The following is a 52,178-nucleotide window of genomic DNA, read 5'->3' as shown; positions in this document are numbered from 1 at the left end:
GTCTTGCGAGTGCCCACACAGATTGTCTGATTCAATTGTTAAAGAGCATTGCAACCGATGATTCGTTTCCCGGTTGCGAGGCTGCGTATCTTACGCTTTTCGCCTCCGAAGTCAAGCGCTTATTTTCGCTTTTCTTCGCCGCCCGCCGCGGCGTGTCTCAGCTCAGCGTCGGTCAGTGGTGGCGCATTATAGGGAGTTTTCCGGCGGTGACAATAGTTTTTTTTGAAAAAAATTATCGTTTGCTCAATCACACAGCAAAACCCCTATTTATACCCACTTACTCACAACATTATCCACAAAACGATATTTTGGTGAAATTTACCGAGCATAACGCAAACGTTTGCGTTACAATTCACGAAGGAAAAATCACACATGTTTTTTCAGATTGTTTTGAAATGTTATTGCAGAAACCATTTTTTCTATAAAGTCAGTGGTTTTTTCCCCCAATAACACATTCTTGTTTTATGAAATTCGAAGGATCACACCAATGCAACAGCTTCGTCCAATCCGCCGTGCCCTGCTGAGTGTTTCTGACAAAGCGGGAATTGTTGAATTTGCCAAAGCCTTATCCAGTCGCGGTATCGAACTGCTTTCTACGGGTGGCACTGCTGGTCTACTGGCCGAAGCAGGATTGAATGTTACCGAGGTTTCTGACTATACAAGTTTTCCTGAAATGATGGATGGACGGGTCAAAACACTTCATCCCAAAGTCCACGGTGGCATTTTGGGTCGGCGTGGGCTGGATGATGAGGTGATGGCACAACACCAGATTTCGCCGATTGATATGGTAGTCGTTAACCTTTATCCCTTTGCTCAAACCGTGGCAAAACCAAATTGCTCTCTGGAAGATGCAGTAGAGAATATTGATATCGGCGGCCCAACAATGGTTCGCTCTGCTGCCAAAAATCACAAAGATGTGACGATTGTTGTCAATAGCCAAGATTACGACAAAATTATTAAGGAGATGGATAACAACCAAAATTCGCTGACACAATCCACTCGCTTTAATTTAGCCATCAAGGCATTTGAGCATACCGCCGCATATGACAGCATGATTGCTAATTACTTTGGCACATTAGTTCCACCTTATCATGGCGAAACTGATCAGCCATCAGGTCGTTTCCCTCGTACACTGAATCTGAATTTCATTAAAAAGCAAGATATGCGTTATGGTGAAAACAGTCATCAAGACGCAGCCTTCTATATAGAAGAGCAAATCACAGAGGCTTCGATTGCTACAGCAACCCAGTTGCAAGGCAAGGCACTCTCTTATAACAATATTGCGGATACCGATGCTGCACTGGAATGTGTCAAAACCTTTTTTGAACCTGCCTGCGTAATTGTCAAACACGCCAATCCTTGTGGTATTGCGATTGGTACTGATATCCATACTGCCTACGACCGCGCCTTTAAGACCGATCCTACTTCCGCTTTCGGAGGCATCATTGCATTTAACCGTGAACTAGATGCCAACACCGCCCAAGCCATTATTGAACGCCAATTTGTTGAAGTCATTATTGCTCCTTCTATTAATAAAGCAGCTCTTCCAATTCTGGCAACAAAACAAAATGTCCGCGTTTTGGCATCCGGCGAATGGCATTCTCCTGTTACTAGCTTAGATTTTAAACGTGTTAATGGTGGTTTGCTGGTACAAGATCGCGATTTAGGCATGGTGACAGAAAGTGATCTGGTTGTTGTATCCAAACGCCAGCCGACAGAACAAGAAATGCAAGATGCCCTGTTCTGCTGGAAGGTCGCTAAATTCGTCAAATCCAATGCTATCGTTTATGCCAAGGATAATATGACAATTGGTATTGGAGCCGGACAAATGAGCCGTGTTTACTCTGCCAAAATCGCAGGCATTAAAGCAGCAGATGAAGGTTTAGAAGTTCATGGTTGCGCCATGGCTTCAGATGCATTCTTCCCATTCAGGGATGGTATTGATGCCGCAGCAGCTGTAGGAGTGAGCTGTATTATCCAACCAGGTGGTTCTATTCGTGATGATGAAGTAATTGCTGCCGCCGATGAACACGATATTGCCATGATTTTCACTGGCATGCGCCATTTTCGTCATTAACAACTTCTACCTTATTAATAGGAGCCCCCAGATGAACATATTGATTATTGGTAATGGTGGAAGAGAACATGCATTAGCTTGGAAAGCGGCGCAGTCTCCTCTGGCAAATAAGGTTTATGTTGCACCGGGTAATGCGGGCACAGCATTGGAAACAAATTTAGAAAATGTGGACATTGCCGCAACAGATATTGAAGGTTTGCTGGCATTCGCCCAAGATCATGAAATTGGCCTGACTATTGTAGGGCCCGAAGCTCCACTGGTTATCGGTATGGTTGATGCTTTCAAGCAGGCAGGGCTGACTATTTTCGGCCCAACAAAAGCAGCTGCCCAATTAGAAGGTTCCAAAGCTTTTACCAAAGATTTCCTTGCCCGTCATCATATACCTACGGCAGCCTACCAAAATTTTACAGAAATTGAACCTGCACTGGCTTATTTGGAAAAAATGGGCACACCAATCGTTATTAAAGCCGATGGCCTTGCTGCGGGTAAAGGCGTAGTGGTTGCCACAACCATGGAAGAGGCACAAAGCGCCATCAAAGATATGCTGGCTGGTAATGCGTTTGGTAATGCTGGGTATCGTATTGTCATTGAAGAATTTCTGGATGGGGAAGAGGCCAGTTTTATTGTCATGGTGGATGGAAAAAACGTAGTTCCTATGGCAACCAGTCAAGATCACAAACGCGTGGGTGACGCTGATACAGGGCCGAATACCGGAGGAATGGGGGCTTACTCACCGGCACCGGTAGTAACGAATGAGATCCACCAGCGTGTGATGGAAACAATCATTTACCCTACTGTGGAAGGAATGGCAGCCGAAGGCCATACCTACGTCGGTTTTCTCTATGCAGGGTTAATGATTGATAAGCAGGGTGAACCGAAAGTAATCGAGTTTAACTGTCGATTTGGTGATCCTGAAACTCAACCCATCATGATGCGTCTACGCTCTGATTTGATCGAATTGTGCCTTGCTGGTGCTACAGGCCAGTTAAGCGGAAAAACCTCTGTATGGGACGATCGCCCTGCTTTGGGGATCGTACTGGCAGCGGGAGGTTATCCAGCCAGTTATACCAAAGGTAATATTATTCGTGGGTTAGTACAAAAATCAGATATCGGTGAATCAGATATAAATGAAAAGGTTTTTCATGCGGGAACAGCTTTTAAGGACGAAAATGTTATCACTGCGGGCGGACGTGTTTTATGTGTTACTGCTTTAGGTTGTGATATCGCGGATGCACAGAAAAAAGCGTATCTAAGAGCAGGGCAAATTAGCTGGGAAGGCTGCTTTTATCGTAAAGATATTGGCTACCGGGCAATTGCACGTTTGAAATAGAACCCCCAAGCCGACGGAAGTACAGGATTACAGTTTATCTTTCGTCGGCTCCCAGCGACAAAAATCATCATTGGCGACCAACAATAACCGTTTCCCTTTCGGCGAATCCAGCCATGCAATAACCAACAAACCGGAGTTGTTACTTTCTCTTTCTTTGAGCCAATTCTGATCATGAGGCTCAAATTCAATAAGCAATTGTTTTCCTGAACAAGTAGTCACTCGTCCATTCAACCAGTGCCCCTGTAATAACTTAACTTTATCTGTAATTAAAGCGTCACTAATTTTTTCTATCTGCTTAGTATCAGATTTCAGGCGAGCCATATCATCATCGGACAGCGGTTCATTACGTTTTTGCAATTGCCGCAGTTTAAAAATAACGGAATTATCTTGATCGATTCGTAATGTTTCTGTGATTGGAGGGTTATCAAGCACATTGCGACGGATCTGCCACAAGCTACCATGACGATACTCGTAGAACGTTACAATGGTGTTTCTATTATAACTATCTCTATTATGGGCATTTTGATTGTGGGTATCTTTATTATGGTAAGGATTATAATGGTAAGGACTGTAAACACTCATGATAACCTGAGGTTTACTGTTTTGATCATTCAATCGCCATAAACGAACAACACCACCGTCGGTTACAAAACCGCTGGCACTGAAAAGAGGTGTTCTTGGTTGGCTCGAACAGGCGCTGAGCAAAAATATGATTCCTAATGCTAACAGCCCCTGTAGAATCAACAAAAGGGGTTTATTTTCCCCTCTTATTTTTTTTAGCAATACGATTACTTAACTGCGTCTTTCAATGCCTTACCAGCAGAAAAAGCAGGCACGTTTGCTGCTGCGATTTTGATTTCTTTACCAGTTTGTGGGTTACGACCAGTGCGTTCTGCACGGTGGTTAACTTTGAAAGTACCAAAACCTACCAACTGCACTGCATCACCATTTTTCAGGGATTCAGTGATTGCATTCAAAGTCGATTCCAGAGCAGCTTTAGCCTGGGTTTTAGTCAGGTCTGCGCCTGCTGCAATTGCATCAACTAATTCGGTCTTATTCATAGATTATCCTTACAGTGTGTTTATCGTTTGCAAAGCATCGAGTGCGACGGATATGCCGATTTGACAGCACCCCTGCATACACGCACCGATAGCCACTTCTTTTCGCCCCCCAATGTAGAACAGAGTGAGGGCAAAAGTGAAGTCTTTAAATGCGGCAAATCAAGCAACAAGTCACGTTTTATGAGTTATTGCTCCAAATTTATGCCGATATTACTAACCCCCGCCTCACGGAGATCAGCCTTTAATCCTTTAATTAATTCGATATCCCGCTCTTCGCAATCTGCCAATAAACGGAAAATCTCCCATTGAATATCCCACTCTTCTTCAATGGCCGGTAATACTTTCAACTCATCCTCAGTCATTTCCCTGCCAGCCTGCGTCATTTCCAGCATAGCAACAGTACGGATGGATATTTCACTGACCGCTATTGCATGCTCTAATGTTGAGCCACTCAGACGAGAATGAATTACTTCACCCAATGCAATACACGCATCAATCGCTGGGTACACACCATAAATATCATAATCTTCTGATGATGGGACAATAGATTCCAATTTTTCCAGCTGATTATCAAAATTTACTTTTACATCTTTCACGACCAATATTTCCCACACTAAATCCAAAATACGGCGATATTGTGCAGGATCTGAAAACTCGCTTTGGCGACAAAACACCTGATAATTTGGATACATACGCTCACATAGACTAGCCATAAAAGTCAAATGTTGCCAACTTTCGAGTTTCTCCAACCTCAGGTGGATCGGGTTTCTTAACATTGGTCGTTACTCATAGTGCCTAATTTGCGCCGAAGTTTACCTGAAAATCAAGAAGATCCACACTGTTCCAGCACAATTATAGATTTTTCTGCATTATTTGCTCAAAAAACAACCTTGCGTGAAGAGATTCCATCCGCCCAACGGGTTGGTTCAGGCAATTTATATCCCTTCATACACTGCTCAACCCAAAATACTGCACTGTCAAGACAGATTTTATGGCCGAGGGAAATATAGAGCGGATTACACCTTTTTTTGCTTCTCAATACAACACCGATCTGTTCACCATGCTCCATCAATGGCTGGCGACTTCCCTGAGCCTCTCCTACCGGTATGTGTTCACCACACAAGCGGCTCTTTGCCACTCCAATTGTTGGAATATCCGCCAATAGTCCAAAATGGCTGGCAACGCCAAAACGCCGTGGATGGGCAATGCCCTGACCATCCACCATAACCAAATCCGGCCGCAATCTTAATTTTTGCCATGCAGCCATCAGCGCAGGATATTCACGAAATGAAAGTAAACCGGGGATATAGGGAAGGAGTGTATCGATCCTGGCAATTTGATATTCGACCAATTCTAGTGAAGGGTACTGTAACACCGCGATTGCGGCACAAGTCACCGTACCACTCTTTTCGAACCCAACATCAGCACCCGCAATGAATTTTGGCGTAAAAGATGCAGAAAAAACATCATGGCGGATAACCTGCCGTGATTTTTCTATCTGTTCCTGACGTAATGCCTTTGTATCAATCATAGAGTCATTGATGGTATTTTACTGAAAGCCTATGTACTGCTTCGACAAATGCACCGGCATGCTCTGGTGGAACATCCTGATGAATACCATGTCCCAAATTGAAAACATGCCCACTGCCCACACCAAAATCTTGCAAAATCGTCGAAACTTCTTCTTCAATTCGTGCTGGCTGAGCATACAGCATGGAAGGATCCATATTACCCTGCAAAGCGACTTTATCACCAACGCGCCGACGCGCATCAGCGATACTCGTCGTCCAGTCCAGACCAAGTGCGTCACAACCGGTTGCTGCCATCGCTTCAAGCCATTGCCCGCCCCCTTTTGTAAACAAGGTAACAGGCACACGACGTCCTTCATTCTCGCGGATCAATCCATCAACAATTTTATGCATATATTGCAGGGAAAACGCCAGATAATCGCGCTGGGACAAAACGCCTCCCCAAGTATCAAAAATCATGACAGATTGAGCGCCCGCTTTTATTTGCGCATTCAAATATAGAATAACGCTGTTTGCCAATTTATCCAGTAGCATATGCAACGTAGCAGGCTCCGCATACATCATGGATTTAATTTTGGTGAAAGCCTTGCTGCTTCCTCCCTCGACCATATAAGTTGCTAATGTCCACGGACTACCAGAGAAACCAATCAGAGGAATCTGCCCCGCCAATGCCTTACGAATCGCACGTACCGCATCCATTACATAGCCCAATTCCAGCTCTGGATCAGGCACCGGTAATTTTTCTACATCAGCATGATTCTGGATCGGAGAATGAAAACGTGGCCCTTCACCCGCTTCGAAATAAAGCCCCAATCCCATTGCATCAGGAATAGTCAAAATATCCGAAAACAGGATAGCTGCATCCAGCGGAAAACGGCGCAAGGGCTGGAGAGTGACTTCACAAGCCAATTCAGTGTTTTTGCATAACGAGATGAAATCTCCTGCCGCCTGACGTGTAGCTTTGTATTCAGGTAAATATCGACCGGCCTGACGCATCATCCATACAGGTGTGATATCGACAGGCTGACGCAATAAGGCACGCAGATAGCGATCGTTTTTCAACTCATTCATGACAAGCTCCCTTGATTAATTGATCACAGCACTTTTCTGCAGCATCATTCCGCTGCAATATGCACGACAAATATGCACGAAAAAACTGGCGCAGTTTAACATGCCTGAAATTGAACTTCTGGCATAACCTCCAATAACGTGATTTGCTCACTTATTGACAAATTACTGATGGCGGCACAACGCAACCGTATCTTCAATTAAACGGCGGGCAATCGTATCAGGGGGAGGAATCAGAGGAAGGTTATCATAGCGATACCAATCTGCACTGATAAGCTCAACGGGATCAACCTTGATTTCGCCACTCTCATAATCAGCCAGAAAACCTGTCATCAATGAATTCGGGAAAGGCCACGGCTGAGAAGCAACATAACGCAAGTTACGGATCTTAATTCCACTCTCTTCCATTACTTCACGGTGCACAGCTTCTTCCAGCGTTTCCCCCACTTCAACAAAACCGGCAAGCACGGTATGGATGCCATTGCGGTGACGCTGATGCTGTGCCAAAAGAATATGGTCATCACGCCGGATACCAACAATAATACTGGGAGAAATTTGTGGGTAGTAACGTTCATGGCAATGGTTGCACAAACAGGCCCATTCATGTGGACTATGCTGCATTCCATGACCACAATAACCACAATATTGATGTGAACGATAAAACTCAGCTAATTGGACGCCACGCCCAACCAATTGAAATAATTGAACATCATGATCAGCAATTAAACGGGGAGAGGACATATCTGAAACCATTTTCTGGCGAATCAACCAAACCGTTTCCCCCAACCACTCGCCAATGGGCAACGCCATATGACCTTGCAATGACCACTGATTGGCAGTTCCTGAAGGCAACTCTCCTTGTGGTAGCCAAACCCGATTTTCAAGGCTGATAATCCACCAGCCCCGTTCTGTACCTGTCAGTTTTTGTTGCATCATTTATATCTATTCCATCATTGGTTGTGTGATTATTCTCAAAATATGTTGCCTAAAATCAACACAAAACAAGCATACTCCTTTTTCATCTTCTTTCGTCTTTAATCTTGTTATATTAACTGTACTTCTGAATACCTGCCCACAATAGAGAGTCACAATAATGCCAAAACAAATCGCTGTATTTGATCTGGATGAAACACTGATTTGCGGAGATTCCAGCCAACTCTGGACAAATTATCTATGGGAAAAAGGTATCATTACCGATCCTCGCTTTATAGAAGCAGACCAGAAAATGATGAAAGATTACAGTGCAGGAAAATTGAATATGCATGATTACCTGACATTCAATTTGCAATCACTGCATCAAGCTCATCATGAACAGGTAGATATCTGGCTAACAGATTTTGTGGAAACAAAGATCAAACCACTTTTCTATCCTGCGGCCAAAAAACAATTAGAGATTTACCGCCAGCAAAACATTCCCATCATTATTATCTCTGCCACAGTATCCTTCGTGGTCAAAAAAATTGCTGCTGCGTTTGGCGTACAAACCGCAATGGGAATTGATATGGTAATGAAAGATGGCTGCTATACGGGCAATATTCAAGGAACTCCGACCTTCCGTGAAGGCAAGGTCACCCGTTTACAACAATGGCTTGCAGAGCAGAATTTCTCGCCTGAGCACATTGCATTTTATACAGACTCAATGAATGACTTGCCGATGTGTTTATTTGCCAGTGAAGTATTTACCGTTAATGCAGATCAGAAATTGCAATCAGAAGCAGAAATTCGTGGATGGAACCAATTGAATTGGTTGCTTTAAAAAACATTCTCTAAATATGCTGCTATTTTGTTAACTCCCCAAAATAGCAGATTCTTTCCTAAAAAATCATTAAAAGGTAAGGAAAAAATTGCCCAGGAATTTTAAAAAAACCTAAAATACAATCAGTTAAGAGAAAATCAATATTATTGTAAATAGCCAATCATCCTATTATTGAAACATCAGATATATCCTAAAAAAACCATTTATCTTCCAACCATCCAGTATTACTTGCATAATTCAGCGCCTAATTAAAACATCAATCTTTTCGCAACCATAAATATTGAGAATAGTTTAGTGATAAATAAATATATTTCACCAACCATAACAGCATTTATATTGTGCTCACCATCTGCCTTAGCTGAAATAAATATCTACCCTAGTGGCAGCCAAAACGAGAATATCACAGAAAATTCTATTGCTATTGGCACACAAAATAACCTAAATGGAGCCACTAAAGGTATTGTGGTCGGAAATAACGGTAAACTGATTAACTCCGATAAAGGAATCATTATTGGATCTGGTACTGTCACTAATGGCGATGGTATATCTATTGGTGGTGGAGAATCCCAAAATGGAGGTATTGCCATTGGCAGTGATTCAAAATCTGAAAAATACTATGAAATGAACATTGGTAATAGACAAATTACTGGCGTAAATTCTGGGGTTGCTGATACTGATGCAGTCAATGTTAGGCAATTAAACCAGATGGCTCAAAATAATCTGGAAAATGCCAATATACATATTAATAAAAAGGTTGAAAAATTAAACAAATCTTTTCAAAATCATCTGCATACCATAGAGAATAACTTAAATGAAACAGTGAATAGTGTTAGGCCATATATCAACAAAGAGAAGAAAAAAACCATTAATGAGATAACCCATTACACCAATAAAATAGTATCTCAATCCTTCAATGATTCCTTAGAAAAAACCAAGCATTATACCGACACCCGCTATAACCAATTAAATCGTAAGCTGACACATAATTATAACCTTGCTAATGCGGGCATCAGTGGAGCAATGGCTATGTCGGCTATCCCACAAAAATTCGGTTACGAAAAATCCTTTGGCATGGCGGTCAGTTCTTTCCACAACCAAAATGCCTTAGCTATTGGAGCTGAATGGAATATATCTGCCAGAACTGTTACTCATTTTAATGCCTCTATTGATACCTTAGGTGGTGTTGGTATCGCGGCTGGTCTGGCGTTTGGTGCGAATTAATATAGGATTAGGAATATAGGTAATGAAAATTCGGTATTCATTTTTATTAATTTCGATCTCTCTGACAACAAATATAACAATGGCTGTTGAACCTCCCATTCATAGTAATAATAATACCTTAACATTTACAGAAGATAAAAATGGCAATACGTTCACTGCAAGTTATTTGAGTAATAATAAATTGACCAATTCCTTTAACAACAGAGTATTAGCCTCAGAATCAACTATAATAAACTCAAGTGACAATGACATTGGAAAAAGAGATGAAATAATTCATATTGGTTATAATTTATGGGAAATTGATTCATTCTATATTGAGTTAATTAATAGTAATAAAAACAAGATATATGGCGCTTACAATAAATTAGAAAAATCGAATCTAAATTCAATGGAAACAAACTTTAGCGAATTAAAAAATTCCAATAAAAATTCCATATTAGGAGTTAAAAATACATTAGATAACTCTGATCAAAATACAGTTCATGGCGATAACAACAAACTACAGAACTCAAATGATAACAACTTAAATTATGTTCAAGGAGTTATACTAATAAATTCTGACAAAAATGAAATCAGTGCTCATTGGAATAACTTGACTAACTCCCAGGAAAACACAATTACTAATGCTCACAATACCCTCATTAGTTCGAATAAAAATAAAATATCAGGCGCCAATAACACACTTAAACACACGATTGGCTCTGACATTAATGGTAATGATAACTATATTATTCACGGCAATAATTTATTCAAAGATGACCAAAACCAACTGATAACTCAAATAACTCCCAGTAATAGCGTCTTGGGAGGAAATGGGAATGCTGGCATTGGTTCCAGTATGGCTGAAATAAATTCCAGTGTTGTCCTCGGGCACAATACCACGGCAACAACTACGGCCACGTACTTAAAAAACGCCGTGGCATTAAATGCCGAGGGAGCTGCTGGCGATACAGTTATCGCGATTGGCGGCAAGGCTGACGGTGACAATACAGTTGCTATCGGGGTTGGTTCATCCAGCACCAACGGAGGAATCGCACTTGGCGTAGGTTCAATAGCTACACGAGCAGATGAATTGAACATCGGTCACCGCCAGATAACTGGGGTCAAAGCAGGTATTGAGGATAATCATATCGTCAATGTCAAACAGCTTAACGGCAGTCTAGACAATGTCTTAAAACAGGCAAAAACCCACATTGAAGTGGGAACAGCAGCACTCTCTAAGGAAATCAAAACAAAAACAGATACCCTACAAGCACAAGCTAACAAGCACACTGATGATATCCTGCTACCGATGAAAGATGATGCCAAACAACGATTTCAGCATATCACTAGACAATCAACCCACTATACCGATATCCAAACGACCAAGTATCAAGCATTGTCTGACAAAATGTCAAAAAACTACACTGGCTCCCGTTTTGATCAGTTGAGCCGCAGCGTTGATAAACAGCAGAAAAAAATCAACGCGGGTATTTCTGCGGCAATGGCAACAGCGGCCATTCCGCAAAAAGGTGGTAATAAATTCTCTGTTGGCATCGGCATTGCCTCATACCGTGATCAGGCTGCTGGTGCTGTAGGCTCTATTTTTACCATTAGCCCACATGCTCAGATAAAAGTTGCTATGACTTATGACACCCAAAGCGGTACAGGGCTTAACTCAGGAATTGCGATTGGATTTTAATCCCACCTAAAGTTTTAGGTTGTAGTTTTCACAATCCCCTTTATACTCTGGGGTGTTTTTTTCTTGTCGGAGTGCCTAGCGTTCAGCGTATAACACGATGAACACAGGCTGAGACCGTTAGTTCGGGATCCGCAGAACCTGATCGGGCTAATACCCGCGAAGGGAACAAGAGTAATCATCCCGCTGCCAGTATTATCGTACATCCATGCCAATATCATGTACAAATACCAACCAGCACCAGCCATTACTCCCTGCGAGCTCCAGACAAGCAATTTTCTCAACTTAAGCCTGTTCAGCAATGAAGTAGGCAATAACACAGTCAGGAATTTGCTATGTCTAAGTCCAATGATATCGTTATTTCAAATAGCGCTATTTCAAATGCCACTATTTCCAATTCCATTATTCCAACGGCTGATATTTCGCAAAAAGCTCATCCAGCAAGGCCACGCAAAGCTCAACGAGATGCCGCACAAGCGTTTATCAACACCATTCAAGGAGTGGCTTTTCCCAACTCAAAACGCATTTACCTTGAAGGTTCACGTCAAGATATTCAAGTTCCGATGCGTGAGATCCAACTTTCTCCCACATTAATAGGTGGCACGAAAGAGAATCCTCAATTTGAAGAAAACGAGCCGATTCCCGTTTATGATACTGCTGGCCCTTATGGCGATCCTACTTCCGTATTGGATGTGCAGACAGGCTTATGTAAAATCCGGCAACCGTGGATTGATGAACGCAACGATACCGAACCTGTTCCAGTACTCAGTTCTGATTTCACCCAGCAACGTCTTGCCGATGCAGGATTGGATCACCTCCGCTTCCACAACCGCCCGCATCCACTAAAAGCCAGACCGGGTAAACGTGTTACTCAATTGCACTACGCTCGCCAAGGCATAATTACACCAGAAATGGAATTTATCGCACTGCGCGAAAATATGGGACGCGAGCGTATCCGCAGTGAAGTCCTGCGCCAACAACATGCAGGACAAAGTTTCGGGGCCAACTTACCGGAAAACATCACACCAGAATTTGTTCGCCAAGAAATTGCTGCCGGTCGCGCGATTATCCCCGCCAACATTAACCACCCAGAATCCGAACCCATGATTATTGGCCGCAACTTTTTGGTGAAAGTGAATGCCAATATCGGTAATTCCTCCGTCACATCATCCATCGAAGAAGAGGTGGAAAAACTGATTTGGTCTACCCGCTGGGGCGCAGATACCGTGATGGATCTCTCTACCGGGCGCTACATCCACGAAACCCGCGAATGGATACTGCGAAACAGTCCGGTTCCCATTGGTACTGTGCCGATTTATCAGGCACTGGAAAAAGTCAGCGGCATTGCGGAAAACCTGACGTGGGAAATGTTCCGCGATACTTTGCTGGAACAGGCCGAACAAGGCGTGGATTATTTTACCATTCATGCAGGAGTACTGCTGCGTTACGTGCCGATGACCGCCAAGCGCCTGACAGGCATTGTTTCCCGAGGTGGCTCAATTATGGCGAAGTGGTGCCTCTCCCATCATCAGGAAAATTTCCTCTACACCCACTTCCGCGAAATCTGTGAAATTTGTGCCGCCTATGATGTCTCTCTCTCTTTGGGGGATGGGTTGCGCCCCGGCTCAATTCAGGATGCCAATGACGAAGCCCAATTTTCAGAACTATATACACTCGGTGAATTGACTAAAATCGCATGGGAATACGATGTTCAGGTCATGATCGAAGGGCCGGGGCATATCCCAATGCAACTCATTCGCCGCAATATGACAGAAGAGCTGGAACATTGCCACGAAGCCCCCTTCTATACCTTAGGGCCGCTGACGACCGATATCGCCCCCGGTTATGACCATTTCACCTCTGGCATCGGAGCCGCCATGATTGGCTGGTTTGGCTGTGCCATGCTGTGTTATGTCACCCCCAAAGAACACCTCGGTTTGCCCAACAAGGAAGATGTTAAACAAGGCCTGATTACTTACAAAATCGCAGCACATGCGGCAGACCTTGCCAAGGGCCATCCGGGAGCTCAAATCCGTGACAATGCCATGTCAAAAGCACGTTTTGAGTTCCGCTGGGAAGATCAATTCAATCTGGCGCTTGATCCCGACACCGCCCGCGCCTATCACGATGAAACCTTGCCACAGGAATCAGGCAAAGTTGCCCATTTCTGTTCCATGTGTGGGCCAAAATTCTGCTCAATGAAAATTACGCAGGACGTGCGCGACTATGCCGCAAAACTGGAACAGGAAGCGGGTATGGAACAGATGTCAGAAGAATTCCGTTCCCGTGGCAGCGAACTCTATCACAGCGCGGAGGAGGTGGCTCATGAAAAGTCAGCTCATAAAAAATCAGCCTGATACATCTGGGGTGAATATAGCCAAAGTGCTCCCAAAAGCCCCTTTTGCCCCAACCGTACATCGGCTGGGGCTTTATCCTATTGTGGATTCACTGACATGGATTGAACAGTTACTGGAAGCTGGTGTCAGAACCCTGCAATTGCGGATCAAAGACCAGCCCGAAGAACAGGTAGAGAAAGACATTCAAGCTGCCATTTCACTTGGTCGCCAATATAAAGCCCGTCTATTCATCAATGATTATTGGCGTCTGGCGATCAAGCACGAAGCCTATGGCGTTCATCTGGGACAGGAAGATCTTGATATCGCCGATCTCAGTGCCATCCAGCAAGCCGGATTGCGTCTGGGCATTTCTACCCACAATCAACAGGAACTGGCACGGGCAAAATCTCTGCGTCCTTCTTATATCGCACTTGGGCATATTTTCCCCACTGCCACTAAAGAGATGCCCTCATCACCACAGGGTCTGGAAGCGCTCAAACATCAAGTAGATATAACACCGGAATACCCCACCATCGCCATTGGTGGCATTTCATTGGAACGAGTACCGGATGTCGTTGCAACAGGTGTGGGTGGCGTGGCATTGGTCAGTGCTATCACAAAGGCAAAAGACTGGCAGCAGGCAACGGCCAGATTGCTTCATTTGGTTGAAGGTCAGGATTTGATTGAATGCCAAGATTTGGCTGAAGATCAGAAACGGGGGCTTTTATGTTAAACGATCAAGAATTCATGCGCTACAGTCGCCAATTAATGCTGGAAGACATTGGCCCTGAAGGACAAGAGAAACTAAAAGCCAGCAAAGTACTGATTGTCGGCCTTGGCGGATTAGGATCACCGGCTGCACTTTATCTCGCAGCGGCAGGAGTGGGAAACCTTTATCTTGCAGATGATGACAAGTTGCATATTTCAAACCTGCAACGCCAGATTATCTACCGCACGGCAGATATTCCTGCCAACAAAGCCCAATTAGCAGCAAAACAACTGGCTGAACTGAACCCGCATATCAACATCACTGATCTAACCGAGCGGCAAAATCATGAGTCTTTAGTTAATGCGATAAGGGAAGTCGATCTGGTATTGGATTGCTGCGATAACCTAGCAACCCGCCATGCTATCAATGTAGCCTGTATTGCAGAAAAAAAACCACTCATCAGCGGAAGCGCCGTCGGTTTTAGTGGTCAATTGATGGTATTGACACCACCTTACCAGCACGGTTGCTATGCCTGTCTTTATCCCGATCAAGAAGAACCTCACCGAAACTGCCAGACAGCCGGTGTCTTAGGCCCCATCGTTGGTGTGATCGGTACATTGCAATCATTAGAAGCCATAAAAATGCTGGCAGGTCTTTCTTCTCCCCTAAACGGAAAACTCCGGCTGTTTGATGGCAAACAGCAAAGCTGGAGCACATTACAGCTTACTCGCTCATTACAGTGCCCCATTTGCAAAGCAGCCAGCAACAAAACGGTTACCGGGGAAACAGATACAGGGAAAACTGATAGTGATGAAAAACGGTCAGGAAAAGAAGTCGCATGAACATTATCGTCAATGATCAACCCATTACATTGAACGCGCCCATGACGGTGCAACAATTGCTGGAACATATCAATCGCACCCAATCAGGGACTGCTTTGGCTATCAATCAAACCATTATTCCGCGCTCAGAGTGGCATATCCATCAGGTTAATGACGGGGATAATGTTTTACTGTTTCAGGCCATTGCTGGTGGCTAATATTGCCGGAGGCTAATTTTATGTTAAAAATTGCAGATACCACCTTCCACTCTCGCCTCTTTACCGGAACAGGCAAATTCGCCAATGCAGGTTCAATGATCGAGGCGATCCGCGCCTCTGGTAGCCAACTGGTGACAATGGCAATGAAGCGCATCGATCTCCACGGCAATGACGATGGCATTCTCGCACCACTGCAACAGTTAGGCGTCAAACTCCTGCCAAATACGTCCGGCGCAAAAACTGCAGAAGAAGCAATATTTGCCGCTCGTCTTGCACGGGAAGCATTAGGAACTAACTGGATTAAATTGGAGATCCACCCCGATGTAAAATACCTGCTGCCCGATCCGATTGAAACGCTGAAAGGTGCGGAACAGTTAGTCAAAGAGGGATTTATCGTCCTACCCTATTGTGGTGCAGATCCCGTCCTGTGTCGTAGGCTGGAAGAAGTCGGCTGTCCCGCTGTTATGCCACTGGGTGCTCCCATCGGCTCAAATAAAGGGCTACTAACCCGCGATTTTCTACAAATCATCATCGAACAAACCAACGTACCCGTTGTTGTGGATGCAGGGATCGGCGCACCAAGCCACGCACTGGCAGCCATCGAAATGGGTGCAGATGCCGTGCTGGTCAATACCGCCATCGCAATTGCCCGCAATCCAGTAAAAATGGCTCAGGCATTTAAAATCGCCATTGAAGCGGGCGAGCTTTCACACCAGGCAGGCTTAGCGAGCCAGAAATCCCATGCTGAGGCTTCCAGCCCACTGACCGATTTTCTGGGGGTACTATGACAGAGCAAACATTTAGCCAGCGCTGGCAACAACTGGATTGGGATGACATCACCCTACGCATCAACAGTAAAACACCACAGGATGTTGAACATGCACTGACCAGTGATCGCCTGACGCTGGATGATTTCATGGCCCTACTCTCCCCTGCGGCACTGCCTTACCTTGAACCGCTCGCCCAACGCGCACAGCAACTCACTCGCCAGCGTTTTGGTAATACCGTGGGATTTTTTATCCCACTCTACCTTTCCAATCTGTGTGCTAATGACTGTACTTATTGTGGTTTCTCCATGAGTAATCACATCAAGCGCAAGACACTCAATGAACAGGAAATTGAGGCAGAGTGCCTCGCACTGAAAAAACAGGGACTTGAGCATATCCTGTTGGTGACAGGGGAACACCAAAACAAAGTTGGCATGGACTATTTTCGTCGCTGTCTTCCCCTGATCCATCGCCATTTCAGCTCTGTCTCAATGGAAGTCCAGCCGCTGGCACAAGAAGAATATGCTGAACTGAAAACTCTGGGGTTGGATGGTGTGATGGTCTATCAGGAAACCTACCACCAAGCCAGTTATCAATTGCATCATTTGAAAGGTAAAAAGCAGGATTTCCACTGGCGACTGGAAACACCGGAACGCCTTGGGCGGGCAGGAATAGACAAGATTGGTCTGGGTGCCTTGATTGGACTATCCCACAATTGGCGAACAGATTGCTATATGGTGGCTGAGCACCTCTTTTTCCTGCAAAAACAGTTCTGGAAAAGCCGTTATTCCATCTCCTTTCCGCGGCTGCGCCCCTGTGCAGGCGGCATAGAACCGGCTTCTTTAATGAATGAAGCCGAACTGGTACAGCTGATTTGTGCATTCCGACTGCTGGCGCCCGATGTCGAGCTTTCTCTTTCCACCCGTGAATCGCCGTTCTTTCGTGATCACGTTGTCCCTCTCGCTATCAACAACATCAGTGCAGGTTCAAAAACCCAGCCGGGCGGTTATGCCGATGAACATCACGAGTTGGAACAATTCGCTCCCCACGACAATCGTTCTGTTTTTCAGGTCGCGGAAGCCTTGGTCAAGTCAGGGTTACAACCTGTTTGGAAGGATTGGGATAATTATTTAGGTCGATAGTTTTTAGAACGAAAACGTTTCTCTTTGGCCTAAGCTAGCCAAAGAGAATGAAGTACCAGTGTCATTAACCGAAGAAATTGAATCAAAACTTCGGCTGGATATTTAATTAATCCACTAACTTAAATCATGCAGGTGTTTCTTCAACGATGATGTTAGTCTGAAATCTGAAAACCTCACCTGTAATCCTTCACGTTCTGGCGAACAGCACATCGCACCGACAAAAATACGCTGATTATTGTTAATCGTAAAAGGAGACAATCTCAGTAATGGCCATGTCTCGCCATCAGTGGAATATTGCAACCTGAGCGCTCCATCCCCGTACGTGATCCGCAACCAGAACTTATCTGGATCACCAGGGAAAATCCCCATGGCCCAGTCAGAACCCCCATTTGTCAATACACTACCGATGGTTGCCTGTCCATCAGAATGTTCAATACCAGCTTTTAGCCAATGTTGCTCATCCACTAACAACATAACGCCAGCCTGATCATACAATTGTTCAAATTGGCCTTCGATACAAAACTGGAAAGTAAAACCTTCTTCAAATTTAAAATCATCAATATAGCCACCAAATACGTGACCACTATGACGCTGAAAACCATACCATGTATCACGCCAGAAATCGGTTTTATTGTCCGTCGTGACATGAAGTTCATCATCCTGACATTGCCATGAAGCAGGTTCATTCAACCAATGACATTGCTGCAAGTTCATCAATATTTACCCTGTTATTTTTTGGTCGGATTAATCAAACTATATCCTGCTAACAATGAAAGGGAAAGCACAGCAATACAAGCAAAAGCACCATGCAACGTTACCTGATGCGCTAACCCGCCAATAATTGCCGGCCCAAGCAGAATCCCGGAATAGCCCATCGTCGAAACGGCAGAAACCGCCAATGAATCAGGCATCACTTTCTGCTGGCCTGAAGCAGTGAAAAACATCGGTGCCAAATTGGATAACCCTGCTCCTATCATTAGGAAAGAAATTCCCAACTGAGTCATGCTGGATGCCAGATAGATCAGAACAAAACCTGACGTTGCCAAAATTGCACTGCCTAAAAACACGCGCCGATATCCACACACCGCAATAATTTTATCCCCCAAGAATCGCCCCGCAGTCATGGTTATGGCAAAAAGCGTATAGCCAAAACCCGCCTGATGACTGCTCATGTTATGCACGCTACTTAACAAAATCCCACTCCAATCCAGCATGGAGCCTTCCATTAAGTAAACGACAAAACAAAGGGAGCCAATTAGGATAACAATGCCACGAGGTAAAGCAAAAAATGGCGTGTCCTCTGTTTCCTCTTCAGCGTTATCCATCATTCCACTCCATGTTGGCAACAACAGTAGAATAACGAATACCGCTACAGCAATTGTGACCTGAAATGGTGGAACCCCCAGAAACAACAATAGGCTGACTGTCCCTGCTCCTACAATTCCACCCAAGCTGAACAGTGCGTGGAAACCCGACATAATCGGTTGATGTACTTTTTTCTCAATATTGACCGCATGGATATTGATGACCACATCTGTCGCCCCAATTCCCATACCGAACACAAATAAAGCACAAGCCAGAGTCAATGGAGTCGAGAACACACTTAAACTCGGCAATATCAGAACAGCCAACAAGGCAAAAAAGGTAAAAATCTTCCGGCAGCCAAAGCGCGTCGCCAACATTCCAGCTATTGGCATCATAATAAAAGAACCAATACCAAACATCAGTATCAGAATCCCCATTGAGCCATCGCTCAACGCCAGTCGTTCTTTTACCAATGGGATCAGCGGCGCCCAACTTGCAATACTGAATCCCGCAATAAAAAACGAAATTCGCGTTGCCATGACAGGCTGTTTTATTGATGAGACTGCATATTCTTCAGACAACTTAATTCCTCCAAATGATATCCTCCAAACAAAGCCTTCCACCAATTCTGGCGGAAGGCTCCTAATATAGTCCTGCAACAAAACTCACTCTATATTTGCACCAGTTCCTGAAAACTGGGGAATATCCGCTAACTTCTCAATAACACAGGAAGCCTGCCCATATTGCTCCGCTACCGACAAAGCATGAGGCCAAGCATATATCCACGGAATACCGGCCTGTTTTGCTGCCGCGATCCCCAAATCAGTATCTTCAATCACCAAAGTGTGCTGCACATCCATCTCTTTCAATTTCAGCATAGCCAAATAAGGATCAGGGAAAGGCTTAGTTCTTTCCACATCATCGCCAGAAATCAAAGCCGGAGGTTCATGTAGATCCAACAAGCCAAGATTTGCCAAACACACATTACGTGGCGCAGTGGAAACAAAACCAAAATTAGTGCCATTTTGTTGCAAGGCTGCAATCAAATCCGTGACTCCCGGACGCAAGTAATGCGCAGACAATTTTTCTTGATAACGCGAAATGATTTTTTCTGTAATGCCCTGCTGCATTGATGGAGGAACACCAACCTCATCCAATGTTTCAGTCAGACTTAACCCGATCAGTTGCTGAGGCTGAATCTCACTTATTTGAGCAGATGCCTGTTCTCCCAATACATCAGCTAGTACATCAAGCAATACATCAAAGTGCAGTTGTTCACTATCGACAATAACTCCGTCGATATCAAAAATGACATTGTATTTATTTACTGGCTCACATCTGTTCATCGAATAGTAGTCCTTCAAAACGATCCATTATTCAAAACAATCAATTATCCAAAACTATCAATTATTCAGAACAATCAATTACTTTAGGTCAGAGATACGAATCAACACCTTACAGTTTGGTGCACTGAGAGGAACTTGAGCTTTCGATGCAATATCACAACCAACAGTAAGAAAAGCCTGCTGATAATCCTTGAAATCAAAGACGTGGCTAATCAAACGTCCCGCAGGGATTACGCCATCACGGATCATGGCATAGGCGCGTTCAAAACTGTTATTCAGGGAATCAATGGAACCTATCACTGAAAGACTTTTATCCGCAATTTTCATAATGTCTAAATTGGCATGTTTATCTTTCAGGGCAACATTCAGCAACTTCCCACCCGGTGCCAAATGGTTAAAAATATATTCAGTCAACTGCCCCGTCGTATCCACACATAAGTCAATCAGAGCTGACGCATCACCATATTCCTGAATCAGTGCTTCATCAAAGTCAGAATACAATTGGCTTCCCGGAGGCAAATTATCTATTGCAAACTGAATGCGACTCTCATTTTTTTCGACCATAAAAGCTTTTACGCCCCGCTCATGCAATGCCCAAATGTACAGCATTCCCATAGGGCCAGCCCCTGCCACCGCTGCACGAATATTAGTATGAGTGATCCCCAGTTTATCCACCCCGGTTAGTGTACAGCTCAGCGGTTCAGTCAGTGAAGCTTCCTCCATGCTGACATGATCATCCAGCTTGATGAGTAAATTTTCTTTTGCCAGATACTGCTCTGCAAACGCACCATCATAGGAAACTCCTGCTTCCGTTCCCAGTTTTCTCTCACAATGATTGGGGCTGCCCGTCTGACACATCCGGCAATGTCCACAAAAGTAAGTCGGGTTGACTACAACACGATCTCCCAGCTGAAACTTAGTAACACCGCTGCCAATTTGGGATACCACACCGGTGGTTTCATGGCCTAAAGTGGTTCCCGATATTGCAACAGGGTAAGCATCGGTGATAATCCCCACATCCGTGCCACAAATACCACATACAGCAATATCAACAACAACATCATCGGGTTCAATACACGACAAAGATTCAACTTGCTGAATTTCAACATTCCAAGCTTTATGGTATTTAAGTGCTAGCATGATGCAGCCTCCTGATATACCTGTGCAGTAGCCGTTAATTCTGAAAAAGTCAGATCCAATTTATGCAGAATTTCCGCCAGATGTTCCTGTGTACAAATCAGCGGTGGACGAACTTTGATAGTTTTTCCCTTACCATAACGGGAACCACGTAAGATCAATTGATGGCGGCTGGCAGCTGCTATCACCTGTGCTGCAAAATCTGGATTTGGTGTATCAAAGCCATACATATATCCCACACCTCTGACTCCCGTGATCTCTGGATATTGATGCTGTAATTTCAATAAACCATCACGCAAGTAAGCTTCATTTTGCTGCACATTTTCCAAAATGTGATCATCTCCAATAATGTCGATGATTTCGTTGAGGGCAACCAAAGAAAGTGGGTTAGCACCAGAGGTACTGGAATGTTCGAATGATTCCAATATATCCAGCGAGTGACGCATCAATACACCACCGGTTGGAATACCGATACCACCAGCCCCTTTAGCAAAAACGATGATGTCTGGTTCCAGTTCCTTGGCATAACCAGTCGAAGCAAAAAACGTACCTGTGCGACCAAAACCTGTCTGTACTTCATCCGCGATAATGATGATGCCATGTTGATGACAGATTTCCTTGATCTTCCGGTAGAAAGCCACAGGGAAAACAGTATTTCCGCCATTCCCCTGAATCGGTTCAATAATCAGACATGCAATATTGTCACTAGAGCCTAACTGAATAAACTGTTCTAAATCAACAAATTGCTCTTCATCTGGTTGTAATGATGATTCTGCCAGAACACTGGCTGGTGCTGGAATTTTTATCGAACCATCAATACTTACATGGAAGTCCTTAATTCTGAAAGCATTACCAGAAATCTGCGCTGTTGCAAGAGATTGTCCATGATGAGCAAGAAAGAACGAAATAACACCCGAACGTCCCGTTGATTTTTGCGCTATGCGGATAGCACATTCAACTGCGCCAGATCCAGAGACATCTCGCAGCCAGATACGATCTACTCCTTCAGGTGTATATTTAACTAATTTACTCAAAATATGTTGTGACATTTCTCGTGTATAAGCCGAACTTAAATGCGTACATCTATCAATCTGTTGTTTTAGTTTATCTGCAATCCGATCATTCGTGTAGCCAAGCTGCAAATTAAAAGTTCCTGATGCTGCGTCAATATATTTTTCACCATCAATGATCAAATAAGGGCCATGACCAACAAAACGAGAAAGCATATCTTCAAGATGGTCTTTATTTTCCATAATCACTCACCACTATTAGTTAGTTTGCATTGAACAATTCGTTGTATTAAACAATTAATTTCATAAGACAATTATTTTCATAAAACAATTAACTTGAGATGACAATTAATTGAGTTAAGCAATTAACTGAATTAAAAAATAGTTGTATTAAGCAATGAAAAAACATACTTATTGCGATGAAATTAGATTAAGCGCATTTAAATTTTATTTCGATCACGAAAATGCAATAAAAAATATTAAGTAAATTTAAAAATTAATTTAAATTTGAAAAATCATATATTTATTTGTTAATATTTATTAGTCATATTAAAAATATAACAAATAACATTTAGGAATAATTACTAAACCCCCAACCCGATCATCCGCATCAATTTCTGAGCCTGCTGAATAGCTTCCTGTCGGTGAGTAATTCCCATTTTCTGATATAAATTACGTATATGGGTTTTTATAGTGGTTGCTGCCACATCCAGTTCAGCGGCAATTTGCTCGTTGCTGTAGCCAGAATAAATCAACCCCAGCACTTGCCATTCACGCTGAGTTAATGGGCTATTGCGAATAAGCTCAGGTACGTCAGGATGAGTGAGTAATTGTTCTACAAATATTTCGTCAAAATGGGCAAATTTATGTCGGTGCTGTCGGTTGATTTCTCGGAGAATGCGCTGAGCCCTATGCTGTTCCATCTCAGGCAAGATATTCAGTTGGATAAGCTGGCGCAGTTGCAAAGCCATCAACTCACCTTCAATAACAAAATGGCTGATAAACCCCGTGCGGTTAGCCAGACTCAAAGCCTCCATCAAAACATCCTGAGCCTCAGCCTTGCGCCCAAGCTGCCCGTAAAGCAAATTACACAGAAGAAGATTACGATTTAAATCGCTGACCAATGCTAATTTTCTTGCACATGCATTCAGCTTTTCCAGAACAGATTCAGCCTCTTCATACTGACCGAGTAAGATTTGTGCTCGTGCAATATTTCGCCATTGATTTTGATTGAAATGGTTACAAAAACTTTCTGGTCGCTCTGCCTGTGCCAACCATTGTGCCAACGAACTGCTATCTTCCAAACTTTGCCAAATAATGACACGCAACTTGTCAGTGTTCGTCCGCCAATCTTGATGGTATTGCCCATTACTCAGTAAATTTTCGCAGCGACTCAAGTAGCGACGAGCGTTATCAATATCCCCTCGAACCAAAGAACATTTTGCCAGTTGGGTAAGACATTGTAATTGCTGCTGTGGCTGGTAATTAGCCAATACCTCTAACCCTCGACGAGCTGCATCTTCTGACTCATCAATACGGGCCCAACACCACAAAAGCTGTGAACGGATCCTGAGCAAAAACTCATGCATCGGCAATTGTTCTAGATGTTGCTCACGTATTAAATCAAAAGCATGGGTCTGAGTATCATAAGCCGCCTGTAAATAACCTTGCGCCAGTAAAATTTCGCTTTGTTGCAACAATGCCCATAAGGCATAGTGGTAAACATGGCAAAAGCGGGCAAGTTGCTCCGTTTGCTTCATCAAAGCCAATGCATTGACCAACTGACCACGACAATGCAATACCTCTCCTTTTACTGACATCGCCACAATACGGCCATATTGATTATCCGGAAGCAGGGTCGCCAGTGCCTTTTCAGCCAGCGCATCAGCATCAGCCGGACAACCATCGTTAATCGCTACTTGGGCTCTCAGGGCATCAAATTCCGCCAGCAACTCCGGCTCGATGGTTATTTGTTTCTGCTTCAGTGATTTCTCTGCCTGATTCAACAACGCATTAACCTCATAGTAACGATGCTGACTCTGTGCCAACCATGCCTGCAACAGAACCAAGCGAGGGCTTTCCAGCAGTTGTTCATATGGCAATGCATTCATGCACTCTTCCAATAAAGACAGTTTGCTGTGGTTAAATAACTCCCAAGCATGTTGCAACAAAATATCCCGCAGCAAGATTGTATCCCCCGCCGCCAGAGCATGATGAATCGCTTCCCCCGGATACCCCTGCATTAACCATCCTTTCACGGCTGCTCTATGTAATTCGGGCAATTTTGCTGCCATCTCCCATTGGCAACGTTGGCGCAGGAATGAAGCAAATAGAGGATGAAAACAAAACCACTCACCAGAATCATCCATTCGTTGGATAAACAATCCCTGACGTTCAATGTCTTCCAGACGTTGCTGACCATTTTCCTCCCCTGTCAGGCAAACAATCAGACCATCATTCATGGAGCGCAGAATAGAACTATGCAGCAAGAAATCCCGCGTCGTCTGATCCACGCGATTTAAAACCTCATCCACAAGGTAATCCGCAAGATGACTGGCATTAATTCCCGCAAGGCGCTTTGCTGACATTTCAGTCGTATTACCAGATTGACGGACAGAAAGGGCAATCAGCTGCAAAGCCGTTGCCCACCCAGCAACATCATTGCATAGCTGTTTACAGTGATCAGAATCCAATGGATTGACTAACCGCTTAGCGAAAAATTGCTGAGTTTCCTGATAATCAAAAGCCAACTGCTGGCTATCAATCTCCAATAACTGCTCACGGACACGCAAATTAGCAATTCCCAAAGATGGCAAATGGCGTGATAGAATCACCAATGTTAAGTTTTCCGGCTGGTGACGCAGGAAAAAACGCATTGCCTCATGAATAAGTCCATTCACTATCAGATGATAGTCATCAATCACCAGAAAAATCGGTTGCTGCCATTCGTTAAGCTCAATAAACAATTGCGCAAACAACGCAGGCAAATTAGCGTATTGATGTTTCTGAGCCAGCACTTCGCTTTTTACACAATGTCCCTGCGTTGCCTGCTGAATAGCTGCAATCAAATAGCTGGCGAAACGCTCCGGCTGATTGTCACTGTCATCAAGAGAATACCATCCGAGACACTCCTGTCCGGCAGCCCATTGTGACATCAATGTTGTTTTACCATACCCAGCAGGACTGGTTATCAACACCAATCGATAATCCTGAACTTCATTGAACTTTTCTAGCAGGCGCTCCCGCATAACCATATTATTGAGCCGAAGGGGACGGCTAATTTTCGATGGGATAAGCATTAATTTTTTCCCCTCACACACAATGAATAAAACTGATACCTGAATTCTGTCTGATACTATTCAGCCACTTATGCCATTAGAATTCGCAAACGCTCAACAAATGTAGAGAAACCCCCATCTTTTGCAAACAAGTTGTTTGATTTCATTGTGTTAAATTGCACTTTGTCACATTCTTTGATTGAAACCTTGCTACTTCTCGATAAAATTGCGGAAAAGCTCGAAAGAAATAGCTACGCCCTTGCACTCCTCCCCGCGAATATTTTTACGGGATGATGTTTCCCACGTCACGAACCTTCAGCATATCCTCCTAAATAATTTCTCAAATTTTCTTCATTCAGTGACAGGATGACGACGCCATGCAACTATCCACATTAGATAAAAAGTCCACATTAGATAAAAACCCGAAACTCAATAAAGCCTTATTTCAGGCTGCATTCACACGACAGTGGCAACGTTTCGGGCTTAATTCAGCTCAGGAAATGACTCCGCATCAGTGGTGGCAAGCCATTAGTGCAGCCGTTTCTGAATTACTTCCTCTTCCCGCACAGCAAAACCCAGTTAACTCATCTCCTGACGGCCAACGTCATGTGAACTATATCTCGATGGAATTTCTGATAGGTCGACTGACAGCCAACAACTTATTGAATCTTGGTTGGTATGACGATATTCAGTCTTATTTGGCAGAAGATGGCATCATTTTGACTGATTTGCTGGAAGAAGAAACCGATCCCGCTTTAGGTAATGGAGGATTGGGGAGGCTGGCAGCCTGTTTTCTCGATTCAATGGCGACCCTCAATCAATCCGCCACAGGATATGGCCTCAATTATCAATATGGTCTTTTCCGACAGTCTTTTGAAAAGAATCAACAAATTGAAACACCAGACGATTGGGCGCGCGAGTCCTACCCTTGGTTCCGCCATAACACACAATTAAAAGTTGGCGTCAATTTTGGTGGTGAAATCGTGACAACTGCCGATGGCCATGAAACTTGGATTCCCGCATTTAACCTGATTGGTGAAGCATGGGATTTACCCGTGATTGGGTATAACAATGACGTAACTCAACCTCTTCGCCTATGGCAAGCAACATACGATAGCCCCTTTGATCTATCACTTTTCAATGATGGGCAGTTCCTGCATGCCGAACAACAAGGCATTGAAGCTGCCAGCCTGACCAAAGTACTCTATCCGAATGATAATCATCAGGCAGGTAAACGACTGCGTCTGATGCAACAATATTTCCAGTGTGCCTGTGCCGTGGCAGATATTCTGCGTCGCCATCAACAAGCAGGGCACAAAATAGAAGAACTGGCGCGATACGAAGTTATTCAGCTTAACGATACACACCCAACTATTGCAATTCCTGAAATGATGCGTCTTCTGCTTGATGAGCATCAATTGAATTGGGAAGCAGCATGGGAAATCACAGGGAAAACTTTCGCCTATACCAACCATACCTTGCTACCAGAGGGCTTAGAACGTTGGGATGAACAACTAATTAGTGAACTTCTGCCACGCCATCATCGCATCATTCAAGAAATCAACCGACGCTTTAAAAAAACCGTGGAGCAAGTCTGGCCTGATAACCAACAAATCTGGGAAAAATTAGCGGTTATCTATGACAATCAAGTGAGAATGGCTAACCTGTGTGTTGTCGCCTGCTTTGCCATCAACGGAGTCGCAGCACTTCATTCATCCTTGATCGTGACAGATTTATTTCCCGAATATCATCAATTGTGGCCAAATAAATTCCACAATGTGACTAATGGTGTAACCCCCCGTCGTTGGTTAAAACAGTGTAATCCTGCACTCTCTTCACTACTTGACCAAACATTAGGCCATGAATGGATTCATGATCTTGCTACCTTGAAAAAACTAGAACCTTATGCCGACGATTCGGCCTTCCGTGAAACTTATCGGGCCATTAAGCAAGACAATAAAATTAGCCTGTCTAACTATGTAAATAAAGTCATGGGACTCAAGATTGATCCCCATGCTATTTTCGATATACAGATAAAACGTTTGCATGAATATAAACGCCAACATCTGAATCTGCTTCATATATTGTCACTTTATCGGCAAATTCAGGAAAACCCGGCCTTAGATATCCATCCCCGTGTTTTCCTGTTCGGTGCCAAAGCAGCTCCTGGTTACTATCTGGCGAAAAATATCATCTCAGCCATCAATCATGCAGCCGAAAAAATCAATCATGATCCGATTGTCCGTGATCGCATCAAAATTGCTTTTATCCCCGATTACAATGTTTCCGCGGCAGAACTAATGATCCCGGCCGCCGATGTATCAGAGCAAATTTCCACTGCGGGCAAAGAAGCCTCTGGTACAGGCAATATGAAATTAGCCTTAAATGGCGCTCTCACTATCGGAACACTGGATGGAGCGAATGTCGAAATCGCCGAACAAGTTGGAAACGACAATATCTTTATCTTCGGAAAGACCGTGGAAGAAGCCAAAGCCTTACTGAGCAGTAACTACAATCCACAAAATATACTCCAACAAGATCATCATCTGAAAGGTATTCTTGCCTCTCTCGCTAACGGTGAATTCAGCCACGGAGATACGCACTCATTTGATCTCATGTTACACAGCCTGACTGACGGTGGTGATCCTTATTTAGTTCTGGCTGATTTTGCCTCTTACTGCCACGCCCACAAACAAATTGACATTCGATATCAAGACACTCAAGGCTGGACACGCAGTACTGTACTAAATACCGCTCGAATGGGTAAATTTAGTTCTGACCGTGCTATCCAAGATTACCAACAACGCATCTGGCAAACCAAATAGGGATTTAGTATGGAAAACAAACGCCTCAATGATTTGGCAACTGAGGCCGGCATTGCCAGCGAATATATTAATGCCTATGGAAAACCGCAGGCGATCCCTGTTGAAATCAGATATCGAATATTGGAAGCCATGAGTACAGATATACCGGTCGAAAGGCCGGTTTCTCATTTACATGCTTCTTCTTTACCTAATGTTAAAGTAGTGATTCAGGGACAAAGGGTGACTTTGCCTCTGGCAGATACCAATCATTACCAGTGGCAGATATACACTGAGCAAGGAAAAATATTTCATGGTCACTGCCAGCTTCAACTCACTTTGCCGACCGAGCTCCCTCAGGGATATCACACACTGCAACTAATCCCTGAGGAGCATCCAGAAACTCACTCCCGGCAGCACTCCATACAACTTATTGTTGCTCCAGAGCGCTGTTACGAACCCGAAGCCATAACCCGAGGTGAAAAACTTTGGGGTGCTTGTGTTCAACTTTATACCCTGCGATCAGAAAATAACTGGGGGATTGGTGATTTTGGTGATCTGAAATATATGCTGCAAGAACTGACACCGCGGGGTGGCTCCTTTATTGGCCTGAATCCTCTTCATGCCATATATCCTGCGATGCCTGAAAATGCCAGCCCTTACAGTCCATCTTCCCGTCATTGGCTCAACATCATTTACATTGCCGTGAATCAGGTGGAAGACTTTAATTATAGCGACGAAGCACAAAAGTGGTGGCACTCAGCGGAAACACAGAGCAAACTCCAGCAAGTCCGCCAAGCGGAATGGGTCGATTACACCACAGTCATGACACTAAAAATGGCAGCATTACGTCTGGCTTATCCGCAATTTAAATTTCGGTCTGACAATGATCCCCAACAAATCGCTTTCCGGCAATTTGTCACCAAAGGCGGCAAAAATCTTTACTCTCAAGCTGCTTATGATGCTCTGCACCATAAGCTATATGAGGAAAATAATGTTTATTGGGGCTGGCCTGTATGGCCGGAAGAATATCGTGAACCAGAGAGTGATGCGGTCAAGGTATTCTGTTATTCACATCCACAGGAAATAGAATTTTTTCTTTGGCTACAATGGTTGGCTGATACTCAACTCGCCGAGTGCTTCACTGTCAGCCAAACCAATCACATGCCGATTGGTATTTACCGTGATCTCGCCGTCGGCGTAGCTCCAGGTGGCTCAGAAACTTGGTGTAACCGAAGCATCTATTGCACCAAAGCATCTGTAGGAGCCCCCCCTGATATTCTGGGACCACTAGGCCAAAACTGGGGGCTTCCACCAATGAATCCCCATGTATTAAAAGCTCAGGCCTATCAACCTTTCATTGAATTACTACGTAGCAACATGCGACATTGTGGGGCATTGCGTATCGATCATGTGATGTCTCTGCTCAGACTCTGGTGGATACCACAGGGAGAAACCGCCGATAAAGGCGTTTATGTCCATTATCCAGTTGATGATTTGTTAGCAATATTGGCACTGGAAAGTCAGCGTAATCGTTGCTTGGTGATAGGCGAAGATTTAGGGATTGTGCCGGAAGCAATCGTCGATAAATTACGGGATAGGGGGGTTTATTCCTATAAGGTATTTTACTTTGAACGCAACGACAAAGGTGAATATCGTTCTCCTGATGAATATCCCACACAAGCAATGGCAACCATTACAACCCATGACTTACCTACCTTACGCGGATTCTGGCAAAGTGGAGATCTAACCTTAGGAGAAACCATCGGCCTATACCCTGATAAAGCACTTCTTGCCGATTTATATTCTGAACGTAAGCGTTGTAAACAGGAATTATTAGCCAGTTTAAATCGCCACGGCTATCTACCAGAAGAATTGAGCACAGTGAATACTCTCTCCTCGTTGCAGAAATCAATACCCTCGGTTCAAACTGAACATCCGATGTCAACTACCATAAATCAGAGCATACATCACTATATAGCCCATAGCGCCTGTGCCTTATTAGGATTACAACCTGAAGACTGGCTGGATATGGAACGCCCCGTTAATATCCCTGGCACAACAGAAGAATATCCCAACTGGCGACGAAAACTCACCATCACGTTGGAAACCATGTTTGCGGATGTTCATATCAACCATTTATTACAAACAATAGAAGCATGCCGAAAGCAAAGTTCATAATTCGTTAAATAACCCGCTATATACTCAATAAATTTCAAGTTGTAGAACGGTAACAAAGAAAAAAAGCCCCAATCACATAACTAAATGTGATTGGGGAAAAGCTAAACCAACAAAGAACCAGACCAATAAAAAGAACCAGACCAATAAAAAGAACCAGACCAATAAGAAGTAACTTAAAAGATGAAAAGCACAGAACAATAGTTGTGGTTTAATCCTTTCTTATGAAAATCTTGCACTGATAAGCATTAACCTGATATCAGCCCTTCACTCCTCCCGATGTCAATCCACCCACTAACCAACGTTGGGCAAGTAAGAAAATCACCGTGATAGGAATGGCAGAAAGCACAGCAGCAGCAGCAAAATCGCCCCAGAGATAGTTCTGTGGATGAAGGTATTGCTGCATGCCCACTGCTAACGTGTAATTATCCACATCACGTAATAGCAGAGATGCAACAGGTACTTCAGTAATGACACCAATAAACGACAAAATAAATACAACAGCCAATATAGGTACAGACAACGGCAGCAGTATCAAACGAAAAATTTGCCACGATGTTGCTCCATCTAACATGGCTGCTTCTTCCAGAGAGCGATCTATCGTTTCGAAATAACCTTTTATCGTCCAAACATGTAAAGCAATTCCGCCCATATAGGCAAAAATCACACCACCGTGCGTATTAAGGCCAAGAAAAGGAATATATTCTCCTAATCGATCAAACAAGGCATAAAGTGCCACCAGCGAAAGTACCGGAGGGAACATTTGAAAAATCAGCATTCCTTTAAGCAGGGAGCTTTTTCCACGAAAACGCATACGGGCAAATGCATAAGCACACGTCGTTGATAATGTCACAATGCCAGTGGCAGTAATGAATGCAACCTTGACAGAATTCCAAAGCCACTGCATGACAGGAAATGGAGGACGTGTAACGTGTCCATCAGAAGATTCCACGCTGTAGCCAAATGCCAGCTTCCAATGTTCCCATGAAATAGTGTCTGGAATCAGGTTACCCGTAGCAAAATTACCTGGGCGCAAAGAAATAGCAATTACCATCAGCAGAGGGAACAAAATCAGGGCAATAAAAGCCAGCATAAATGCATGTGTTCCCCATACCCGCCATCGTTGCGATTTGGGTTGTACCATCGCCATCGTTTTTCCTCCTTAATCAAATTTAATGCGGGTAGTTTTCAAATTGATGATGGCTAATGCGCCTACCAATAAGAAGATCAATGTTGCAATTGCTGCCGCCAGACCAAAGTCTTGTCCACCACCACCCTCAAATGCGATACGGTAGGTATAGCTCACCAAAAGATCGGTATAGCCCGCAGGTGTCGTTGTGCCAATATGATCAGGTTTACCGTTGGTTAACAACTGAATAAGGACAAAGTTATTAAAGTTAAAAGCAAAGCTAGCAATCATCAACGGAGTTAATGGCTTAATTAACAATGGAAAGGTAATTTTGGTGAAATTCTGCCATGGCCCAGCGCCATCAAGTGCCGATGCCTCATAAAGATCATCAGGGATAGATTTCAGCAACCCCATGCAAAGAATCATCATGTAGGGATAGCCCAACCACGTATTTACAATAATCAACATTGTTCGAGCTAGTGTTGGATCTGTAAACCAATCCGGTTTAAAGCCAAACAATCCATTCAGCACCAAATTAATTTCACCGAAGCTTTGGTTAAATAATCCCTTGAAAATCAGAATGGAAATAAATGAAGGAACAGCATAAGGCAGAATAAGCAGTACACGATAAATTGCCCGCCCCTTGAGCGCTTCCCATTGCACAATACAAGCGAGGATCATACCCAATACAACGGTCAATACCACTGTCAGTAGAGAGAAAATTACTGTCCAGATAAAAATGGACAAAAAAGGCTTTTGGATACCCTCATCCTGTATCACCCGTAGGAAGTTTTTCCAACCAATAGAAACTGTGAACCCAGGGCTTAACGTTTCCTTAGTCCATCCTCCTTCAACATTAATGGATTGGTAGAACCCTATATCCATATTTGGTCGGTATCGTATGCCAGTTTGTTTATCTGTCAGCGTAATTCCATCTTCATCAAGGGAATAAAGAGGATTTATAGCAGAGAACTGACGCAAAGAACTCATTCTTAGTTTCTTGCCGTCAGGAAGAACTACCACCAATTGACCCAATGCTTGTCGATGCTGAGTAATAGTGCGTAATGTCACCGCATCGTTTTCAAATTTTTTATCCTGCTCATGGAGAGGCAGTACTATTCCCTCTGCTCTCGCGAGAGAAAAAGGCTCAGATATCAATAAGTTTTTACTATCCTGAATGTTCAGTGCCAAGATCCACTGTTCAGATACAGGATAAAGTTTGAAATCAAATGGTTCTCCCGTCTGATAGTGGCGACTCATTAATACAGATTGAGCACGCTCAAACGTCAATTGATTGGTACTGCTATAATTTGTAAAAGCGATAGCAATCGTGCAGATAAGTGGAAACAGTATAAACAGCCCGATTCCAGCAATTCCAGGGTAGGTATAGCGCCAAACATAAGTTTTCCGGTTGGAAAAAACATAAATACCACTTCCCAGTAATACCAGTGTTAACATCGCAAACAGATATTCTCCCTGCGCATACATCAATACAACCAGATAGCCAGTAAAAAGCAGGCAAAAACCTACAGCAAACCATTTCAGGGCAGGATGCTGCCACCATACTGTTTTTTCTAATGTCGCCGACATCTTGCACTTCCTGTTACCAATAATTGTGATTGAATTCCAATCACTCAGAATCCATCACAATAGGGCGCTAAAGCTCCTGACTAATCAGGAGCCTGTCATTCGTTTATTTTGTTATTCTCGCTTTAGCATCATCAAGAGCGGCATCTACCGCCTGACGTCCGCTGACTGTATTTAGAACAGCGCTACGCATTGCATACCAAAAGCTACTCATTTGGGAAATATTCGGCATAATTTCACCTTTTTGAGCGTTTTCCATCGTCGCAGCAATACGTGGATCTTTCGCGAGGATATCCTGATAGGATTTCAAAGCCACTGCTCCCAACGGCTTATCTTTATCCATCATTGCCAATCCTTCATTAGTCAACAGGTAATTTTCCAAAAACTCCTTCGCTAACTCTTTATTAGGGCTGGCCGCATTAATTCCCGCAGTTAAAATGCCAACAAAGGGCTTAGAGGGATTTTCTTTGAACGTTGGCAATAAAGTAACACCATAATTAATTTTGCTTTTATCTATATTCGACCAGGCCCAAGGGCCGTTAATCGTCATTGCTGTTTTGCCTTTATTGAAGGCAGCTTCGGCAATGGAATAGTCAATATCCGCATTGAGATGTTTATTTTTAACTAAATCAACCAGAAATTTCATTCCCGCTTTAGAGCCTGCATTATTCACTCCGATGTCTTTAACATTATAAGTACCGTTTTCTGCCTTGAAGGCATATCCGCCATCAGCAGAAATCAGCGGCCAAGTGAAATACGGTTCCTGCAAATTGAACATGATTGCGCTTTTATTTTGCTTTTTCAGTTCATTATCCAAGGCAGGGATTTCTTCCCAAGTTTTAGGTGGGGATTTAATTAAGTCTTTATTGTAGATAAGAGAAAGTGCTTCAACTGCAACAGGGTATCCTACCAATTTTCCGTCATAACGAACGGCATCCCATGTAAAGGGGAATAGCTTATCAATAAACGATTTATCAGGCGTGATTTCAGCAACTAACCCTGATTGAGCATAACCACCAAAGCGATCATGTGCCCAGAAAATAATATCCGGCCCATCTCCACTGGCCGCAATCTGGGTATATTTCTCTTCCACTTTATCAGGATGTTCAACAGTGACAGGAATTCCCGTTTCTTTTGCAAATTTTTCACCGACCTGTGCCAACCCGTCATAACCTTTATCACCATTGATCCAAATTACTAACTTGCCTTCTTCCAGCTTCGCGAAGGCTGAGGCAGACAATACACATGTTGTTAAAACGGAAAGCATCAGGGTGCGAGTCCCCGCTTTTAAAATTTTTCTGGTCATCATTCCGCCTTTTTATTTGATAGTTCAAGATAAATATCTTTATTACATCTTACATCGCGATAAAATGGCATCAGTGTGCAATTAATGTAAAAAAGACTCATCATCCCTTGCTCTACGCCTCATGCTGCACGAGTGTGAACTAGCTTACAAAAACAATTAAAATCAGAATGTTAATACTAAGCCTGCATACTTTTTTGAGATTTAAGTCACATCTTACTTGTCAATTTTCTCCTTCCTCTCTCAATCACATTAAGCTCGTCCTCCTAGCTCCTCCACCATCAAAAATTCTAAGATGGAGGATTCTTACGCCTGTTATTTTATACACAATCCTGCCATCAGTTTTTCACTAAGTTTCTCGCTACGACAAACTAAGAAACGAAGACGAATAGGAAACAAACAGAAAACTGAGGTGGCAAATCCGAGGGAGGGAATAAATGTCTAGCGTCACGTTCCACAATGTATCTAAAGCATATGGTGAAACCGTTATCTCCAAAGATCTGAATCTTGATATTCGGGAAGGAGAATTCGTCGTATTTGTCGGCCCGTCAGGATGTGGAAAATCGACGTTGCTGAGAATGATAGCGGGATTGGAAGACATCACATCAGGTGATTTGCTGATAAATGGAAAACGAATGAATGATGTCCCACCAGCCAAACGCAGTATCGGCATGGTTTTTCAATCTTATGCGCTATATCCCCACCTCTCTGTTGCAGACAATATGTCATTCGGCATGAAACTGGCGGGTATCAAAAAAAATGATATCCAAAAGCGAGTACAACAAGTTGCAGAAACCCTTCAGCTTGCCCATCTACTGGATCGCCGCCCCAAGGCACTTTCCGGCGGTCAACGCCAACGGGTCGCTATTGGTCGAACTCTTGTTGCTGAACCCAATATCTTTCTGCTTGATGAGCCTCTTTCCAATCTGGATGCAGCTTTGCGTGTGCAGATGAGAATTGAGATTTCACGTTTACACAAGCGATTGCAACGTACAATGATCTATGTAACCCATGATCAAACTGAAGCCATGACGCTGGCAGATAAGATTGTTGTACTCGATGGAGGCAATATTGCTCAGGTTGGTAAGCCCCTTGAAATTTATCATTACCCTGCCAACCGCTTTGTCGCAGGTTTCATCGGTTCACCGAAAATGAATTTCCTGCCAGTCAAAGTCTCAGCGATTGCCGTCGATCAAGTACAAATTATTCTGCCTAACGGACAGCCTGTTTGGTTACCCGTTGAAAGTAAGGGGTTAACTATCGGTAGTAATGTATCGTTGGGAATTCGCCCCGAACACCTTTTGCCTAATGATGTCGCTGATGTTACGTTAGAGGGGACAGTACAGATCGTGGAACAACTGGGGAATGAAACCCAGATCCACATCCGCATACCTGCCATTCATCAAAATCTGGTTTACCGCCAACCTGATATCGTTCTCGTAAAAGAAGGGGCTGATTTCACTATCGGATTAGCTCCTCACCGATGCCATCTTTTCCGCGAAGATGGAACCGCATGTCAGCGTTTACATAAAGAACCCGGAGTCTAAATCCGCGGCCATAAAAAATAACAGGAGAATCATTATGCGTATATTGTCTCTCTCATTGGCTATGCTAACTAGTTTATTATCCATGCAGGCTATTGCTGTTGACTTCCACGGCTATGCCCGTTCAGGCATTGGCTGGACAGGTAGTGGTGGTGATCAAAAGTGTTCTAAAGCCACTGGGGCACCGAGTAAATACCGCCTCGGCAACGAATGTGAAACCTATGCTGAACTTAAACTAGGGCAAGAATTATGGAAAGATGGGAACAAACGTTTCTATTTTGATACCAATTTAGCCTATTCCGTCAGTCAGGAAAAAGATTGGGAAGCCACCAATCCCGCTTTACGTGAAGCAAATGTAAAAGCAACCAATATCATTGATTGGTTGCCCGGCTCAACACTGTGGGCTGGTAAGCGCTTCTATCAGCGTCACGACATACATATGATCGATTTCTATTACTGGGATATTTCCGGCCCCGGTGCAGGCTTAGAAGATATTGATCTCGGTTTTGGCAAACTGTCTCTCGCCGTAACCCGTAATACAGAATCCGGTGGCTCTCTTGGTTGGATCGCCGGCAAAGAAAATGAAACCCCGACCTCAAATGATGTTTTTGATATACGACTGGCAAACTTACCTGTCAATGCTGGCGGCACATTGGAATTGGGCATTGATTATGGACGTGCTAATGCGCGCAAGGGATATCAGCTTGATAACAAGGCATCCAAAGATGGTGTGATGCTGACTGCCGAACATACTCAAAGTATGTTAGGTGGTTTCAACAAATTTGTCTTGCAGTACGCAACTGACGCAATGATCTCTAACAATAATGGTCGTTCCGAAGGGGCTAATGTAGACAACAACGGGCATATGCTGCGAGTTATGAATCATGGTGCGATCAACCTCGCAAAAAAATGGGATCTTATGTATGTCGCCATGTATCAAAACATTGACCGCGACAATAACAACGGCAATACATGGTACACCGTAGGTATTCGCCCAATGTACAAATGGACACCCGTAATGAGTACCCTGATGGAAGTGGGTTATGACAATGTCAAATCTCAGCGCACCAAGGCAAACAACAATCAGTACAAGATCACTCTGGCACAACAGTGGCAAGCTGGCGACAGCATCTGGTCGCGCCCTGCCATTCGTTTATTCGCTACTTATACCAAATGGAATGAAAAATGGGGCTATGCTGGTGACAACTCTGGTTACGCCAGTGGTGTAGCTTACCGTGATACACCAGCACATCGATTCAGTCGTGGGAACAATGATGAGTTTACGTTTGGTGCCCAATTTGAGGCTTGGTGGTAATGAAAAAGAAATTACTCTCACTTTGTCTCAGTGCTCTACTCTGCAACATGATGCCTGCTGTGAGTTATGCCGCATCAGATGTAGCACGGTCTGATACAATGGCATCCGATATCACAATAACCCATAAAGCGGGATCTAGCGGATCTAGCATAGAAACAGCCAACGCTACAACGCCAACTTTGTCCCTGTCGGCTTTGCAAAAATTACAGTGGCAGCCACTTAATACTCATGGCACACAGAGCATTATTCTTAATCGCACGTCACAGCAGCTTAATGATGGAAATATTCGCGGGGCGATAGCTGCATTTGCTTTACCTGCCAATCAAGGCTCATTGGAAATCACTCTGAACAGCCTGATAAAAGATAAGCAAGTATTCTCCCCGAATGTTTTAGTATTTGATGAACAACTCCATCCTGCAGCCTTTTATCCTAGTCACTATTTTCGTTATCAACAACCGGGCATTATGTCCACTGATAGGCTTGAAGGTGTATTAAAGCTAACACCTGCATTGGGGCAACAGCGAATTTATTTGCTGATTTATACCACCCATTCTGATTTACAAGCTTCAACACAAATAATCGATCCTGCGAAGGCTTATGCTGAAGGAGTAGGTAATTCTATACCAAATATTCCAGATCCAATCGCACGTCATACAGAAACAGGAACATTAACGCTAACAGTAAAATCAGAACGTGATGCAGGCAATATTATGATTGGTCAGGTATTTTCTGCACCTACGCCAAAACCAGCCACGGTCGGTTCTACACAAGTAATATCTGCACCTGTAATAACAGCGCCTACTGCTATATCTCATTCCAGCACGTCGTCTACAGTTAAACCTGTACTGAACGATACCGAACAATATTTCAATGACGCCATCAAGGAAGCCATTAGTCATGGCGATATAGATAAGGCATTGAAACTATTGGATGAAGCAGAGCACCTTGGTTCACCAACTGCACGGGGAATTTTTATCAAAACGATAAAAAGTAAGAAATAATTTTCAATTATTAAAGGGTTATAGTTATGTTTAGTTTTGAAACTTTACAGGCTATAGCCCTATCTTTCCTGACAACATCTCATTACATGCATTACTATTAGTATACTTATTTAAAATAATCCATAATCCCTTTTTTATTAAGATAATTTTTTATCCTCCCTCGAAATTTATAAATAAAACAAACTAATATTGATAATAATAATATATTTAACAAAAACCTCGTCATTACTGCTGAAAATATAATAAGGAATAAAATACTTATAGAAAGTAACGAAATGGTGATATTTTTAACTGAAATCTTAAATATCCAAGCTAAAAACTTGAGAGTATATTTTATGATTTTATAAAATATTTCAAATATCGTCAAAAAGAAGCCTGCCAATATATCCATCACTATAACCCTATATAAATTGCTAATATTATTCTCTTAAGCGCTATTTGTTAATATAAATACGATTGAATACTCTTCTCTCATAAGAGATATTTTTATCTCAACATCATTCACAGCAAAACATATCATAGGAAGAAATCAAAGGAAAAATAAAGCGTATCACAATGAGATGGATTTTATTAATTTTTGGAGTATCTCCGGCGACAAAATATTTTCCATCCGATAAAAAAATGCCCTCTACAAAGAGAGGGCATTTTACGATTAACTATACGTATAAAGTATGCTACTTACTACGATATTATTCGTTATTACTGCTACCAAAACCTGCATTCAACAATTCAGCAAGGTTTGCAGTGGCTTCATCAACACTAACTTGTGGTGCTTCAACCACGTCGCTTTCGTGACGACGACGGATGCGAGCCTGATGGTAAGCATAACCTGTACCCGCAGGGATCAGACGACCAACGATGACGTTTTCTTTCAGGCCACGCAGTTCATCACGTTTACCTGCAACAGCTGCCTCAGTCAGTACGCGGGTTGTTTCCTGGAAAGACGCCGCAGAGATAAAGGATTCTGTTGCCAATGATGCCTTGGTGATACCCAACAGATCACGATGGAAGATAGCTGCTACTTTACCATCCTGCTCCAGTTTACGGTTCGCAACTTTAACACGTGCGTATTCAACCTGCTCACCTTCAAGGAATTCAGAACTACCCGCACTCGAGATAGTTGCTTTACGCAGCATCTGACGAACGATAACTTCAATGTGTTTATCGTTAATCTTAACGCCTTGCAGACGGTAAACTTCCTGTACTTCGTTAGTGATGTAACGAGCAACCGCGTGAACACCACGCAGACGCAGAATGTCATGTGGAGATTCTGGACCATCGGAGATCACATCACCACGTTCAACAACCTCACCTTCGAACACGTTGAGCTGACGCCATTTAGGGATCATCTCTTCGTAAGCATCACCGCCATCCAATGGGCTGATCACCAAACGGCGCTTACCTTTGGTCTCTTTACCGAAGGAAACAATACCGCTGATTTCTGCCAAGATAGCAGGCTCTTTCGGACGACGAGCTTCGAACAGGTCCGCAACACGTGGCAGACCACCGGTGATATCTTTAGTACCGCCAGATTCCTGAGGAATACGCGCCAATGTATCACCAGCAGAGATGGATATACCATCTTCCAGCTGAACAATCGCTTTACCCGGCAGGAAGTACTGGGCAGGCATATCAGTACCTGGGATCAGAACATCGTTACCTTGAGCATCTACGATTTTCAGTGCTGGACGCAGGTCTTTACCGCTACCAGTACGCTCTGCGCTATCCAGAACTACCAGTGAAGACAGGCCGGTCAATTCATCCGTCTGACGGATAATGGTTTGACCATCAACCATGTCAGAGAACTGGATAATACCGGAGACCTCACTCACGACTGGCATGGTATGTGGATCCCAGTTAGCAACAGTTTCACCGCCAGTTACGTTCTCACCATCACCTTTAGTCAATACCGAGCCGTAAGGTACTTTATAGCTCTCTTTGGTACGACCGAAGTCATCGATCAGGCGCAATTCGGTGTTACGAGAAGTAATAACCAGTTTGCCTGCTGAATTCGTCACGAATTTCGCGTTGCTCAGTTTCAGATGACCTTTGTTACGTACCTGAATACTGGATTCTGCTGCCGCACGAGATGCCGCACCACCGATGTGGAACGTACGCATCGTCAGCTGTGTACCTGGCTCACCGATTGATTGTGCTGCGATAACACCAACAGCTTCACCTTTGTTGATCAGGTGACCACGAGCAAGGTCACGTCCGTAACACTTAGCACAAACACCGAAGTCAGTTTCACAGCTTACTACGGAACGTACTTTCACGCTGTCAACGGAGTTTTCTTCTAACAGATCACACCATTTTTCGTTCAGCAGAGTATTACGTGAAACTAGAATGTCTGCTGTGCTTGGTTTCAGAACGTCTTCAGCCGTCACACGACCCAATACGCGTTCACGCAGTGGTTCTTTAACGTCACCACCTTCGATAACCGGAGTCATCAGGATACCGTCGTGAGTACCACAGTCATCTTCTGTTACTACCAAGTCTTGGGCAACGTCAACCAGACGACGAGTCAGGTAACCTGAGTTCGCGGTTTTCAATGCGGTATCTGCAAGACCTTTACGAGCACCGTGGGTTGAGATGAAGTACTGGAGTACGTTCAGACCTTCGCGGAAGTTCGCGGTAATTGGGGTTTCGATGATGGAACCATCTGGCGTTGCCATCAGACCACGCATACCCGCCAACTGACGGATCTGAGCAGCAGAACCACGCGCACCTGAGTCAGCCATCATAAAGATGTTATTGAAAGAAACCTGCTGCTCTTCTTCGCCGTTACGGTTAATAACAGTTTCGGTAGACAGGTTTTCCATCATCGCCTTAGCAACACGTTCGTTCGCCGCAGCCCAGATATCGATAACTTTGTTATAGCGTTCACCAGCAGTTACCAGACCTGACTGGAATTGTTCCTGAATTTCGGCCACTTCTGCTTCTGCTTCTGCGATGATGCCTTCTTTCTTCTCAGGAATTACCATGTCGTCAATACCTACGGAAACCCCGGAACGGGCAGCGTAAGCAAAACCGGTGTACATGGTCTGGTCAGCTAAGATAACGGTTGGTTTCAGGCCCAGTATGCGGTAACAGGTGTTCAGCATTCTGGAAATTGCTTTTTTACCCAGCGCCTGGTTTATCAGTGAATATGGCAGACCTTTCGGTATAATCATCCACAGGATGGCACGACCGATAGTCGTATCAACCAGACCTGTATTGACAGTAACATTGCCTTCACCGTCTTTCACTTCTTCAGTGATACGAACTTTGACACGAGCGTGCAAAGAAGCCAGACCTGCGCGGTAAACACGCTCTGCTTCTTTAGGACCGCTCAGAACCATGCCTTCGCCTTTCGCGTTAACACAGTCACGAGTCATGTAGTACAGACCCAATACAACGTCCTGAGATGGAACGATGATTGGTTCACCACTCGCTGGAGACAGGATGTTGTTGGTAGACATCATCAACGCACGCGCTTCCAACTGGGCTTCCAGTGTCAACGGTACGTGAACAGCCATCTGGTCACCATCGAAGTCGGCGTTATAAGCCGCACACACTAATGGGTGCAACTGGATAGCTTTACCTTCGATCAGTACCGGTTCAAATGCCTGAATACCCAAACGGTGAAGAGTTGGTGCACGGTTCAGCAGAACTGGGTGCTCACGGATGACTTCATCCAAAATATCCCATACAACGGCTTCTTCACGCTCAACCATTTTCTTGGCTGCTTTGATGGTCGTCGCCAGACCACGCAGTTCCAACTTGCCGTAAATGAATGGTTTGAATAGCTCCAGTGCCATCTTCTTAGGAAGACCACACTGATGCAGGCGCAGGTATGGACCTACGGTAATTACAGAACGGCCTGAGTAATCAACACGTTTACCCAGCAGGTTCTGACGGAAGCGACCCTGTTTACCCTTGATCATATCTGCCAAGGATTTCAGAGGGCGCTTATTGGAACCGGTAATCGCACGACCGCGACGGCCGTTGTCCAACAGTGCATCAACCGCTTCCTGCAACATACGTTTTTCATTACGTACGATGATATCCGGCGCAGCCAGATCCAGCAGACGTTTCAGACGATTGTTACGGTTAATAACACGACGATACAGATCATTCAGGTCTGATGTTGCGAAACGACCACCATCAAGCGGAACCAGTGGGCGCAAATCCGGTGGCAGAACTGGCAGAACGGTCAGAACCATCCACTCTGGCTTGTTACCAGACTGAATGAAGGCTTCCAGCAGTTTAATACGCTTGGTCAGCTTCTTGCGCTTGGTTTCAGAGTTAGTTTCGTTCAGCTCTTCACGCAAGGTTTCACATTCGTTTTCCAATTCGATGTTTTTCAGCAAAGCCTGGATCGCTTCTGCACCCATTTTTGCGTCAAATTCATCACCGAACTCTTCCAATGAATTCAGATAGTCTTCTTCATTCAGGATTTGTCCACGCTCAAGGTTAGTCATACCGCCTTCGATAACTACATAAGATTCGAAGTACAGTACACGTTCAATATCGCGCAGAGGCATATCCAGCAACAAACCGATGCGGGATGGCAGAGATTTCAGGAACCAAATGTGAGCGGTTGGGGATGCCAGCTCGATGTGGCCCATACGTTCACGACGAACTTTGGTTTGGGTTACTTCAACGCCACACTTCTCACAAATCACACCACGGTGTTTTAAACGCTTGTATTTACCACACAAACATTCGTAATCTTTTACTGGCCCGAAAATACGCGCACAGAAAAGGCCGTCACGCTCAGGCTTGAACGTACGGTAGTTAATAGTTTCTGGCTTTTTTACTTCCCCGAATGACCACGAACGGATCATATCTGGAGAGGCCAGAGCAATTTTGATCGCATCAAACTCTTCGGTCTTAGTTTGCGCTTTCAGAAACTTTAATAAGTCTTTCACGAAATGGCTCCTGTCGGAGTTAGACCTGTTAGGTGAGTGGCCCGTGCCACTCCCCTCTATAACCAGTATAACCACTGGCTGGTAAACCGCCCGGCATTTTCATGCCGGACAGTACCAGCGGGAAAACAATTTATTCGTCTTCCAGCTCGATGTTGATACCCAACGAACGGATTTCTTTCAGCAATACGTTGAAAGATTCCGGCATGCCTGGTTCCATCTGGTGGTTACCATCCACGATGTTTTTATACATCTTGGTTCTACCGTTAACATCGTCGGATTTAACTGTGAGCATTTCTTGCAAGGTATACGCCGCACCATACGCTTCCAATGCCCACACTTCCATCTCACCGAAGCGCTGTCCACCGAACTGTGCCTTACCACCCAGCGGCTGCTGAGTAACCAGGCTATAAGAGCCGGTAGAACGGGCGTGCATCTTGTCATCAACCAAGTGGTTCAATTTCAGCATGTACATGTAACCAACGGTTACTTGACGTTCGAATTGTTCACCTGTACGACCATCGAACAAAGTGATCTGACCGGAAGTCGGCAAACCACCCAATTTCAACAGCTCTTTGATTTCCGTTTCTTTTGCACCGTCAAAGACTGGTGTTGCGATTGGCATACCTTTTCTCAGGTTTTCTGCCAGACGCATTACTTCTTCGTCGCTGAAGGTGTTCAAGTCAACTTTCTGACGGGTATCATCACCCAGGTCATAAGCTTTCTGGATAAATTCACGCAGTTTGGCAACTTCTTGCTGCTGTTTCAGCATTGCATTGATCTTGTCACCAATGCCTTTCGCCGCCATACCCAAGTGAGTTTCCAGAATCTGACCGATGTTCATACGTGATGGTACGCCCAGCGGGTTCAGTACGATATCCACAGGTGTACCGTTTTCATCGTAAGGCATGTCTTCGATCGGGTTGATCTTGGAGATAACACCCTTGTTACCGTGACGACCTGCCATTTTGTCACCAGGCTGGATCTGACGTTTCACAGCCAGATACACTTTGACAATTTTCAGCACGCCAGGTGCCAGATCGTCACCTTGTGTAATCTTACGGCGCTTAGCATCCAGTTTTTTCTCGAACTCAGCTTTCAGTTCGTCATACTGTTCAGCAAGCTGTTCCAGCTGATTCTGTTTTTCTTCATCAGCCAGACCCAGTTCCAACCAACGCTCACGAGGAAGTTTAGCGAGTTTTTCTGCTTCAACACCACCGGCAACCAGTACAGAGTGGATACGAGCAAACAGGCCAGCTTCGAAAATTCGCAGTTCTTCTGTCAGGTCTTTCTTAGCCTCACGTAACTGCATCTCTTCGATTTCTAACGCACGTTTGTCTTTCTCTACACCATCACGAGTAAAGACTTGTACGTCGATAACAGTACCAGAAACACCGTTTGGTACGCGCAGTGAGGAATCTTTCACATCAGACGCTTTCTCACCGAAGATTGCACGCAACAGTTTTTCTTCTGGCGTCAGCTGAGTTTCACCTTTCGGTGTCACTTTACCAACCAGAATATCGCCACCTTTCACTTCCGCACCGATATAAACGATACCGGATTCGTCCAGTTTAGACAGCGCAGCTTCACCCACATTAGGGATATCAGCAGTAATCTCTTCAGGCCCCAGTTTGGTGTCACGAGACACACAAGCCAGCTCTTGAATGTGAATGGTGGTGAAACGGTCTTCCTGAACAACACGTTCAGATACGAGGATGGAGTCCTCGAAGTTATAACCATTCCATGGCATGAACGCCACGCGCATGTTCTGACCCAATGCCAACTCACCCAAATCGGTGGATGGGCCGTCAGCCAGTACGTCACCACGTTCTACCTGTTCGCCCAGAGAAACACATGGCATCTGGTTGATGCAGGTGTTTTGGTTTGAACGGGTATATTTGGTCAGGCTATAGATGTCAATACCCGCTTCACCAGCGCACATTTCATCTTCGTTAACCTTGATTACGATACGGGATGCGTCAACGTACTGAACCATACCGCCACGTTTAGCAACAGAGGTTACACCGGAGTCAACCGCTACCGCACGTTCCATGCCTGTTCCGACCAGCGGCTTATCAGCACGCAGAGTTGGAACCGCCTGACGTTGCATGTTTGCACCCATCAATGCACGGTTGGCGTCATCGTGTTCAAGGAATGGGATCAGAGAAGCACCGACGGACACGATCTGTTGTGTCGAAACGTCCATGTACTGAACCTGATCACGGTTGAACAAGCTGGATTCATCGTAATGACGGCAAGTTACCAATTCTTCAACGAAGTGGCCTTCTTCATCCAATACGGTGTTTGCCTGTGCAATAACGTAGTTACCTTCTTCGATCGCCGACAGGTAGTGAATTTCATCAGTCACTACACCATCACGAACCAAGCGATAAGGCGTTTCAAGGAAACCATACTCATTAGTGCGCGCATAAACGGACAATGAGTTAATCAGACCGATGTTTGGACCTTCAGGCGTTTCGATTGGACATACACGACCATAATGAGTTGGGTGTACGTCTCGAACTTCAAAGCCAGCACGCTCACGGGTCAGACCACCTGGACCCAACGCAGAAATACGGCGTTTATGGGTAATTTCAGACAGTGGGTTATTTTGATCCATGAACTGGGACAGCTGGCTGGAACCAAAGAACTCTTTCACCGCCGCAGAAATTGGCTTAGCGTTAATCATGTCCTGAGGCATCAGAGTATCCAGATCGCCCAAAGACAAACGTTCTTTCACTGCACGTTCTACACGAACCAAACCGACGCGGAATTGGTTTTCAGCCATTTCACCAACGGAACGGATACGACGGTTGCCGAGGTGATCGATATCATCGATTTCACCTTTACCGTTACGGATATCGATGAGCTTCTTCATTACATCAATGATGTCTTCTTTGCTCAGGATACCGGAACCTTCAATCTCTTCACGATCTAGCGAACGGTTGAACTTCATGCGGCCAACCGCAGACAAATCATAACGGTCTTCAGAGAAGAACAGATTCTCAAACAGGTTTTCTGCCGCTTCACGTGTTGGTGGTTCACCCGGGCGCATCATGCGATAGATTTCAACCAATGCGTTCGAGCGATCTTTGGTCGAGTCAACACGCAGAGTTTCAGAAATGTAAGCACCGTGGTCCAGATCATTGGTAAACAGGGTCTCGATAGATTTGTGACCAGACTGACTCAAACGTGCCAGCAGATCCAAAGAGAGCTCCATGTTAGCAGCACAGATGATTTCACCTGTGTTCTGGTCGATATAATCTTTTGCTGCAACTTTACCCGCGATATATTCAACAGGTACCTCAATACGGTCTACCTGATCTTTTTCTAACTGGCGGATATGACGAGCGGTAATACGGCGGCTTTTCTCAACATAGATCTTACCGTTTGCTTCGATATCAAATGAAGCAGTCTCGCCACGCAGACGTTCTGGAACCAAAGCCATCTGCAATTTATTATCGCGAATTTCGAATACTGTTTTGTTAAAGAACAGATTCAGAATGTCTTCGGTGGAATAATCCATCGCGCGCAAAATAATCGAAGCCGGCAGCTTACGGCGGCGGTCGATACGCACAAACAGGTTATCTTTTGGATCAAACTCGAAATCTAACCATGAACCACGGTAAGGGATGATACGTGCATTATACAGTACCTTACCGGATGAATGGGTTTTACCCTTATCGCTGTCAAAGAAAACGCCTGGGCTACGATGCAACTGAGATACGATAACGCGCTCAGTACCATTGATAACAAAAGTCCCGTTATCGGTCATGAGTGGAATCTCACCCATGTAGACTTCTTGTTCTTTGATGTCTTTGACCGTGCCTTCTGGCGCTTCGCGCTCATAGATCACCAGACGCAGCTTAACGCGCAGCGGTGCGGAGTATGTTACTCCACGAATCTGACACTCTTTAACATCAAAAACAGGTTCGCCAAGACGGTAGCTTACATATTGCAGCTCAGAATTGCCGTTGTAGCTCTGAATTGGAAACACTGAACGGAAGGCCGCTTCCAGTCCATTCTGGCCTTCAGGATCTTGCTCGGTAAACTTCTGGAACGAGTCAAGTTGGATAGAAAGAAGGTATGGAACATCCAAAACTTGTGGACGTTTACCAAAATCCTTACGAATACGTTTTTTCTCGGTATAGGAGTAAACCATAGGGTTCCTCAGCTCGCTGATAAGTGACCCACTCTGTCCGCCCTTAAGGACAGCACTCTACAACACTATTTTTTCGGACAGAAAATAGAATATTTTCCGTAATACTCATTACTATTACTCTTAAATCATTTCATTGCGTTACCTTACTACCGAGCTACCCGAGTGGATAGTAGCTGAGAACACAGTATATTAAGGCGTCAATAGGAAGAAGTATTCTGGGTTCATTAGTAGCCAAACAGTGTGAAACGCTACTAACTCCCAACATAATGCCTGTCAGGTAATATGACTGTTAGACAATACCCTTACAGCGCAAAAAGGCTGGCGATTAAAAATCGCCAGCCGCCAGCCTTAAAAAATCAGGCTGCGAACTTCAAACAGATCTTACTTGATCTCAACAGAAGCACCAGCTTCTTCCAGAGATTTTTTCAGAGCTTCAGCGTCGTCTTTGCTGATGCCTTCTTTCAGAGCTGCTGGTGCGCTTTCAACCAGATCTTTAGCTTCTTTCAGACCCAGGCCAGTTGCGCCACGTACTGCTTTGATTACAGCAACTTTGTTAGCGCCAACGCCAGTCAGGATGACGTCGAATTCAGTTTGTTCTTCAACAGCTTCAGCAGCACCACCAACTACAGCTACAGCTGCAGCAGCAGAAACGCCGAATTTTTCTTCCATCATGCTGATCAGTTCAACAACGTCCATTACAGACATTTCTGCAACTGCATCCAGAATTTGTTCTTTAGTGATAGACATAACAAGTGTTCCTAAAATTCAGAAAAAGTTTATACGTTAAAAAGCAACGAAGGAAATAGACAATTAAGCTGCTTCTTTCTGATCGCGTAGCGCAGCCAGAGTGCGAACCAATTTGCCTGCAGAGGCTTCTTTCATGGTTGCCATCAGGCGTGCGATTGCTTCTTCGTAAGTTGGGAGTGTTGCCAGGCGATCAATATTTGATCCTGGGATAAACTCACCTTCAAAGGCTGCCGCTTTAATCTCGAATGCTGGGTTCGCTTTCGCGAAATCTTTGAACAGACGAGCAGCTGCGCCCGGATGTTCAAAAGAGAAAGCAATCAAGGTTGGACCAACAAACGCTTCTTTCAGGCACTCATACTCAGTACCTTCAACAGCACGACGTAACAGGGTATTACGTACAACACGTACGCTAACTCCAGCTTCACGGCATGCTTTACGCAGTTCAGTCATTTTATCTACGGTAACGCCGCGAGAATCCGCAACAACCGCAGACAGCGCACCTTTGGCTACTTCGCTGACTTCAGCAACAATCGCTTGTTTGTCTTGAAGATTTAGTGCCATTAGCTTCTTGCTCCTGGATTAACCGGGAAAACCCGGAACTCACTTCACTCAAGGCACGGAATGTGCATGAGCGCTAAAACACGGTGAGCAGAATCCAGAAAATGAATTTCATTTGGCTCTGTCACCGTCTACGCAGGATATTAAGTAAGTAATTTATTTCTACGTACTTACGCCTGCGGTCTTGGACGGGGCTTGGATCAGGCCAAGCTCCAACCGAAAATTTGTTATTTGCCGATATTGCCTTATTTTTCAAAGGTTATGTGTCATAAAACATACTATCAGGCAAATTTGAAGCGTCAGATTTTAGACAACTCTGACGCTAAGGTAAAGCGTTATTCTCAGCTTAAATGATTAAACTGATGCGTTCAGGCCAGACTGGTCGATCGCAACACCTGCACCCATAGTGGTAGACAGGCTAACTTTCTTGATGTAAACGCCTTTAGCAGAAGATGGTTTAGCTTTTTTCAGGGCAACCAGCAGAGCTTCCAGGTTTTCTTTCAGTTTGTCAGCTTCGAAGTCAACTTTACCGATAGTGGTGTGGATGATACCGTTCTTGTCGTTACGGTAACGAACCTGACCCGCTTTAGCGTTCTGTACAGCTTCAGCAACGTTAGGAGTTACAGTACCAACTTTCGGGTTTGGCATCAGACCACGTGGACCCAGGATTTGGCCCAATTGGCCAACAACGCGCATTGCATCTGGAGATGCAATAACTACGTCAAAGTCCATCTCGCCTTTCTTAACTAATTCAGCCAGATCTTCCATACCTACCAGTTCAGCGCCAGCAGCTTTAGCCGCTTCAGCGTTTGCACCCTGAGTAAATACAGCAACACGTACTGAACGACCAGTTCCGTGTGGCAGAACAGTTGCACCACGAACGTTCTGGTCAGATTTACGAGCATCAATGCCAAGATTAACAGCTACGTCAACGCTTTCTACGAACTTAGCAGTAGCCAGTTCTTTCAGCAGAACAACAGCTTCGTTGATGTCATATTGTTTAGTTGCATCAACTTTTTCACGAATAGTGCGCATGCGCTTAGTCAGTTTAGCCATTGATTAACCCTCCACTACCAGGCCCATGGAACGAGCAGTACCTTCGATTGAACGCATCATCGCGTCAACGTCAGCACCAGTCATGTCCGCAGCTTTAGTTTCAGCAATTTCACGAACCTGAGCGCTGGTTACTTTACCAACTTTGTCTTTGTTCGGTTTGCCGGAGCCAGATTTGATACCTGCTGCTTTTTTCAGCAGAACAGCCGCTGGTGGAGTCTTGGTAACGAAAGTGAAAGAACGGTCTGCGTAAACAGTAATAACAACTGGAATTGGCAAGCCTTTCTCAATGCTTTCAGTTTTAGCATTGAATGCTTTACAGAATTCCATGATGTTAACACCCTGCTGACCCAGAGCAGGACCAACTGGTGGGCTTGGGTTAGCCATACCAGCTGCAACTTGCAGCTTAACGTAGGCTTGTACTTTCTTAGCCATTTATTATTTCCTCTGTGTGGGTATTATCGCCTCAAAATGAGGCTCCCCTGACAATTTAGGCCCCGTCAAAAAGACCAAGCCGCTAAAATATTACCTAGATTATCTAGAAAGCATCATCCAACTAGATAAAAACAAAAGGCGCGAAATTGTATGCTAATTTCACACCCTTTGCAAGCTGAACCGCTTAATTAAACGTCAAACGTCAGATCAGGCTTTCTCAACCTGACTGAAATCCAACTCAACTGGTGTCGCACGACCAAAGATAGAAACCGATACTTTTAAACGGCTCTTCTCGTAATCGACTTCTTCCACCACACCATTGAAGTCTGCAAACGGACCATCGCTGACTCGAACCATTTCGCCTGGTTCGAACAGAGTTTTTGGCCGTGGCTTATCACCAACCTGTTGAAGGCGATTCATGATCGCATCAACTTCTTTATCGCTGATTGGTGCCGGACGGTCAGAAGTACCACCGATAAAACCCATTACACGAGGTACACTACGAACCAAATGCCAAGCTTCATCGTTCATTGCCATCTGCACCAAGACATAGCCTGGGAAGAATTTACGCTCGCTTTTACGGCGCTGGCCACTACGGATCTCGACAACTTCTTCTGTCGGCACCATCACTTCGCCAAAAAAATCTTCCATCTCTTGCAATTTAATATGTTCACGCAGAGATTGAGCGACGCGACTTTCAAACCCAGAAAATGCCTGGATGACATACCAACGCTTTTTTGGGGATTCAGACATTTTTAAAACCTCAGGCCTGTAATAAATGAAACTAAACGCACCAGAATACCATCAAGTCCCCACAAAATAAGAGACATGACAGCCGTCACAGCTGCAACAATCAGAGTTGTATGCAGTGTTTCCTGGCGAGTTGGCCAAATGACTTTACGCATTTCAATGCGGGCTTCACGGGCAAATGCTAATGCAGATTTACCTTTGACAGTCCACAATGCAACTGCTCCTGCAAGGGCAACAATAGCAACCACGGCTATCGCGCGCAGAGGCAGGTTATACTCTCGGTAATAGTAATTACCCACAATAGCAACCACCAGCAGCACTGCTACCAATAGCCATTTTGCTATATCAAGACCACGCCCGCTTTCTTGAGCATCGCTATTCGCACTCATAAACCAACCTGTAACTATATGTAAGTAACTATGATGTAAATAGATAGCCAGCTTGCCTCGCAAGAGCAAAACAAATCAGACCGAACCCAAAGATAATTGTAATTGTATCTGACTCGGCGCCATAATTCAGTAGGACTTTTGTACCTTAATGATATTTAAGTCCATCCGTTGTATCAGAGCCTATCTCACCAATAATTAAGAATAGCAATCAAATAGCAATTTATCTGCCATTAAATGGCTAATTATGAGCAAATATTGATGAGATAGGTTCTTCTTAAGACAACGTATCAAACAATGCCCTAAAACAACGTATAAAAAGGGCATCTATCGATGCCCTTCCAAAATGAACACATTAAAAAGATTATGCGATCACTTTAGCAACAACACCAGCGCCTACAGTACGGCCACCTTCACGGATTGCGAAACGTAGACCGTCGTCCATTGCGATTGGAGCAATCAGGGTAACTTTCATGTTGATGTTGTCACCTGGCATGACCATCTCTACGCCTTCTGGCAGTTCGATAGTA

Annotated in this window: 41 protein-coding genes and 1 riboswitch; of the genes, 17 read left to right on the top strand and 24 right to left on the bottom strand. The window is 44.3% G+C overall.

What is annotated here, in order from left to right; all coding sequences use genetic code 11:
• The 3 genes from Xvie_RS21635 to purD form a co-directional block, all read left to right on the top strand.
• On the top strand, positions 1 to 425 hold a 425-nt coding region (locus tag Xvie_RS21635), incomplete at its 5' end, for a hypothetical protein (protein WP_167376281.1).
• 62 nt (positions 426 to 487) lie between these two features.
• Positions 488 to 2,077 carry a bifunctional phosphoribosylaminoimidazolecarboxamide formyltransferase/IMP cyclohydrolase gene (purH, locus tag Xvie_RS13755; RefSeq protein ID WP_086109877.1) on the top strand — a complete coding sequence of 530 codons (1,590 nt, stop codon included), beginning with the start codon at positions 488 to 490 and terminating at the stop codon, positions 2,075 to 2,077.
• 31 nt (positions 2,078 to 2,108) lie between these two features.
• Positions 2,109 to 3,407: a phosphoribosylamine--glycine ligase gene (purD, locus tag Xvie_RS13750; RefSeq protein WP_086109876.1), complete on the top strand. Its 1,299-nt coding sequence runs from the start codon at positions 2,109 to 2,111 to the stop codon at positions 3,405 to 3,407.
• A 27-nt stretch (positions 3,408 to 3,434) separates the two neighbouring features.
• On the opposite strand, the gene Xvie_RS13745 is transcribed toward purD, so the two are convergent.
• The 6 genes from Xvie_RS13745 to nudC all read right to left on the bottom strand — a co-directional run bounded on the left by Xvie_RS13745 (position 3,435) and on the right by nudC (position 8,001).
• Entirely contained in the window at positions 3,435 to 4,148 is a 714-nt protein-coding gene (locus tag Xvie_RS13745) for a DUF1481 domain-containing protein (protein WP_208612593.1), read from the bottom strand.
• Between the two features lie 47 nt (positions 4,149 to 4,195).
• A complete protein-coding gene (hupA, locus tag Xvie_RS13740; RefSeq protein WP_010848914.1) occupies positions 4,196 to 4,468 on the bottom strand; it encodes a nucleoid-associated protein HU-alpha in 273 nt (90 codons plus the stop codon).
• Between the two features lie 185 nt (positions 4,469 to 4,653).
• The gene (locus tag Xvie_RS13735; RefSeq protein ID WP_086109875.1) at positions 4,654 to 5,244 is read right to left on the bottom strand and encodes a YjaG family protein; all 591 of its coding nucleotides are present in this window, start codon (positions 5,242 to 5,244) and stop codon (positions 4,654 to 4,656) included.
• Between the two features lie 101 nt (positions 5,245 to 5,345).
• Positions 5,346 to 5,999: a deoxyribonuclease V gene (gene nfi / locus Xvie_RS13730; RefSeq protein WP_139838859.1), complete on the bottom strand. Its 654-nt coding sequence runs from the start codon at positions 5,997 to 5,999 to the stop codon at positions 5,346 to 5,348.
• A gap of 4 nt (positions 6,000 to 6,003) precedes the next feature.
• Complete coding sequence (gene hemE, locus Xvie_RS13725; RefSeq protein WP_086109874.1) at positions 6,004 to 7,068, bottom strand: uroporphyrinogen decarboxylase; 1,065 nt, start codon at positions 7,066 to 7,068, stop codon at positions 6,004 to 6,006.
• A 162-nt stretch (positions 7,069 to 7,230) separates the two neighbouring features.
• On the bottom strand, positions 7,231 to 8,001 hold the full coding sequence (gene nudC, locus Xvie_RS13720; protein ID WP_086109873.1) for an NAD(+) diphosphatase: 771 nt from the start codon (positions 7,999 to 8,001) through the stop codon (positions 7,231 to 7,233).
• Between the two features lie 157 nt (positions 8,002 to 8,158).
• Between nudC and Xvie_RS13715 the strand changes: the two genes are divergently transcribed.
• From Xvie_RS13715 to thiH, 9 genes are all read left to right on the top strand, one after another.
• Complete coding sequence (locus tag Xvie_RS13715) at positions 8,159 to 8,821, top strand: HAD family hydrolase (RefSeq protein ID WP_086109872.1); 663 nt, start codon at positions 8,159 to 8,161, stop codon at positions 8,819 to 8,821.
• 294 nt (positions 8,822 to 9,115) lie between these two features.
• Positions 9,116 to 10,042: a YadA-like family protein gene (locus Xvie_RS13710; RefSeq protein WP_086109871.1), complete on the top strand. Its 927-nt coding sequence runs from the start codon at positions 9,116 to 9,118 to the stop codon at positions 10,040 to 10,042.
• Between the two features lie 22 nt (positions 10,043 to 10,064).
• A complete protein-coding gene (locus Xvie_RS13705; RefSeq protein ID WP_086109870.1) occupies positions 10,065 to 11,723 on the top strand; it encodes a YadA-like family protein in 1,659 nt (552 codons plus the stop codon).
• A 57-nt stretch (positions 11,724 to 11,780) separates the two neighbouring features.
• Positions 11,781 to 11,905: riboswitch (TPP riboswitch) on the top strand.
• A gap of 150 nt (positions 11,906 to 12,055) precedes the next feature.
• Positions 12,056 to 14,077, top strand: a complete 2,022-nt coding sequence (gene thiC, locus Xvie_RS13700) for a phosphomethylpyrimidine synthase ThiC (protein WP_086109869.1) — start codon at positions 12,056 to 12,058, stop codon at positions 14,075 to 14,077.
• Positions 14,046 to 14,789 carry a thiamine phosphate synthase gene (gene thiE, locus Xvie_RS13695; RefSeq protein WP_086109868.1) on the top strand — a complete coding sequence of 248 codons (744 nt, stop codon included), beginning with the start codon at positions 14,046 to 14,048 and terminating at the stop codon, positions 14,787 to 14,789. Before thiC ends, thiE begins: the two co-directional genes overlap by 32 nt.
• Complete coding sequence (locus Xvie_RS13690) at positions 14,783 to 15,607, top strand: HesA/MoeB/ThiF family protein (RefSeq protein ID WP_086109867.1); 825 nt, start codon at positions 14,783 to 14,785, stop codon at positions 15,605 to 15,607. Before thiE ends, Xvie_RS13690 begins: the two co-directional genes overlap by 7 nt.
• A complete protein-coding gene (gene thiS, locus Xvie_RS13685) occupies positions 15,604 to 15,804 on the top strand; it encodes a sulfur carrier protein ThiS (RefSeq protein ID WP_086109866.1) in 201 nt (66 codons plus the stop codon). Before Xvie_RS13690 ends, thiS begins: the two co-directional genes overlap by 4 nt.
• A gap of 20 nt (positions 15,805 to 15,824) precedes the next feature.
• Complete coding sequence (locus Xvie_RS13680) at positions 15,825 to 16,592, top strand: thiazole synthase (RefSeq protein WP_086109865.1); 768 nt, start codon at positions 15,825 to 15,827, stop codon at positions 16,590 to 16,592.
• Entirely contained in the window at positions 16,589 to 17,713 is a 1,125-nt protein-coding gene (thiH, locus tag Xvie_RS13675; RefSeq protein ID WP_086109864.1) for a 2-iminoacetate synthase ThiH, read from the top strand. The genes Xvie_RS13680 and thiH overlap by 4 nt, the downstream gene beginning before the upstream one ends.
• A 114-nt stretch (positions 17,714 to 17,827) precedes the next feature.
• On the opposite strand, the gene Xvie_RS13670 is transcribed toward thiH, so the two are convergent.
• The 6 genes from Xvie_RS13670 to malT all read right to left on the bottom strand — a co-directional run bounded on the left by Xvie_RS13670 (position 17,828) and on the right by malT (position 25,810).
• Positions 17,828 to 18,427: a DUF1349 domain-containing protein gene (locus tag Xvie_RS13670; protein ID WP_086109863.1), complete on the bottom strand. Its 600-nt coding sequence runs from the start codon at positions 18,425 to 18,427 to the stop codon at positions 17,828 to 17,830.
• A gap of 14 nt (positions 18,428 to 18,441) precedes the next feature.
• The gene (locus Xvie_RS13665) at positions 18,442 to 19,557 is read right to left on the bottom strand and encodes an MFS transporter (protein ID WP_208612591.1); all 1,116 of its coding nucleotides are present in this window, start codon (positions 19,555 to 19,557) and stop codon (positions 18,442 to 18,444) included.
• Positions 19,558 to 19,683: 126 nt separating this feature from the next.
• A complete protein-coding gene (locus Xvie_RS13660; protein WP_086109861.1) occupies positions 19,684 to 20,364 on the bottom strand; it encodes an HAD family hydrolase in 681 nt (226 codons plus the stop codon).
• A gap of 78 nt (positions 20,365 to 20,442) precedes the next feature.
• Positions 20,443 to 21,504 carry a zinc-dependent alcohol dehydrogenase gene (locus Xvie_RS13655; RefSeq protein ID WP_086109860.1) on the bottom strand — a complete coding sequence of 354 codons (1,062 nt, stop codon included), beginning with the start codon at positions 21,502 to 21,504 and terminating at the stop codon, positions 20,443 to 20,445.
• Positions 21,498 to 22,754 carry a class-III pyridoxal-phosphate-dependent aminotransferase gene (locus Xvie_RS13650; protein ID WP_086109859.1) on the bottom strand — a complete coding sequence of 419 codons (1,257 nt, stop codon included), beginning with the start codon at positions 22,752 to 22,754 and terminating at the stop codon, positions 21,498 to 21,500. The genes Xvie_RS13655 and Xvie_RS13650 overlap by 7 nt, the downstream gene beginning before the upstream one ends.
• A 341-nt stretch (positions 22,755 to 23,095) precedes the next feature.
• Complete coding sequence (gene malT, locus Xvie_RS13645; RefSeq protein ID WP_086109858.1) at positions 23,096 to 25,810, bottom strand: HTH-type transcriptional regulator MalT; 2,715 nt, start codon at positions 25,808 to 25,810, stop codon at positions 23,096 to 23,098.
• Positions 25,811 to 26,166: 356 nt separating this feature from the next.
• Between malT and malP the strand changes: the two genes are divergently transcribed.
• Positions 26,167 to 28,614, top strand: coding sequence for a maltodextrin phosphorylase (gene malP / locus Xvie_RS13640; protein WP_086109857.1), 2,448 nt, complete (start codon positions 26,167 to 26,169; stop codon positions 28,612 to 28,614).
• A gap of 9 nt (positions 28,615 to 28,623) precedes the next feature.
• Complete coding sequence (gene malQ / locus Xvie_RS13635; RefSeq protein WP_086109856.1) at positions 28,624 to 30,771, top strand: 4-alpha-glucanotransferase; 2,148 nt, start codon at positions 28,624 to 28,626, stop codon at positions 30,769 to 30,771.
• Positions 30,772 to 31,027: 256 nt separating this feature from the next.
• Here the strand turns inward: malQ and malG are convergent, their stop codons facing one another.
• The 3 genes from malG to malE form a co-directional block, all read right to left on the bottom strand.
• Positions 31,028 to 31,918, bottom strand: a complete 891-nt coding sequence (gene malG / locus Xvie_RS13630; RefSeq protein WP_086109855.1) for a maltose ABC transporter permease MalG — start codon at positions 31,916 to 31,918, stop codon at positions 31,028 to 31,030.
• Positions 31,919 to 31,930: 12 nt separating this feature from the next.
• Positions 31,931 to 33,487, bottom strand: coding sequence for a maltose ABC transporter permease MalF (malF, locus tag Xvie_RS13625; protein ID WP_086109854.1), 1,557 nt, complete (start codon positions 33,485 to 33,487; stop codon positions 31,931 to 31,933).
• A gap of 103 nt (positions 33,488 to 33,590) precedes the next feature.
• Positions 33,591 to 34,790, bottom strand: coding sequence for a maltose/maltodextrin ABC transporter substrate-binding protein MalE (malE, locus tag Xvie_RS13620; protein ID WP_086109853.1), 1,200 nt, complete (start codon positions 34,788 to 34,790; stop codon positions 33,591 to 33,593).
• Between the two features lie 434 nt (positions 34,791 to 35,224).
• On the opposite strand from malE, the gene malK reads away from it, so the two are divergent.
• Genes malK through malM form a run of 3 tightly spaced genes read left to right on the top strand, consistent with a single transcriptional unit; the run spans position 35,225 to position 38,647 of the window.
• Entirely contained in the window at positions 35,225 to 36,334 is a 1,110-nt protein-coding gene (gene malK, locus Xvie_RS13615) for a maltose/maltodextrin ABC transporter ATP-binding protein MalK (protein WP_086109852.1), read from the top strand.
• 34 nt (positions 36,335 to 36,368) lie between these two features.
• Positions 36,369 to 37,646 (top strand): maltoporin, encoded by a 1,278-nt coding sequence (locus Xvie_RS13610; protein WP_086109851.1) that lies wholly within the window; start codon positions 36,369 to 36,371, stop codon positions 37,644 to 37,646.
• Complete coding sequence (gene malM / locus Xvie_RS13605; RefSeq protein WP_086109850.1) at positions 37,646 to 38,647, top strand: maltose operon protein MalM; 1,002 nt, start codon at positions 37,646 to 37,648, stop codon at positions 38,645 to 38,647. Before Xvie_RS13610 ends, malM begins: the two co-directional genes overlap by 1 nt.
• 689 nt (positions 38,648 to 39,336) lie before the next feature.
• Here the strand turns inward: malM and rpoC are convergent.
• The 9 genes from rpoC to Xvie_RS13555 form a co-directional block, all read right to left on the bottom strand.
• The gene (gene rpoC, locus Xvie_RS13595; RefSeq protein WP_086109848.1) at positions 39,337 to 43,560 is read right to left on the bottom strand and encodes a DNA-directed RNA polymerase subunit beta'; all 4,224 of its coding nucleotides are present in this window, start codon (positions 43,558 to 43,560) and stop codon (positions 39,337 to 39,339) included.
• A gap of 130 nt (positions 43,561 to 43,690) precedes the next feature.
• A complete protein-coding gene (gene rpoB / locus Xvie_RS13590) occupies positions 43,691 to 47,719 on the bottom strand; it encodes a DNA-directed RNA polymerase subunit beta (protein ID WP_086109847.1) in 4,029 nt (1,342 codons plus the stop codon).
• Positions 47,720 to 48,100: 381 nt separating this feature from the next.
• Entirely contained in the window at positions 48,101 to 48,466 is a 366-nt protein-coding gene (gene rplL / locus Xvie_RS13585; protein ID WP_086109846.1) for a 50S ribosomal protein L7/L12, read from the bottom strand.
• A gap of 63 nt (positions 48,467 to 48,529) precedes the next feature.
• Entirely contained in the window at positions 48,530 to 49,027 is a 498-nt protein-coding gene (gene rplJ / locus Xvie_RS13580) for a 50S ribosomal protein L10 (protein ID WP_086109845.1), read from the bottom strand.
• A 351-nt stretch (positions 49,028 to 49,378) separates the two neighbouring features.
• The gene (gene rplA, locus Xvie_RS13575) at positions 49,379 to 50,080 is read right to left on the bottom strand and encodes a 50S ribosomal protein L1 (RefSeq protein WP_086109844.1); all 702 of its coding nucleotides are present in this window, start codon (positions 50,078 to 50,080) and stop codon (positions 49,379 to 49,381) included.
• Positions 50,081 to 50,083: 3 nt separating this feature from the next.
• Entirely contained in the window at positions 50,084 to 50,512 is a 429-nt protein-coding gene (rplK, locus tag Xvie_RS13570) for a 50S ribosomal protein L11 (protein WP_086109843.1), read from the bottom strand.
• A 207-nt stretch (positions 50,513 to 50,719) separates the two neighbouring features.
• Entirely contained in the window at positions 50,720 to 51,265 is a 546-nt protein-coding gene (gene nusG / locus Xvie_RS13565) for a transcription termination/antitermination protein NusG (RefSeq protein WP_086109842.1), read from the bottom strand.
• Between the two features lie 2 nt (positions 51,266 to 51,267).
• Positions 51,268 to 51,651, bottom strand: a complete 384-nt coding sequence (gene secE, locus Xvie_RS13560) for a preprotein translocase subunit SecE (protein WP_086109841.1) — start codon at positions 51,649 to 51,651, stop codon at positions 51,268 to 51,270.
• 361 nt (positions 51,652 to 52,012) lie between these two features.
• Positions 52,013 to 52,178, bottom strand: a 166-nt coding sequence (locus Xvie_RS13555; RefSeq protein ID WP_479688387.1) for an EF-Tu C-terminal domain-related protein, incomplete at its 5' end; no start/stop codon positions are given.

The organism is Xenorhabdus vietnamensis (genome assembly GCF_002127535.1).
Lineage (GTDB): Bacteria > Pseudomonadota > Gammaproteobacteria > Enterobacterales > Enterobacteriaceae > Xenorhabdus > Xenorhabdus vietnamensis.
The sequence above is the reverse complement of the archived record's forward strand: the minus strand, read 5'-3'. Positions and strand labels throughout refer to the sequence as shown.

Coding starts and splice junctions, on each gene's coding strand:
- purH (WP_086109877.1), top strand. CDS start 488: ATGCAACAGCTTCGTCCAATCCGCCGTGCCCTGCTGAGTGTTTCTGAC.
- purD (WP_086109876.1), top strand. CDS start 2,109: ATGAACATATTGATTATTGGTAATGGTGGAAGAGAACATGCATTAGCT.
- hupA (WP_010848914.1), bottom strand. CDS start 4,468: ATGAATAAGACCGAATTAGTTGATGCAATTGCAGCAGGCGCAGACCTG.
- Xvie_RS13735 (WP_086109875.1), bottom strand. CDS start 5,244: ATGTTAAGAAACCCGATCCACCTGAGGTTGGAGAAACTCGAAAGTTGG.
- nfi (WP_139838859.1), bottom strand. CDS start 5,999: ATGATTGATACAAAGGCATTACGTCAGGAACAGATAGAAAAATCACGG.
- hemE (WP_086109874.1), bottom strand. CDS start 7,068: ATGAATGAGTTGAAAAACGATCGCTATCTGCGTGCCTTATTGCGTCAG.
- nudC (WP_086109873.1), bottom strand. CDS start 8,001: ATGATGCAACAAAAACTGACAGGTACAGAACGGGGCTGGTGGATTATC.
- Xvie_RS13715 (WP_086109872.1), top strand. CDS start 8,159: ATGCCAAAACAAATCGCTGTATTTGATCTGGATGAAACACTGATTTGC.
- Xvie_RS13705 (WP_086109870.1), top strand. CDS start 10,065: ATGAAAATTCGGTATTCATTTTTATTAATTTCGATCTCTCTGACAACA.
- thiC (WP_086109869.1), top strand. CDS start 12,056: ATGTCTAAGTCCAATGATATCGTTATTTCAAATAGCGCTATTTCAAAT.
- thiE (WP_086109868.1), top strand. CDS start 14,046: ATGAAAAGTCAGCTCATAAAAAATCAGCCTGATACATCTGGGGTGAAT.
- Xvie_RS13690 (WP_086109867.1), top strand. CDS start 14,783: ATGTTAAACGATCAAGAATTCATGCGCTACAGTCGCCAATTAATGCTG.
- thiS (WP_086109866.1), top strand. CDS start 15,604: ATGAACATTATCGTCAATGATCAACCCATTACATTGAACGCGCCCATG.
- Xvie_RS13680 (WP_086109865.1), top strand. CDS start 15,825: ATGTTAAAAATTGCAGATACCACCTTCCACTCTCGCCTCTTTACCGGA.
- thiH (WP_086109864.1), top strand. CDS start 16,589: ATGACAGAGCAAACATTTAGCCAGCGCTGGCAACAACTGGATTGGGAT.
- Xvie_RS13670 (WP_086109863.1), bottom strand. CDS start 18,427: ATGAACTTGCAGCAATGTCATTGGTTGAATGAACCTGCTTCATGGCAA.
- Xvie_RS13665 (WP_208612591.1), bottom strand. CDS start 19,557: ATGGCAACGCGAATTTCGTTTTTTATTGCGGGATTCAGTATTGCAAGT.
- Xvie_RS13660 (WP_086109861.1), bottom strand. CDS start 20,364: ATGAACAGATGTGAGCCAGTAAATAAATACAATGTCATTTTTGATATC.
- Xvie_RS13655 (WP_086109860.1), bottom strand. CDS start 21,504: ATGCTAGCACTTAAATACCATAAAGCTTGGAATGTTGAAATTCAGCAA.
- Xvie_RS13650 (WP_086109859.1), bottom strand. CDS start 22,754: ATGGAAAATAAAGACCATCTTGAAGATATGCTTTCTCGTTTTGTTGGT.
- malT (WP_086109858.1), bottom strand. CDS start 25,810: ATGCTTATCCCATCGAAAATTAGCCGTCCCCTTCGGCTCAATAATATG.
- malP (WP_086109857.1), top strand. CDS start 26,167: ATGCAACTATCCACATTAGATAAAAAGTCCACATTAGATAAAAACCCG.
- malQ (WP_086109856.1), top strand. CDS start 28,624: ATGGAAAACAAACGCCTCAATGATTTGGCAACTGAGGCCGGCATTGCC.
- malG (WP_086109855.1), bottom strand. CDS start 31,918: ATGGCGATGGTACAACCCAAATCGCAACGATGGCGGGTATGGGGAACA.
- malF (WP_086109854.1), bottom strand. CDS start 33,487: ATGTCGGCGACATTAGAAAAAACAGTATGGTGGCAGCATCCTGCCCTG.
- malE (WP_086109853.1), bottom strand. CDS start 34,790: ATGACCAGAAAAATTTTAAAAGCGGGGACTCGCACCCTGATGCTTTCC.
- malK (WP_086109852.1), top strand. CDS start 35,225: ATGTCTAGCGTCACGTTCCACAATGTATCTAAAGCATATGGTGAAACC.
- Xvie_RS13610 (WP_086109851.1), top strand. CDS start 36,369: ATGCGTATATTGTCTCTCTCATTGGCTATGCTAACTAGTTTATTATCC.
- malM (WP_086109850.1), top strand. CDS start 37,646: ATGAAAAAGAAATTACTCTCACTTTGTCTCAGTGCTCTACTCTGCAAC.
- rpoB (WP_086109847.1), bottom strand. CDS start 47,719: ATGGTTTACTCCTATACCGAGAAAAAACGTATTCGTAAGGATTTTGGT.
- rplL (WP_086109846.1), bottom strand. CDS start 48,466: ATGTCTATCACTAAAGAACAAATTCTGGATGCAGTTGCAGAAATGTCT.
- rplJ (WP_086109845.1), bottom strand. CDS start 49,027: ATGGCACTAAATCTTCAAGACAAACAAGCGATTGTTGCTGAAGTCAGC.
- rplA (WP_086109844.1), bottom strand. CDS start 50,080: ATGGCTAAACTGACTAAGCGCATGCGCACTATTCGTGAAAAAGTTGAT.
- rplK (WP_086109843.1), bottom strand. CDS start 50,512: ATGGCTAAGAAAGTACAAGCCTACGTTAAGCTGCAAGTTGCAGCTGGT.
- nusG (WP_086109842.1), bottom strand. CDS start 51,265: ATGTCTGAATCCCCAAAAAAGCGTTGGTATGTCATCCAGGCATTTTCT.
- secE (WP_086109841.1), bottom strand. CDS start 51,651: ATGAGTGCGAATAGCGATGCTCAAGAAAGCGGGCGTGGTCTTGATATA.